The 54,941-nt window shown below is 70.2% G+C and carries 56 protein-coding genes (1 of these 56 running past the window's edge); 25 read left to right on the forward strand and 31 right to left on the reverse strand.

Going from position 1 to position 54,941, the window contains the following annotated elements:
• A partial coding sequence (gene metE, locus ACWDX9_RS10145) for a 5-methyltetrahydropteroyltriglutamate--homocysteine S-methyltransferase (protein ID WP_449951322.1) occupies window positions 1-1,035 on the forward strand: 1,035 nt, incomplete at its 5' end.
• On the opposite strand, the gene ACWDX9_RS10150 is transcribed toward metE, so the two are convergent.
• Both ACWDX9_RS10150 and ACWDX9_RS10155 read right to left on the reverse strand, forming a co-directional pair.
• Window positions 1,023-1,577: a GNAT family N-acetyltransferase gene (locus ACWDX9_RS10150; RefSeq protein WP_449951325.1), complete on the reverse strand. Its 555-nt coding sequence runs from the start codon at window positions 1,575-1,577 to the stop codon at window positions 1,023-1,025. The genes metE and ACWDX9_RS10150 overlap by 13 nt on opposite strands.
• A 333-nt stretch (window positions 1,578-1,910) precedes the next feature.
• Window positions 1,911-2,843 (reverse strand): NAD-dependent epimerase/dehydratase family protein, encoded by a 933-nt coding sequence (locus ACWDX9_RS10155; protein ID WP_449951328.1) that lies wholly within the window; start codon window positions 2,841-2,843, stop codon window positions 1,911-1,913.
• Window positions 2,844-2,945: 102 nt separating this feature from the next.
• Between ACWDX9_RS10155 and ACWDX9_RS10160 the strand changes: the two genes are divergently transcribed.
• The 3 genes from ACWDX9_RS10160 (at window position 2,946) to ACWDX9_RS10170 (ending at window position 4,423) form a co-directional block, all read left to right on the forward strand.
• Window positions 2,946-3,572 (forward strand): TetR/AcrR family transcriptional regulator, encoded by a 627-nt coding sequence (locus ACWDX9_RS10160; protein WP_449951331.1) that lies wholly within the window; start codon window positions 2,946-2,948, stop codon window positions 3,570-3,572.
• 13 nt (window positions 3,573-3,585) lie between these two features.
• Window positions 3,586-3,918: an L-threonylcarbamoyladenylate synthase gene (locus tag ACWDX9_RS10165; protein ID WP_449951334.1), complete on the forward strand. Its 333-nt coding sequence runs from the start codon at window positions 3,586-3,588 to the stop codon at window positions 3,916-3,918.
• A gap of 115 nt (window positions 3,919-4,033) precedes the next feature.
• The gene (locus ACWDX9_RS10170; protein ID WP_363967781.1) at window positions 4,034-4,423 is read left to right on the forward strand and encodes a VOC family protein; all 390 of its coding nucleotides are present in this window, start codon (window positions 4,034-4,036) and stop codon (window positions 4,421-4,423) included.
• A 187-nt stretch (window positions 4,424-4,610) separates the two neighbouring features.
• On the opposite strand, the gene ACWDX9_RS10175 is transcribed toward ACWDX9_RS10170, so the two are convergent.
• From ACWDX9_RS10175 to ACWDX9_RS10185, 3 genes are all read right to left on the reverse strand, one after another.
• Window positions 4,611-5,111, reverse strand: a complete 501-nt coding sequence (locus tag ACWDX9_RS10175; protein ID WP_449951336.1) for a hypothetical protein — start codon at window positions 5,109-5,111, stop codon at window positions 4,611-4,613.
• Window positions 5,112-5,640: 529 nt separating this feature from the next.
• On the reverse strand, window positions 5,641-5,889 hold the full coding sequence (locus ACWDX9_RS10180) for a helix-turn-helix domain-containing protein (RefSeq protein WP_449951339.1): 249 nt from the start codon (window positions 5,887-5,889) through the stop codon (window positions 5,641-5,643).
• 428 nt (window positions 5,890-6,317) lie between these two features.
• On the reverse strand, window positions 6,318-7,499 hold the full coding sequence (locus ACWDX9_RS10185) for an IS701 family transposase (protein ID WP_449951341.1): 1,182 nt from the start codon (window positions 7,497-7,499) through the stop codon (window positions 6,318-6,320).
• 87 nt (window positions 7,500-7,586) lie between these two features.
• On the opposite strand from ACWDX9_RS10185, the gene ACWDX9_RS10190 reads away from it, so the two are divergent.
• A protein-coding gene (locus ACWDX9_RS10190; RefSeq protein WP_449951344.1) for an IS5 family transposase occupies window positions 7,587-8,428 on the forward strand; the annotation gives its coding sequence in 2 pieces (ribosomal slippage) (window positions 7,587-7,974 and window positions 7,974-8,428; 843 coding nt in all).
• A 116-nt stretch (window positions 8,429-8,544) separates the two neighbouring features.
• Here the strand turns inward: ACWDX9_RS10190 and ACWDX9_RS10195 are convergent.
• From ACWDX9_RS10195 to ACWDX9_RS10220, 6 genes are read right to left on the reverse strand one after another with little or no spacing between them, the layout of a single operon-like run.
• Window positions 8,545-9,390: a phosphotransferase family protein gene (locus ACWDX9_RS10195; protein WP_449951347.1), complete on the reverse strand. Its 846-nt coding sequence runs from the start codon at window positions 9,388-9,390 to the stop codon at window positions 8,545-8,547.
• Window positions 9,391-9,411: 21 nt separating this feature from the next.
• On the reverse strand, window positions 9,412-10,329 hold the full coding sequence (locus ACWDX9_RS10200) for a carbohydrate ABC transporter permease (RefSeq protein ID WP_449951349.1): 918 nt from the start codon (window positions 10,327-10,329) through the stop codon (window positions 9,412-9,414).
• Window positions 10,329-11,240: a carbohydrate ABC transporter permease gene (locus ACWDX9_RS10205; protein WP_449951352.1), complete on the reverse strand. Its 912-nt coding sequence runs from the start codon at window positions 11,238-11,240 to the stop codon at window positions 10,329-10,331. Before ACWDX9_RS10205 ends, ACWDX9_RS10200 begins: the two co-directional genes overlap by 1 nt.
• Complete coding sequence (gene ngcE / locus ACWDX9_RS10210) at window positions 11,240-12,652, reverse strand: N-acetylglucosamine/diacetylchitobiose ABC transporter substrate-binding protein (RefSeq protein WP_449951354.1); 1,413 nt, start codon at window positions 12,650-12,652, stop codon at window positions 11,240-11,242. The genes ACWDX9_RS10205 and ngcE overlap by 1 nt, the downstream gene beginning before the upstream one ends.
• A gap of 18 nt (window positions 12,653-12,670) precedes the next feature.
• Window positions 12,671-13,405, reverse strand: a complete 735-nt coding sequence (locus tag ACWDX9_RS10215) for a sugar isomerase domain-containing protein (protein ID WP_449951356.1) — start codon at window positions 13,403-13,405, stop codon at window positions 12,671-12,673.
• Window positions 13,406-14,275, reverse strand: a complete 870-nt coding sequence (locus tag ACWDX9_RS10220) for a MurR/RpiR family transcriptional regulator (protein ID WP_397367560.1) — start codon at window positions 14,273-14,275, stop codon at window positions 13,406-13,408. It lies immediately after the preceding gene.
• 79 nt (window positions 14,276-14,354) lie between these two features.
• On the opposite strand from ACWDX9_RS10220, the gene ACWDX9_RS10225 reads away from it, so the two are divergent.
• A complete protein-coding gene (locus tag ACWDX9_RS10225) occupies window positions 14,355-15,329 on the forward strand; it encodes an N-acetylglucosamine kinase (RefSeq protein WP_449951359.1) in 975 nt (324 codons plus the stop codon).
• On the opposite strand, the gene ACWDX9_RS10230 is transcribed toward ACWDX9_RS10225, so the two are convergent.
• The 6 genes from ACWDX9_RS10230 to ACWDX9_RS10255 all read right to left on the reverse strand — a co-directional run bounded on the left by ACWDX9_RS10230 (window position 15,319) and on the right by ACWDX9_RS10255 (window position 21,321).
• Complete coding sequence (locus tag ACWDX9_RS10230; RefSeq protein ID WP_350724538.1) at window positions 15,319-16,137, reverse strand: carbohydrate ABC transporter permease; 819 nt, start codon at window positions 16,135-16,137, stop codon at window positions 15,319-15,321. The genes ACWDX9_RS10225 and ACWDX9_RS10230 overlap by 11 nt on opposite strands.
• Entirely contained in the window at window positions 16,134-17,015 is an 882-nt protein-coding gene (locus ACWDX9_RS10235) for a carbohydrate ABC transporter permease (protein ID WP_449951362.1), read from the reverse strand. Before ACWDX9_RS10235 ends, ACWDX9_RS10230 begins: the two co-directional genes overlap by 4 nt.
• Window positions 17,016-18,263 (reverse strand): extracellular solute-binding protein, encoded by a 1,248-nt coding sequence (locus ACWDX9_RS10240; RefSeq protein ID WP_449951366.1) that lies wholly within the window; start codon window positions 18,261-18,263, stop codon window positions 17,016-17,018.
• Between the two features lie 11 nt (window positions 18,264-18,274).
• Window positions 18,275-19,630 (reverse strand): cellulose binding domain-containing protein, encoded by a 1,356-nt coding sequence (locus ACWDX9_RS10245; RefSeq protein ID WP_449951369.1) that lies wholly within the window; start codon window positions 19,628-19,630, stop codon window positions 18,275-18,277.
• Window positions 19,631-19,705: 75 nt separating this feature from the next.
• A complete protein-coding gene (locus ACWDX9_RS10250) occupies window positions 19,706-20,455 on the reverse strand; it encodes a sugar isomerase domain-containing protein (RefSeq protein WP_449951371.1) in 750 nt (249 codons plus the stop codon).
• Complete coding sequence (locus tag ACWDX9_RS10255) at window positions 20,452-21,321, reverse strand: MurR/RpiR family transcriptional regulator (protein ID WP_355201494.1); 870 nt, start codon at window positions 21,319-21,321, stop codon at window positions 20,452-20,454. Before ACWDX9_RS10255 ends, ACWDX9_RS10250 begins: the two co-directional genes overlap by 4 nt.
• A 60-nt stretch (window positions 21,322-21,381) precedes the next feature.
• On the opposite strand from ACWDX9_RS10255, the gene ACWDX9_RS10260 reads away from it, so the two are divergent.
• On the forward strand, window positions 21,382-22,341 hold the full coding sequence (locus tag ACWDX9_RS10260) for an N-acetylglucosamine kinase (RefSeq protein ID WP_449951374.1): 960 nt from the start codon (window positions 21,382-21,384) through the stop codon (window positions 22,339-22,341).
• 6 nt (window positions 22,342-22,347) lie between these two features.
• Here the strand turns inward: ACWDX9_RS10260 and ACWDX9_RS10265 are convergent, their stop codons facing one another.
• The 3 genes from ACWDX9_RS10265 to ACWDX9_RS10275 all read right to left on the reverse strand — a co-directional run bounded on the left by ACWDX9_RS10265 (window position 22,348) and on the right by ACWDX9_RS10275 (window position 24,933).
• A complete protein-coding gene (locus ACWDX9_RS10265) occupies window positions 22,348-23,244 on the reverse strand; it encodes a hypothetical protein (protein WP_449951376.1) in 897 nt (298 codons plus the stop codon).
• Entirely contained in the window at window positions 23,241-23,774 is a 534-nt protein-coding gene (locus ACWDX9_RS10270) for an RNA polymerase sigma factor (RefSeq protein WP_449951378.1), read from the reverse strand. Before ACWDX9_RS10270 ends, ACWDX9_RS10265 begins: the two co-directional genes overlap by 4 nt.
• Before the next feature lie 88 nt (window positions 23,775-23,862).
• Window positions 23,863-24,933 (reverse strand): thiolase C-terminal domain-containing protein, encoded by a 1,071-nt coding sequence (locus tag ACWDX9_RS10275; protein WP_449951381.1) that lies wholly within the window; start codon window positions 24,931-24,933, stop codon window positions 23,863-23,865.
• A gap of 204 nt (window positions 24,934-25,137) precedes the next feature.
• Between ACWDX9_RS10275 and ACWDX9_RS10280 the strand changes: the two genes are divergently transcribed.
• The gene (locus tag ACWDX9_RS10280; protein ID WP_449951384.1) at window positions 25,138-25,986 is read left to right on the forward strand and encodes a LysR family transcriptional regulator; all 849 of its coding nucleotides are present in this window, start codon (window positions 25,138-25,140) and stop codon (window positions 25,984-25,986) included.
• 15 nt (window positions 25,987-26,001) lie between these two features.
• Window positions 26,002-26,622 carry a MerR family transcriptional regulator gene (locus ACWDX9_RS10285; RefSeq protein ID WP_449951386.1) on the forward strand — a complete coding sequence of 207 codons (621 nt, stop codon included), beginning with the start codon at window positions 26,002-26,004 and terminating at the stop codon, window positions 26,620-26,622.
• Here the strand turns inward: ACWDX9_RS10285 and ACWDX9_RS10290 are convergent.
• Window positions 26,619-27,506 (reverse strand): hypothetical protein, encoded by an 888-nt coding sequence (locus tag ACWDX9_RS10290; RefSeq protein ID WP_449951388.1) that lies wholly within the window; start codon window positions 27,504-27,506, stop codon window positions 26,619-26,621. The genes ACWDX9_RS10285 and ACWDX9_RS10290 overlap by 4 nt on opposite strands.
• Window positions 27,507-27,583: 77 nt before the next feature.
• On the opposite strand from ACWDX9_RS10290, the gene ACWDX9_RS10295 reads away from it, so the two are divergent.
• Window positions 27,584-27,997, forward strand: coding sequence for a TIGR03668 family PPOX class F420-dependent oxidoreductase (locus ACWDX9_RS10295; protein ID WP_363967820.1), 414 nt, complete (start codon window positions 27,584-27,586; stop codon window positions 27,995-27,997).
• Here the strand turns inward: ACWDX9_RS10295 and ACWDX9_RS10300 are convergent.
• Complete coding sequence (locus tag ACWDX9_RS10300) at window positions 27,987-28,661, reverse strand: ThuA domain-containing protein (RefSeq protein ID WP_449951391.1); 675 nt, start codon at window positions 28,659-28,661, stop codon at window positions 27,987-27,989. The genes ACWDX9_RS10295 and ACWDX9_RS10300 overlap by 11 nt on opposite strands.
• Before the next feature lie 89 nt (window positions 28,662-28,750).
• Between ACWDX9_RS10300 and ACWDX9_RS10305 the strand changes: the two genes are divergently transcribed.
• Window positions 28,751-29,635: an RNA polymerase sigma-70 factor gene (locus ACWDX9_RS10305; protein WP_449951504.1), complete on the forward strand. Its 885-nt coding sequence runs from the start codon at window positions 28,751-28,753 to the stop codon at window positions 29,633-29,635.
• 8 nt (window positions 29,636-29,643) lie between these two features.
• Complete coding sequence (locus ACWDX9_RS10310; protein WP_449951394.1) at window positions 29,644-30,405, forward strand: SDR family oxidoreductase; 762 nt, start codon at window positions 29,644-29,646, stop codon at window positions 30,403-30,405.
• 6 nt (window positions 30,406-30,411) lie between these two features.
• Here ACWDX9_RS10310 and ACWDX9_RS10315 read toward each other — a convergent pair whose 3' ends face one another.
• Entirely contained in the window at window positions 30,412-30,984 is a 573-nt protein-coding gene (locus tag ACWDX9_RS10315) for a TetR/AcrR family transcriptional regulator (protein WP_449951396.1), read from the reverse strand.
• 78 nt (window positions 30,985-31,062) lie between these two features.
• Between ACWDX9_RS10315 and ACWDX9_RS10320 the strand changes: the two genes are divergently transcribed.
• The 4 genes from ACWDX9_RS10320 to ACWDX9_RS10335 all read left to right on the forward strand — a co-directional run bounded on the left by ACWDX9_RS10320 (window position 31,063) and on the right by ACWDX9_RS10335 (window position 36,925).
• Window positions 31,063-32,712 carry an FAD-dependent oxidoreductase gene (locus tag ACWDX9_RS10320; RefSeq protein ID WP_449951399.1) on the forward strand — a complete coding sequence of 550 codons (1,650 nt, stop codon included), beginning with the start codon at window positions 31,063-31,065 and terminating at the stop codon, window positions 32,710-32,712.
• Complete coding sequence (locus ACWDX9_RS10325) at window positions 32,709-34,139, forward strand: ATP-binding protein (protein ID WP_449951402.1); 1,431 nt, start codon at window positions 32,709-32,711, stop codon at window positions 34,137-34,139. The genes ACWDX9_RS10320 and ACWDX9_RS10325 overlap by 4 nt, the downstream gene beginning before the upstream one ends.
• A 70-nt stretch (window positions 34,140-34,209) precedes the next feature.
• The gene (locus ACWDX9_RS10330; protein WP_449951405.1) at window positions 34,210-35,781 is read left to right on the forward strand and encodes an AbgT family transporter; all 1,572 of its coding nucleotides are present in this window, start codon (window positions 34,210-34,212) and stop codon (window positions 35,779-35,781) included.
• A 10-nt stretch (window positions 35,782-35,791) separates the two neighbouring features.
• Window positions 35,792-36,925, forward strand: a complete 1,134-nt coding sequence (locus ACWDX9_RS10335; RefSeq protein ID WP_449951408.1) for a M20 family metallopeptidase — start codon at window positions 35,792-35,794, stop codon at window positions 36,923-36,925.
• Window positions 36,926-37,243: 318 nt separating this feature from the next.
• Here the strand turns inward: ACWDX9_RS10335 and ACWDX9_RS10340 are convergent, their stop codons facing one another.
• Window positions 37,244-38,266 (reverse strand): ROK family transcriptional regulator, encoded by a 1,023-nt coding sequence (locus tag ACWDX9_RS10340; protein WP_449951411.1) that lies wholly within the window; start codon window positions 38,264-38,266, stop codon window positions 37,244-37,246.
• Window positions 38,267-38,339: 73 nt separating this feature from the next.
• Here ACWDX9_RS10340 and ACWDX9_RS10345 point away from each other — a divergent pair, with 73 nt between their 5' ends.
• Window positions 38,340-39,512, forward strand: a complete 1,173-nt coding sequence (locus tag ACWDX9_RS10345; RefSeq protein WP_449951414.1) for an MFS transporter — start codon at window positions 38,340-38,342, stop codon at window positions 39,510-39,512.
• A gap of 141 nt (window positions 39,513-39,653) precedes the next feature.
• On the opposite strand, the gene ACWDX9_RS10350 is transcribed toward ACWDX9_RS10345, so the two are convergent.
• Both ACWDX9_RS10350 and ACWDX9_RS10355 read right to left on the reverse strand, forming a co-directional pair.
• Entirely contained in the window at window positions 39,654-39,971 is a 318-nt protein-coding gene (locus tag ACWDX9_RS10350; protein WP_449951417.1) for a hypothetical protein, read from the reverse strand.
• Window positions 39,972-40,410: 439 nt separating this feature from the next.
• Window positions 40,411-40,704: a hypothetical protein gene (locus ACWDX9_RS10355; protein WP_449951418.1), complete on the reverse strand. Its 294-nt coding sequence runs from the start codon at window positions 40,702-40,704 to the stop codon at window positions 40,411-40,413.
• Window positions 40,705-41,383: 679 nt separating this feature from the next.
• Between ACWDX9_RS10355 and ACWDX9_RS10360 the strand changes: the two genes are divergently transcribed.
• From ACWDX9_RS10360 to ACWDX9_RS10375, 4 genes are all read left to right on the forward strand, one after another.
• Window positions 41,384-42,286 (forward strand): hypothetical protein, encoded by a 903-nt coding sequence (locus ACWDX9_RS10360; RefSeq protein WP_449951420.1) that lies wholly within the window; start codon window positions 41,384-41,386, stop codon window positions 42,284-42,286.
• A 39-nt stretch (window positions 42,287-42,325) separates the two neighbouring features.
• On the forward strand, window positions 42,326-42,850 hold the full coding sequence (locus ACWDX9_RS10365; RefSeq protein WP_449951423.1) for an NUDIX domain-containing protein: 525 nt from the start codon (window positions 42,326-42,328) through the stop codon (window positions 42,848-42,850).
• A 418-nt stretch (window positions 42,851-43,268) separates the two neighbouring features.
• Window positions 43,269-44,324, forward strand: coding sequence for an LLM class flavin-dependent oxidoreductase (locus ACWDX9_RS10370; RefSeq protein ID WP_449951425.1), 1,056 nt, complete (start codon window positions 43,269-43,271; stop codon window positions 44,322-44,324).
• A 17-nt stretch (window positions 44,325-44,341) separates the two neighbouring features.
• Entirely contained in the window at window positions 44,342-45,826 is a 1,485-nt protein-coding gene (locus ACWDX9_RS10375) for an AMP-binding protein (RefSeq protein ID WP_449951428.1), read from the forward strand.
• 217 nt (window positions 45,827-46,043) lie between these two features.
• On the opposite strand, the gene ACWDX9_RS10380 is transcribed toward ACWDX9_RS10375, so the two are convergent.
• Window positions 46,044-46,628, reverse strand: a complete 585-nt coding sequence (locus ACWDX9_RS10380; protein ID WP_449951430.1) for a TetR/AcrR family transcriptional regulator — start codon at window positions 46,626-46,628, stop codon at window positions 46,044-46,046.
• A gap of 99 nt (window positions 46,629-46,727) precedes the next feature.
• On the opposite strand from ACWDX9_RS10380, the gene ACWDX9_RS10385 reads away from it, so the two are divergent.
• Window positions 46,728-47,900, forward strand: coding sequence for a cytochrome P450 (locus tag ACWDX9_RS10385; protein ID WP_449951432.1), 1,173 nt, complete (start codon window positions 46,728-46,730; stop codon window positions 47,898-47,900).
• Window positions 47,901-47,916: 16 nt separating this feature from the next.
• Here ACWDX9_RS10385 and ACWDX9_RS10390 read toward each other — a convergent pair whose 3' ends face one another.
• Both ACWDX9_RS10390 and ACWDX9_RS10395 read right to left on the reverse strand, forming a co-directional pair.
• The gene (locus tag ACWDX9_RS10390) at window positions 47,917-49,086 is read right to left on the reverse strand and encodes a phosphatidylinositol-specific phospholipase C1-like protein (protein ID WP_449951434.1); all 1,170 of its coding nucleotides are present in this window, start codon (window positions 49,084-49,086) and stop codon (window positions 47,917-47,919) included.
• Between the two features lie 101 nt (window positions 49,087-49,187).
• Complete coding sequence (locus tag ACWDX9_RS10395; RefSeq protein ID WP_449951437.1) at window positions 49,188-50,096, reverse strand: cyclase family protein; 909 nt, start codon at window positions 50,094-50,096, stop codon at window positions 49,188-49,190.
• A 38-nt stretch (window positions 50,097-50,134) separates the two neighbouring features.
• On the opposite strand from ACWDX9_RS10395, the gene ACWDX9_RS10400 reads away from it, so the two are divergent.
• Window positions 50,135-51,277 carry a serine hydrolase domain-containing protein gene (locus ACWDX9_RS10400; RefSeq protein WP_449951440.1) on the forward strand — a complete coding sequence of 381 codons (1,143 nt, stop codon included), beginning with the start codon at window positions 50,135-50,137 and terminating at the stop codon, window positions 51,275-51,277.
• Window positions 51,278-51,292: 15 nt separating this feature from the next.
• Here ACWDX9_RS10400 and ACWDX9_RS10405 read toward each other — a convergent pair whose 3' ends face one another.
• On the reverse strand, window positions 51,293-52,030 hold the full coding sequence (locus ACWDX9_RS10405) for an SDR family NAD(P)-dependent oxidoreductase (RefSeq protein ID WP_449951507.1): 738 nt from the start codon (window positions 52,028-52,030) through the stop codon (window positions 51,293-51,295).
• Window positions 52,030-52,620, reverse strand: coding sequence for an isochorismatase family cysteine hydrolase (locus ACWDX9_RS10410; protein WP_449951444.1), 591 nt, complete (start codon window positions 52,618-52,620; stop codon window positions 52,030-52,032). The genes ACWDX9_RS10405 and ACWDX9_RS10410 overlap by 1 nt, the downstream gene beginning before the upstream one ends.
• Window positions 52,621-52,787: 167 nt before the next feature.
• Here ACWDX9_RS10410 and ACWDX9_RS10415 point away from each other — a divergent pair, with 167 nt between their 5' ends.
• Together ACWDX9_RS10415 and ACWDX9_RS10420 are read left to right on the forward strand one after the other, a co-directional pair.
• Complete coding sequence (locus ACWDX9_RS10415; protein WP_449951447.1) at window positions 52,788-54,539, forward strand: serine/threonine-protein kinase; 1,752 nt, start codon at window positions 52,788-52,790, stop codon at window positions 54,537-54,539.
• Between the two features lie 53 nt (window positions 54,540-54,592).
• Window positions 54,593-54,941 carry the 5' portion of a Zn-ribbon domain-containing OB-fold protein gene (locus tag ACWDX9_RS10420; RefSeq protein ID WP_449951449.1) on the forward strand. It continues 14 nt past the right edge of the window, so only the first 349 of its 363 coding nucleotides appear in the window; its start codon is at window positions 54,593-54,595; the stop codon falls past the right edge of the window.

Genomic DNA, 54,941 nt, shown 5'->3' on the forward strand with positions numbered 1-54,941 from the left:
GCGGCGCAGGCCGAGCACCTGCGGCTGCCCGCGCTGCCGATCACCACGATCGGCTCGTTCCCGCAGACGGGCTCGCTGCGCGCCGCCCGGGCCGCGCTCGCTTCGGGCACACTCTCGCAGGCCGACTACGAGCGGCAGGTCGAGGCCGAGATCGAGCGTGTCATCCGGGTCCAGGAACGCCTCGGGCTCGACATCCTCGTACACGGGGAGCCGGAGCGCAACGACATGGTGCAGTACTTCGCCGAGCACCTCGACGGGTTCGCCGTCACCAGGAACGGCTGGGTCCAGTCGTACGGCTCCCGCTGCACCCGGCCGCCGATCCTGCACGGGGACGTCGGCCGCCCGTCGCCGATCACGGTGCGGTGGGCCACGTACGCGCAGTCGCTCACGGACAAGCCGGTCAAGGGCATGCTCACCGGACCCGTCACCATCGTGGCCTGGTCCTTCGTCCGCGACGACCTGCCGCTGCGCGACGTCGTGTTCCAGGTGGCGGACGCCGTCCGGGAGGAGGTCCGCGACCTGGAGGCGGCCGGGGTGTCGGTCATCCAGGTGGACGAACCCGCCCTTCGCGAGCTGCTCCCCCTGCGGCGGGCCGCGCAGGCCGACTACCTGGAGTGGGCGGTGGCCGCGTACCGCCGGGCCACGTCGGGGGCCGGCGACCGCACGCAGATCCACACCCACCTGTGCTACTCGGACGCCGACCAGATCCTGGCCGCCATCGACGGCCTGGACGCCGACGTGACCACCATCGAGTCGGCCCGCTCGGGCGCGCGCATCCTGGGCACGGTCGGGACCTTCGGGCGAGGGCTCGGGCCCGGCGTCTACGACATCCACTCGCCGCGGGTGCCCGCGGCCTCGGAGGTCGAGGACCTGCTGCGCCGGACGCTGGCGGCGCTGCCGGTGGAGCGGGTATGGGTCAACCCGGACTGCGGGCTGAAGACCCGGACGTACGAGCAGGTGGAGGCGTCCTTGGCGAACGTGGTCACGGCCACCCGCCGGGTCCGTGCGGACCTTGACGCTCTTCAGGAGGCGTAGCGTTCTGCGAACTCCTCGATCGTCATCCCGAACAGGACCTCGTCGTCGTAACGGCCGTTGGCGTAGTGACTCCTGCGCCGGCGGCCCTCCTCGACGAACCCCAGCCGCCGGTGCAGCGCCAGCGACGCCTCGTTGGATCCGAAGACCCACGCCTCGGCCTTCTGGAAGCGGCGCTCGAAGAACATGTACCTGAGGAGCAGGACGACGGCGTCACCGGCGTACCCCTTGCGGTGGTGGGGCGTGCCGATGCCGATCCCGTACGCGAAGGTGCCGTGCACCCGGTCGACGCTGTGCGTGTTCATCATGCCGACCGGGGTGTTCCCGTCCCGGGTGGCGATCACCAGGCGCACATCGTCCAGGCCCTGGGTCCGCTCGGCCAGCTCGGCGGCCCACTTCCTGGCCCGCGCCGCCGACTGCGGCGGATGGAGCTGCTCTCCGCTCCTGACCGCGTCGGAGTATTCGTCGAAGGAGTGGAACGCCTCCCAGTCCTCGGGCTCGATGGCGCGCAACCGGACGAGCCGACCTACCCATGCCGACGTCATGCCCGGCAGCAAACCACGCCCCCGCAGCCCATGACCAACGGTTTTCCCGGCAGGCGCAGGCCTCGCTCTACCGCGACGAGTCGCACTCGCACACCGCGCCCGATCGCCAGGAGCAAGATCTGGCTATTGTCGCAGTTGGGCGACGAACATCGGCTCCAGGGCGTTCAGCATGAGCGTTCTGGAGCGCTCCGTCCCGTCGGCGATCCTGCCCGCCATCGCCAGCGACACGCAGCCGTGCAGGAACGCCCAGATCGTGTCGACCGCACCTGGGGGATCGGCCAGCTCGGCACCCCGCGCCTCCGCGATGCCCGGACATTTCTCACCGACATCCGGTCACGAGGGGTGGGTGCGGTACCAGTCGAGAGTGGCGGCGATGGCCTCACGGTGCGGGGTCATGGAGAGCGGCCCAAAGGTGTGGGTGAACTTGGAGGTGTCAGCGACGAATGGGCGGTCTCGCTGGTACCAGGTCTGGCCGAGGGTCCGGATGGTGGGGTTGAACAGCCCAAGGACGCGCTGCATGGGACGGCCGAGGGCCGCGGCTTTCACCGGATGCCCGAGCTCGGCGGAGATCAGATCGATGAACTCTCGCCCGGTCACAGGCCGGTCGGCCGGCAGGTGCCAGACCTGGCCGTCGGCCCGCTCGTCTGTCCCTAGCGTGACCAGGGCACGGGCGATGTCAGGCAGGTAGTTCAACGAGTGCGGCTGGTCCAGCGACCCGGCCCAGCGGATGGTCCGGCCGCGAGTCGCCTGCCCGAATACGGTGGCGCCGACCGTGCTGTTGACGCCGCCGGCACCGTAATAGTCGGAGGCCCTGCCGATGGCGACGCGCAGGTCGCCGACGCGGTGCGCGGCCAGGAGCGACTCGGCCATCTCGGCGCGAACTCGGCTCATGGGGGTGCGCCAGGCGTACGGCAGGTCCTCGGTCATGGGCGCGTCCACCGGACCGTACATGTACAAGTTGTCGGCGAAGACCAGCTTCGCGCCGGCTGCGCCCTGGCGGATCGCCGCGGTCAGCCCGGGAAACTCCTGCACCCACCGGTGGTAGGCGGGTGCGGCGCAGTGGTAGACGACGGCCGCGCTCGCACAGGCGGCCGCCGCGCCGCCGGCGGTGGTGACATCTTCCCGCAGGGCTTGCACGCCCGGCAGTTCCGGCACCGAGGTGTTGCGGGAAACGGCGCGGACGCGGTGTCCACGGGATGCGAGTTCACGGACGACCGCAGCACCGACGGCGCCGCTGGCTCCCAAGACAACGTGCAGATCAGACATCGTGGGCCTTTCGGATCTACCACCACGCGGCACGATTGGCCACGGCGCGAGGAGGGGTTTAGGAACAGTGTTATAAAACAGCGTTATGATAGGTTTGTCAACATGGCACGTCCCCGTACCCGCGACTACGAAGCACTGCGCCGTGATCTCCTGGACGCCGCTGGGCGCATACTTGCCGAGGAGGGCCCGCAAGCCCTCAGTACCCGGCGGATCGCCGGTGAGGTCGGCACCTCCACGACCGCCGTGTACAACCTGTTCGGTGGCAAGCCCGGGCTGCTGCGCGCGATGTTCCTGGAGGGGTTCGCACGGTTGGCCGAGCAGTTCGCCACCGTCCCTTGTGACGGAGATCCCGAAGCCGATCTGATGGAGCTCGGGCACGCATATCGGGCCTCTGCGCTGGCCAATCCCCACCTGTATGAGCTGATGTTCGGCCACCCAGTGCCTGACTTCCGTCCCGACGAGGCGGCCCTGGCGCAGATCCAGGGAACGTTCGACACCCTCGTCCGGGCCGTGGCGCGATGCGTGGACAGCGGCCGGTTCGCTCCAGTCGACCCGCTCGGCATCGCTGTCCATCTCAACGCCCTGGTTCACGGCCTGGCCAGCCTGGAGCTGTACGGCAGGTTGGGCGACCGCGATCAGGCCGACCGCCACTGGCGCCTCGCCTTGGAGGCCGCCCTCCGAGGCCACCGTGGCGCCAGTGCAGCCGACCAGGGAAGCGAGGAACGGTGAGAGGACGGCGCGGGTGACGGCACCGACCAGCGACATCGAGCAGGCGGCCGGCCAGGAGGTGCCCGAGACGGCGCGCCTGCCGGCCGAGCGGTTCTGGCCGGGGCCGCTCACGCTGGTCCTGCGGCGCAGCCGCCGGGTGCCGCTGGAGGCGTCCGGCGGGCTGGAGACGGTGGCCGTGCGCGTGCCCGACCATCCCGTCGCCGCGATCAGGGTCGGGGATGACCTCATGCTGGAACGCGCCGGAGCGCTCGCCGGCGCCGGCGCCACGTTGATCGACGCCCTGAGCCGCATCGCCCAGTGGCTCGGCCCGCTGGGCGCCGGAGCACTCTCCCTCCTCGGCCGCTGACGGCGGGGCGCCGCGACGCCGTTCGTTCGCCGAAGTACGAATCTCCCTCGCCCCCCGGCAGGACCCGGCGAACACCCCGTCCCGACGATGTCCCCCGTCCAGGAGGATGGGGGACATGACGCACTACAGCAGGCTCTACAAGGTTGTGATCGACGTCCCGGAGGGCGATCACGACAAGGAGATGACGTTCTGGCAGGAGGCGACCGGTCAGACGCTGACCCAGTTCGAGCGGTACCCGGAGTACCACGGCGCTTTCTTACCTGGTGACGTCTTCGCCCTGCTCGTCCAGCGACTCGGGACCGGCCCCGCACGCGTCCATCTCGACATCCACACCGACGACCTGGAGGCGGAGACCGCACGCCTGGAGGCCCTCGGAGCCCGGCGGCTGCGGCTGGTCAACGACCATTGGTGCGTCATGGAGGACCCCGCCGGGCTGCCCTTCTGCGTCATCCCCCAGCCCCCGGGCTCCCTGAACGACCAGAACGCCCAACGCTGGGACGACTGACACCACCTGGCCGGCGGCGGAGCCCAGCTTCCCCTGGAACGCCGCGTTTTCGCCGCCTCGTCCGTCAGCCGGACACAGGCCTCATCGCGAACCGTTCTGCGCCCCAAACGACGCGGAACGACGTCCCCGCCCAGCCGGATTTGAGCCGCAGTCCGCACGTCCCATTCATCATCCGTGGGTGGCACCGTTACTCCGTCCCCGCGCTTCGGGCCCACACCGAAATCTCAACCGGCCCGAAGTCGCCCGTGGTGGCCTTGCGAGCCTCGGCGTAGCATGCGGGATCCGCCTTGATGCGGGCTGTTGCCCGCCACCCGGCGATGACCTCCTGCCTCGTGGTGTCGACTGTCGGCTCAGCAGCATCGGAAAGCGTCTCGACCAGTTCGAGGGTGAAGGCGCGCAGTTCGTCTGCCGTGAGGTGGCGAACCCAGGGAAAGATCTCAGGCATGCCGATGACCAGAGTGCGCGCGGCGGGGTGGTGTTTGATCAGGAATGGAGCCAGAGATACGACAATCCACCCGATGCTGTGCGAGGTACCGGATCTCTTCCGCGAGATCCTCGATGCCGCCAGGCTCATCTTCAGGCAGCGGATTACGCTCGACCCACTGGCGGAGGGCAGCCAGTCCGGAGCCCAGATCGGGCAGAGGTGGCCCTCCAGCAAGGTCGAGCCGCGCGTCGGCCCGGCGCTCACGCCCCCTCACGAAGGTCACGCTCGACCTCGACCAGACGAAAGCTGTGAGGACCGCTGGCTCTCCAACGCCATTCGAGGCCGGAGCCGGCGGGCAGTCCTTTCTCGACGGCGCGGAGATCGGCCAGATAGAGGAGATGGCAGGGCTTGGTGCGGCTCACACGCGTGCCGGTCGCCCGGGCAGTCGCCAGCAGAGAGGAGACTGCCGCCGCAGAGCCACGAAGGGGCACAAGGGCCGTCACGGCGTCCAGCGCAGGAATCGGGTGTGCCATGACCGGCTGCTCCGCACACCGCGACTGTAACTCTGGGCGTCTTGAAGTTTACCCTCCGCTTCCAACGGGTCGCACAACTAGCGGATGAGTGACGCCGGCCCGGCATTCGGTGAGGCGGCGGCGGGTGGGCGGGGGCGAAGCGAACGACAACTCGAAGTCATCGCGGCATTCCGACGCTCTCTCCCGGTTTGCTTCACGACAGCCGACTCCGGCAGCAAACCGTGATACCCCAGCCCTTCGCGACCCGTTTCAGCCGCAGATCACGCGATAGCGGCAATATCGCCGTCGTCGAAGTAGATCGCCTGGTGCAGCCGTCCGCCAAGGGCGCTGGCGTAGCGAGCGAGGACGTCTTGCCCCGAGATCTTGCCCTGCTCGATCTGCGAAATACGGCCCTTGGTAACTCCCATGCGCTCGGCCAGATCCCGCTGAGTCAGACCTCGGCCGCGGCGGATCTCAGCAAGGCGGTGGCCTTGGACCTCAGCGAGCAGCTCCTGCTTGCCCGCCTCCACAGCTTCCTCACCACCGGCGCGGCTGACGTATTCGGGGCCCGAATGTCCTTCCAGCGTACGTAACCTGTCATGATCGGCCTTCCTCTTCCGCGCGGCGTTCCTTCACGTAAATCTCGTACCGCTGTTCGGCGAGCGGGATGGCCCTCCTGTACCAGGCGTTCCACTGTCCCGCTTTGTCACCTGCGACCAGCACTGGAGCGCTGCGCAGGCGGAGCCTGCCTGGATAAGGACGTCTTCGCGGAGCGAAGGCCTCCAGGGGTCGGGACCAGGCCCGACTGGGGGCGGCGGCTGAGCTCCCTTAGTACTCCAGCATCACTTTGTGATCTCTGGCTGTCTTCGGCGGTAGTGGCTGATCTTGGCTGTGTACTGGTGGCGACGGCGCCAATGCGACCACGTTCGGATTTGATCAAGGTCGGGTGGTCGTGTGATCATGTGTGCCAGTAGACGCCGGACCTCTCCCATCGAGAGGGGGACGAGGCCGTCCCGATCCGTTTCGACCGGCTGTTTGTTGCAGTGACGGCAAGATAGGCGTGGGCGAGCATCGCCAAGGTGATGTGCCGATACCAGGCCTCGTAACGGCGAACTTGGTACTGATCCAGTCCGACCTGGGTCTTGGCGCTCTGGAAACACTCCTCGATGGCCCAGCGGCTTCCAGCAACCTTCACCAGTTCGTCGATCGTAGTGTCGGCTGGGCCGAAGCCGAGGTAGAAGGCCACCTCGTCGGGATGAGCGATGCTGCGGCGGATGAGGATCCACCGCTCATACCCCTCCTCCGGTTCGCGGATGATCGGCAAGGTGGCCATCGCCCAGTCATACAGGCGCGGCCCCTTGGCCCCCTGACCGGCCGAGAGCCGCTTCCAAGAGGACGCCGGCACCTCGGCGACCAGGCTTTCGGCCCGTGCTCGCGGGCCGAGGCCCCCACTGATCGCCTGACTGCGCGGCACCGCCACCACATAGCCGATGCGGTGCTGCTCGAGAAAGACGCGGAACTTGTAGTCCTGGCCATACGCCTCATCGGCGGTCACCCACGCGGCCGGCACCCCAGCCTCGATCGCCCGGGTCAGCATCCGGCGCGCCAGCACCTGTTTGGTGGCGAACTCCACCGCGGGCCCGATTCCCGCCTCGGCACACCGGTCGCGATCACCGATCCACGACTTGGGCAGATACAGCTCCCGATCTACCAGGGTGCGACCGGCGCTGGTCGCATACGCCAGGAACACACCCAGCTGGCAATTCTCGATCCGCCCGGCTGTGCCGGAGTACTGGCGCTGGACCCCGGCGGACTTGTCGCCCTTCTTGATGAACCCGGTCTCGTCCACGACCAGCACACCATCACGCGCGCCCAGGTGCTCGACTACGTAAGCACGCAGATCATCGCGCACCGCATCAGCGTCCCACTGGGCCGCATTCAGCAGCCGCTGCATCCCCAGCGGGTTACTCTCGCCCGCCGCCTCGGCCAGTGTCCACCCATTCTTGCCCTCAAGCGGCGCCAGCAGCCCCCGAACATACGCCCGCGCCCGCCGCCGCGGCTCCGGCCGCCCGAACCGGCTCGCCACCCGAGCGAACAGGTCATCCAACCCTGCCACCCACGCGGCGACATCATGATCCATCACAAGAGCGGCACGTTACACACCAAAGATCACAAAGTGATGCTGGAGTATTAGAGGTCCTAACAAAATGATCTAGAGCCGTGTCTCATGGCGCTCCTGGTCGTTGATCTTCGCGTGAAGAAGGGCGAGCAACTGCCGTGGATCGTGCCAGACAGCCTGTGGGAGCGGATCGAGCCGCTGCTGCCGAAGGTGGAGCGGCGCCGGCGCCATCCAGGCCGAAAGCGACTGGATGACAGGCTGGCGTTGCAGGGCATCTTGTTCGTGCTCTACACCGCGATCCCGTGGGAGTTCCTGCCTCAGGAACTGGGCTTCGGCTCAGGGATGACCTGCTGGCGGCGGCTGCGCGACTGGCACACGGCCGGTGTCTGGGACCGGCTGCACCAGGTCCTGCTCGCCGAACTGCACGCCGCCGGCCAGCTCGACTGGTCCAAGGCGCTGATCGACAGCTCGCACGTCCGGGCTCTCAAGGGCGGCCCAAAACCGGGCCGAGCCCGGTCGACCGCGCCAAGCCGGGCTCGAAACACCACGTCATCACCGACGGAGGCGGCATCCCCCTCGCCGTCTCCCTGACCGGCGGCAACCGCAACGACGTCACCCAGCTCCTGCCCTTGCTCAAGGCCATCCCGCCGGTACGCGGCCGCGTCGGCCGACCGCGTAAGCGGCCGGACTGCTTGTATGCCGACCGTGGCTACGACCACGACAAGTACCGCCGCCTGGTCTGGCGCACCGGCATCAAACCCATCATCGCCCGACGCGGCACCCCGCACGGCTCCGGCCTGGGCATCCACCGGTGGGTAGTCGAGCGGACGATCGCGCTTCTGCATTGGTTCCGCCGTCTGCGCATCCGCTGGGAGGTTCGCGACGACATCCACGAAGCGTTCATGAAGCTTGCCGCGGCAATCATCTGCTGGCGACGCCTCGTCCGTTGATCTTTTCTGTTAGGACCTCTAAGCGCGAAGCGCTCCCGGCGAAGACCTTTGGCCCCGGGGCGGGGTCCAGCAGTCCCACCCGGTAACCGGGCAACGGGTGGGTGGCCTTGCGCCACCTACTCGAAGGTCCAGGACAGGTGGGTCAGGGCGGCTTCGGCGTAGTGGTGGGGGCCCGTGCTCAGGCCGTACGCCAGGTCCTCGATGAGTGCGCACCTCGCGTAGAAGAGGACCCGGGCGCGGGCCGCCTCGTCGAGGGAGAAGGCGTAGTGCGACGCCGTCAGCTCGAAGACCTCCGGCCCCAGGTCGCGGAAGATCCGGGCGAAATCGTGGGCGGGGTCGGTGATGGCGGCGTCGGTCCAGTCGATGACGCCGGTGATCGTGCTGGTGGCCGCGTCCGCCAGCAGGTGCTCGGTGCCCAGGTCGTTGTGGCAGAAGCGGAGCTCGCCGGCCTCGTCCGGCGGCGGCTCCCGCAGGAAGCGCTCCACCAGGTGGCGCTGTTCTTCCGGGACGTGGGACTCGACGTCGCGGTAGTCGAGCTCGGCGTCCTGGAGGAGGGTCAGCGCCGGATAGGTGTCCACCGGTGCCAGGTCGCGCATCCTGTCAGGGGAGGCGCCGTGCAGAGCGCTGAGGAACTCGGCCAGGGGCTGGGCCAGGAGCCGGGGGTCGGCGGCGGGGTGCCGGTTGAGGGGCTCGCCCGGGAGCTTGCTGTACGCGATCGCCCCCGACTCGTCGTCGGCGAAGACCACCTCGGGGACCGGTAGCGGGGACAGCTCCCTGACGGCCGCCAGGCGGGCGACCTCCTGGCGGTTCTCCTCGGGGGTCGCCGCCTTGTTACGCCGTACCAGTAATTCGTTGTTGACCTCGTACACCGTGTTGTCGAGGCCCTGGCCCAGCCGATCGATGGAGCGCACCCGATAGTCGGGGAGATGGCGGGCCAGCAGCGCGCGGATTTCGCCAGTCACACCCCGTAGCCTAAGCCCCCGCTACTTGAGGGCTCCAGAGGTCAGGCCGCTCTGGATCTGGCGTTGGAAGACCGTGTAGACCGCCAGCATCGGCAGGATCGCCAGGGTCAGGGCGGCGAAGAGGGCCGACCAGTCCTGGTCGTATCCGGCGGCGGTGGAGATGTCGGCGATGCCCATGGGGAGGACCCATTTGTCGCGCTCCTGCAGCAGCACCAGGGGCAGCTGGTACTGGTTCCACTGACCCAGGATGTTGAAGATCGTGATGCTGATGATGCCCGGCTTGGCCATCGGCAGCATGATCTGGAAGAAGACGCGGGTGTGCGACGCGCCGTCCACCATCGCCGCCTCCCCCACCGCCGTGGGCAGCGTGCGGAAGAACGCCGACAGGAAGAAGACCGTGAACGGCATCGAGTACGCGATGTAGACCAGGACCAGGCCCGCGTGCGTGTTCAGGCCGATGAAGGGGCCGATGAGCGGCACGCTGCCCATGTTCTGGACGACGAAGAAGAGCGGGGTCAGGGCCAGGTAGACGGGAAAGGCCAGACCCGAGACGAAGAGCAGGTAGATCGCCCGGTTGCCGCGAAAGGGATAACGCGCCAGCACGTACGCCGCCATCGACCCGATGAGCATCGTCCCGAACGTGCTGAACGCCACGACGATGACGCTGTTGAGCATGTACTGCCCGATGTGCGCCTGCTCCCAGGCCCTGGCGAAGTTGTCCCAGTGCAGCGTGGCCGGCAGCGACCAGGCGTCACCGAAGATCTCGTCCTCGCTCTTGACCGAGGCCAGGAACGTCCACAGGATCGGCACGATCACCAGCAGCGCCCAGACCAGCAGCGCGACATGCGTCAGCACGCCCAGCGGGCCGAGCCGGCGCCTGCGCTCCTGGCGGGCGAGCTTGCGGGAGTTCGCCGCCGTCCACGAGATCGTCGTTGTCATCAGTACTCGATTCGTTCGCGCCGCGAGAGGCGCAGCGAGAGGATCGCGAAGCCGACGGTGAAGAGGAACATGATCACGCCCAGCGCCGAGGCGTAGCCGAAGCGGAAGTACTGGAACGCGTTGCGGTAGATCTCGGCGGCCATGACCGTGGTCGACCAGTCGGGGCCGCCGTGCTGGTCTGTCATCACCCAGACGATCGCGAACACGTCCAGCGCCAGGATCCCCAGATAGACCCAGGCCACCTGTACGGTGTCCCAGAGCAGCGGCAGCGTGATGCGGAAGAACAGGCTCACCCGGCCGGCCCCGTCGATCTGCGCGGCCTCGAACATGTCCCTGGGGATGGAGGCCAGGCCGGCGGAGAAGAGCACCACGTAGAAGCCGACCGCCTGCCACACCATGACGCCCAGCACCGACCAGAACGCCACGTCGGGATCGGACAGGAAGCCGATCGGCCTGACCCCGAGCGCCATCAGCGGGCCGTTCAGCATGCCGCTGCCGTCCGGCCGGAACACCTGCTGGAACAGCACCGCCACCACCGTGACGGCCAGGACCTGCGGGAAGAAGAACACCACGCGGTAGAACTTCGACCCGCGGATCCCCGACGTGCCCTGCGCGCCGCCCACGTTGAGGAGGAAGGCGAAGAACAGGGCGATGACGATCGTGATCAGCGGCAGCAGCACGAGCAGCGCGCCGTTGTGCGTGACGGCCTTCCAGAACGTGCCGTCGCCGAAGAGCCGCTTGAAGTTGTCCAGGCCGATGAACGCGGGCGTGGCCGTCACGCCGCGCCAGTCGGTCATCGCGATGTAGAACGCCTGGATGTACGGCGAGATCACGTAGACCAGGTAAAGGATCACCGGGGCTGCCAGGAACGAGGTGATGAACAGCCCGCGGCGATACCTGTTGAAGATCATCAACGCTTGTACTTCTTGATCGAGGAGTCGTTCTTGATCTCGTCGGCCTTCTTCTGCAGGCGCTCGAGGTAGGCGTCCGGCTTGAGCCCGCCGGTCATCAGCTCGCCGGTGGCGGCGATGGCCTCGTCCTTGAGCTGGGCGTACCAGGTCTGCCAGCGGTAGTAGACGACGTTCGTGCCCGCGGCGGCGAACGCCTTGGTCGCGCTCTCGGCGCCCGGCGACAGCTGCCGTCCCTCGCCCGCGCCCTTGATCACGGAGACCGTCTTGACCATCTCGCTGAAGTCGCCCGCCGCCTTCTTCGACAGCATGGCCCGCAGGTACTCCATGCCGCCCTGCGGGTTGGGGGACTTGGAGGGCACGATGAAGTTCTCGCTCGGCTGGCTGTGCAGGGTGCCGTACGGCAGCTTGTCGGAGCTGCCGAAGTCGGGGATCGGGAACATCCCGTACTCGAAGTCGGCCGGGGTGGTCGTCTTCTGCTCGTTCTCCAGCCAGGAGCCGGAGGGCAGCATGGCGACCTTGTACTTGTTCTGGGCCGTCTGGGTCTGCACGTGGTCGAGGCCGGCGGTGCCCTCCATGAGGTACTTGGCGCCGATCTCGGCCCAGGCGGTGGCCGAGGTCTTCATGGCGTCGCTCTTCCAGGCGCCGTCCTCGAGGTTGTCGATGTTGACGAGCACCTCGGCGCCGCCGATCTTGGCGGCCATGGTGAGCAGCGGCTCGTACAGGTACTGCGGGAACTTCCCGGCATAGGTGAAGGGCGCCATCTTGCCGGACTTCTTGATGGTCTCGCAGAGCTTGAGGAACTCGTCCCAGGTCTTCGGGGCCTCCCAGCCGTTGTCGCGGAAGGCCTTCTGCGAATACCAGATGCCGAAGATGTAGTTCACGTAGCCGAGCACGCTGAAGGTGCCGTCGTACGTGCCGAGGTCGATGACGGCCTGGTCGATGGTGTCGCGGACCTTGGTGTTCGGGTCGTCCCAGCTGGGCGCGTCGAGCAGCGGGGTGAGGTCCTGGAGCTGACCGTCCTGGGCGAGCGCGCCGAAGTCCATGGCGTTGGCGCCGGAGTTGTCGATCACGTCCGGCGGGTTGCCGCCGGCGAAGCGCGGCTGGAGGACCTTGGTGATCTCCTTGGTCGCGTTGTGCTTGATCTCGACGTTCGGGTGCTTGCTCTTGAAGAGCGGCTGGTGGATGTTCTTGGCGTAGTCCTGGCCGAAGCCGCCGTCGAAGATCCACACCTCCAGCGGCTTGTTGTCCGCGATGCCGAACGGGTTGGCCGCGCTGGTCGCGACCGGCGCCGCCGAGGACGACGCGGTGGGCTTGGCGGCCGGTGTGGCGCAGGCGGCCAGCGCCCCCGCCACGGGTACGAGTGCGGCGCCGCGAAGGAGTTCACGCCGGCTGATATGGGGGGTGTTAGGCATATGACTGCTCCTGACTTTCTATGATCCGCGTCGGATACGGCCCGCGTAGCGGCTCTCCAGGGCCTTGTTGTGCTCGTCGCCGCCGGTCACGTTGACCGACATGTAGATCGGGGGCGTCTCGCCCATGGCCACGAGCTCGTCCACCGCCCGGGTGACCACCATCTGCGCGAGCAGCGCGGAGGTGACCGTGGACACGGCTCCGTACCTGCCGCCGCCGGGCAGCTCGAGGATGGCGTCGCCGTACGGCGACCCGTTGTCCAGCACGACGTCGGCCAGGTCGAGCAGCTTGCGGCCCGACGGGTGGCGCGAGGTCATCTGGGTGCTGTGCTTGACCGAGGTGAGCGCGATCAGCGGGTGCCCGCGCTCCTTGACGAGCGTGGCCAGCTCGACGACCGTGCCGTTCACGCCGGAGCTGGAGATCAGCACGAACACGTCCTGCGGTGCCACCGGCGCCAGGTCGTAGATCTCGTGCGCGATGGCCGGGTCGCGCTCCAGCTCGGAGGTCAGCACGCCGGGCGCGTGGCCCCCGTACAGGACGAGGTCCCTGGGCGAGAGGCGGTTGCTGGGGACGAGGCCGCCGGCCCGTCCGGCGATCTCCATGGCGATGGCCTCGGAGTGTCCCGAGCCGAACGCGTTGACCACGCCGCCCGCCCGGATCGAGGCCACGATCAGCGCGGCCGCCTCCCGTACCGGCTCGGCCTGGCTCTCCGTGACCTGGCGTGCCAGATCGAGGACCTCGGTTGCGTACGTCATTCAGCCTCTCTCCACCCGATGGCTCTCCACGGCGCTGATCGTGCGCTCGAACGCCTCGTTGGTGCGTTCGTAGGTGCTCTGGGCCACCGCCACGTACACGGCGTCCAGCACGAACAGCTGCGAATGGACGGCGGCCAGCCCGCCGAGCCGGAACGTGGTCTCCCTGCTGGCCGTGGTCAGCACCAGGTCTGCCAGCTCGGCCAGCGGCGAGCGGGCGAAGGAGGTGACCGCGACCGTCAGCGCGCCGTGGCTGCCGGCCTCGGCCAGCGCCTCCATGACCTCGCGGGTGCGGCCCCGGTGGCTGATGCCGATGGCCACGTCACCCTCCTTGAGCAGGGCCGCCTCCGACAGGGCCACGTGCGCGTCGCCGGCGCTCCAGCCGGGCACGCCGATGCGGCGCAGCCGGCCCTCGAACATGGCGGCGACGTTGCCACTGGTGGAGACGCCGACCAGGAGCACGCGCGGCGCGGCCACGATCGCGTCGGCCACCTTGGCGACGATGTCGAGGTCGAGCTGCGCGGCGGTGTCCTGGATGAGCCGGGCGTCGGCGGCGGCCATCACCTCGATGGCCGAGTCGAGCGGGTCGTCCGGGCCGATCTCGTGGCCGACGCCCGCTCCCCACCCCGCCTGCGCGGCCCGGCCGGTCTCGGTGGCGAGCGCGACGCGCAGCTCGGCGTACCCCGAGAAGCCGAACGCCCGGCAGAACCTCGTCACGGTCGCCGGCGAGCTGCCGGCCCGCTCGGCGAGCGCGATGATGGTCGAACGCGCCGCCTCGGCAGGATCGCCGAGAATCACCTCGCCGACTCTGCGCAAAGCTTCCGGCAAACCGGGTAGTTCTGTTTCGACGCGCCCAAGCGCTCCTGAAGTCACGAATATTCCTTCCGAATACCCGGTCTTCTGGCGAAAATTATTCTTGCTTCCGGTCCGCGTCAACCCCCAGACTCGGACCGTGACTGAATCGCTAGTGGTCGGTGTCGACGCCGGGGCCACGTCCACGCGGGTCGCCGTCCACGCGCTCGACGGCACCAGGGTCGGCTACGCCCGGGCCGGCGCGGGCAATCCCACTGCTCACGGGCTGGGCAAGGCGGTGACCAACGTGGCCGCCGCGCTCGGTGAGGCGCTGGGGGCGCATGACGGCCGGCGGGTCGTGGCGTCGCTGACCGGGGTGGCGGGGCACGTGGCGGAGATGGTGCCCGAGCTGGCGAAGGTCTGGGCCGGGCACGGCATCGCGGAGGGGCCGCGCTACATGGGCGACACGCCGATCGCCTACGCCGCGGGCTCGCCGGAGCCCGACGGCTCGCTGCTGCTGTCGGGCACGGGGGCGGTGGCGGCCAGGATCGTGGACTTCCGGCTCGACGCCATCGCCGACGGGCTGGGCTGGCTGCTGGGCGACGAGGGGTCGGGCTTCTGGATCGGCCGCCAGGCCGTCAAGGGGGTGGTCGAGGTCTTGGACCGCGGCATGCCGGTCCCGCCCGACGACCGCATCAAGGGTGGCGGCATGTTGGCCGAGCTCGTGGTCGAGCACTTCCTCGGCGACGAGCGGCCCGCCGCGCCGCGTGCCGTCGCCGATCGCATCGTCCGGCTGGCGCAGGCCGACCACATGCGCCTGGCCGCGCTGTCCTCGCTGGTCAGCCAGGCCGCCGAGGCAGGCGACGAGGCGGCGCTCAAGGTCACGCGCGAGGCCGCCGAGCGCCTGGTCGCCACCCTCGGACGCGTACACGTGTCCGGTCCGGTGGTGCTCGCCGGAAGCGTGCTGACCAGCGAGGGTCCGGTGCGCCAGGCGGTGGTGAAGCTGCTGGCGGACAAGAACGTCACGACGGCGGGGGACGCGGCGGGCGCGGCGGCCTGGCTGGCGGCCCGGGACCTGCTCCCGGAGGCGGACGCGAAGGCCCTGCACGCCGCGTTCACCGCCGTCAGCCCTTGACGGCCCCCGCCGTCATCCCGGTGCCCACCCGGCGCTGCAGGAACAGGAAGAGCAGCAGCGCGGGCAGCGCGAACAGGCTGGCGGCGGCCATCGTGGCGCCCCAGTCCGTGCCGAAGACGTCACGGAAGGACGACAGCCACACCGGCAGCGTGCGCTTGTCCTGGTCCTTGATGATCAGCACGTTCACGAACGCGAACTCGTTCCACGCCGTGATGAACCCGAACAGCGACGTCGCCATCAGCCCGGGCGCCAGCAGCGGGAAGACCACCCGCCGGAAGGCGGCCAGGCGGCCGCACCCGTCCACCTGCGCCGCCTCCTCCAGCTCCGGCGGGATCGCGGCCAGGAACCCGCGCAGCGTCACGATCGTGAACGGCAACGTGATCATGAAGTAGACGCCGGTCAGCATCGCCAGCGAGTCCAGCAACTCGGTGTCCCTGGCGATGATGAACACCGGCACCAGCAGCGCCTCCCACGGCGCCATCTGCGCCGCGAACACCGCGATCACGAACGCCCCTCTCCCCCGCCAGCGCATCCTGGCCACCGCGAACGCCGCCAGCAGCGCCGTCACCAGCGCGACCAGCACCGCGACCACGGTGACGACGAGGCTGTTGCGCCAGTAGGTCCAGAACCCCGGCGCGTTCACCGCCGTCACGAAGTGCTCCAGGGTCGGGTGCGCCGGCCAGAACGTCGGCGTGGCCGCCTGGATCTCCCCGGTCGGCTTGAACGCGGTCAGGAACATCCAGTAGACCGGGAAGATCGTCATCACGAGCACGACGACCGCGGCCGCGTTGAGCGTCAGCCTCTTCACTGGCGGACCATCCTTCGCAGGTTGCTGACCAGGGCGACGGCGAGGATGACGACGGTGAGCATGGCGACCGCCGAGCCCAGGTCGTACCGGTGCAGCACCCGGGCGATCTTGAACGCGTACACCGGAAGGGTGGTCGTGGCGCCGTCCGGGCCGCCCTGGCTGAGCACCCAGATCTGCGGGAAGCACTTGGCCACCCAGATCACCTCCAGCGAGGCGACCAGGGCGAACAGCTGCCGCAGCATCGGCAGGGTGACCTTCCAGAAGACCTGCCGGCCGGTGCCGCCGTCGATCCGGGCGGACTCGTACAGCTCCACCGGAATGGTGGTCAGCCCGGCGTAGAGGGTGAGCGCGGCGAACGGCACCGACTGCCACACGACGAGGACCACGAGCACGGCGAACGTGGCCGTGCCGTCGGCGAACCACGGGTAGCCGCGGAAGGAGTCGAACCCGAGCGCGACCAGCAGCCAGTTCACCACGCCGAGCTCCGACTGGAACAGCCACTGGAACACCGTCGTGGCCGCGATGATCGGGGTGGCCCAGGCCAGGGCGAGGGCGCTCATCAGGGCCAGGCGCAGCCCGCGGCGCAGGCGGGCGAGCATCAGCGCCACGCCGGTGGACAGGACCACGATCAGCACCACGTTGATCGCGGTCCATCCCAGCGTGCGCCACAGCACCCGCCAGAACTCCTCGCCGGCCAGCAGCTCGGCGTAGTTGTCCAGACCGGCGAAGGCCGCGCCGCCCCTGATCAGCTCCCCCATGCGGAAGTGCTGGAAGGAGATCACCACGGCCTTGAGCATCGGGTAGAGCAGGAGGAAGGCCCCGCCCGCCACCGTGGGCGCGATGAGCAGGTAGGGCCACGGGCTCCTGGTGCCGCGCATTCAGGACCCGCTGTTCAGGGTCGTGGTGATGGACTCCGAGACCTTCTTCGCCTCCGTCGCGGGGTCGGCGCCGGTGAGCACGGCGGTCATGTACTGCTTGATCACGGAGGTGGCCTCGACGGCGGCCCAGTTGGGGGTGTTCGGGGTGGCGCGGCCGCCCGCGGCGCCCTTCGCCATGGCCGCGGTGCCCTCGTCGCCGTCCAGCACGCCGGCCAGCGAGGTGCGGTTGGGCACGAAGCTCATCGTCTTGGCCAGCTCGGTCTGGAACTGCTCCCCGGACAGGGCCCGGACCAGCTCGTACGCCGCCTCCTGGCGCTTGGACGCGGCCGGGATGATCAGGTCGGAGCCGCCCGTGAAGACGGTGCCGGGCCTGTCGGCCGTCTTGCCCGGGATGGGGAAGAAGCCCATCTTGTCCTTCAGCTTGGGGTCCACCTCCAGGACGCGGGCGGCGATGCCGGGGACGGCGATGATCTGGGCCACCTTGCCCTGGGCGAAGACCTCGTGCTGGGGCGGGTTGGCCTCGTCGGCGTCCTTGGGGCCCTTGCCGAGGGCCTGGAGGCGCTGGTAGAAGTCCATCCCGGCCAGGGCCTGCGGGGTGTCGAGGGCGCCCTTCCACTTGCCGCCCTCCTGGACGGCCAGGTCGCCGCCCTCGTCCCAGATGAAGCCGGCCAGGGCGTACCAGGTCTGCCCGGTCAGATAGATGCCCTGATTTCCGTTTTTATTTAGCTTTGCGGTGATATTTAGCCATTCATCCCGCGTTTTCGGGGGCTCCTTGATGCCGGCCCCGGCGAACAGGTCCTTGTTGTAGACGACCACGCGGTTGGCGGCGTACCAGGGGACCCCGTACTGCTTGCCGTCGACCTTGCCCGGCTGGGCCAGGCCCGGCAGCCAGTCCTCGCCCTTGAGCTCGGCGATCTTGCCGGTCAGGTCCGTGACGCCGCCGCTGGCCGAGTACTGGGCGACCTGGGTGTTGCCCACCTCGATCACGTCGGGGGCGTCGGTGCTGGCCAGGGCCGCGGTGACGCGCTCGCCGATGCCGTCCCACGCCTGGATCTGGATGGCGAGGTCCACGCCCTTGTGCGCCGCCTCGTACTCGGTCTCGAACTTCTTCAGCAGGTCCTGCGTGACGCTGCCGTCCATGATCCAGACGGTGAGCCTGGCGGGCCCCGCGGACGCCTTGGGCTCCTCGGCGGCGCCGCACGCGGCCACCGCGAACACGGCCGCCAGGGCCAGGATGCGGTTCTTCATGGCGATCCTTGTCACGGGTTGGGGACGGTGTCCGTGAAGGAGGTGCCGGCGGCGCGCAGGGAGGCGACGCGGCCGGTGACGTCGGCGGGCGGGACGACCTCGTTCTTGCTGTAGTAGAGCCAGTCCACCTGCTGCCGGTACGTACGCGTCCCCGTGGCGGCCTGAAGATCGATGAACCACTGGTTGAACATGATCCACATGGGCGTCTCGGGATAGTAGATGTCACCGTGGTCGGCGAATAGGCGGCCGTCCACGTAGTACCTGATCCGGCCGCCGGAGACCTGGATCACGAGGTCGTGCCAGCCGGCGAAGCTCGCGCGCTCCTCGGTGTGGGTGTTGACGGCCTGCCACGGGTCGGCCTGGTAGGTCTCCCAGCTGGTGGTGTAGAGGATGTTGGACGGCTCGCCCCAGCCGCCGTTCGGCAGGTACTCGAAGTCGAGCTCGCCGTAGTCGGGGTCCAGGTTGTAGCGCAGCGGGGTGATGGTGAAGAACGTCTGCACCACGTGCTCGCCGTCGGGGCCACCGGTCGGGGCGTCGCTGAAGCGGACGCGGGCGGCGTAGGTGCCCTCGAAGAACTTGCGGTTCGCGGTGGACAGCTCGGTCTGCACGGTGCCGGCGGCGGTGCCGTTCGTGGTGGAGTCGAGCGTCAGCAGGCCGCCCGGGAACGAGACCGCCGAGGGCGACCAGGCGGCGCCGGGCACGCCGGGGCCGCCGGAGCTGGAGCGCACCGTCCAGCCGCGCTGGGCGAGGCGCGGGTCGCTCGACCCCGTGTACGTGAAGTCGTCGAACAGCACGCCTGCCGAGCCCGTCGGGGGGACCGTGGGCGTGGGAGTGGGGGTGGGTTCGGTGCCGTTCGGCCGCCCCCACGCGAGCTGGCCGTTGACGTGGACGGTGACCTTGTCCCAGTTCGTGTAGGCGGTGTTGGACCCGTAGGAGTAGTCGTCGCTCTGCGTGAACGTCTGCCAGTCCGCGCGGTAGAAGCGCAGCTGCAGGTCGCCGGTGTTCGCGCCGGGGGCCAGGTTGCCGGAGCTGAAGCCGACCTCCAGGTACTGGTCGGCGCCCGACTGGCGGACGAACTGCCCGGTCACCGTCGAGCAGCCCACCACGGCCCAGGAGCAGGCGAAGCGGTAGGTCTCCGCGCCGGTCAGGTAGTAGCGGATCTTGACCTGGTTGAGCGGGATCGTGGTGGTGCCGTCGTTGAAGAGCTGGAGCCAGGGCTCGGCCTGGGCGGTGGTGGCTCCGGGAGCGCTGGTGCGGTACTGGAGGCGTACGGACTGCTGGGCGCTGGCCGGAGCAACCAGGGCCACGACGACGAGGACGAGAGGGAGGGCTAAGGAGAGGACAACTTTTCCGATATTTCGGTACATGGGGGGTTCTCCTTGCGAGGTCCGGCCCCGGATTCCGGGCATGCCGAACAGAGCTCGTGACAGCTTGCGGAGGACTCAGGCGCCGCGCCGGATGCGACCGGCGTACAGCGCCTCCAGCTTGAGGTTGTGGGCGTCGCCCTCGGGGACGTTGGCCGACAGGTAGACCGGCGGCACCTCGCCCGCTTCGAGCAGGTTGCGTACGGTCTGGGCCACGACGAGCTGGGCCAGCAGCGCCGAGGTGATGGTGGAGACGGCTCCGACGGAGGCGCCCGCGTCGGGCAGGGGGAGCACGGCGTCGCCATAGGGCGCCCGGTTGTCCAGGACGACGTCGGCCAGGTCGAGAAGCTTGCGGCCCGAGGGGTGGCGGGACGCGACGGCTTCGCCGTGGTCGCGCGAGGTGATCGCGATCAGGTCGTGACCGCGCTGCTTGACGAGCGTGGCCAGCTCGACGACCACGCCGTTGACGCCCGAGTTGGAGATGATGACGAACAGGTCGCCGGGATGGACGGGCGCCAGGTCGAGGATGGCGCGGGCGACGGACGGGTCGCGTTCGAGGTCGTAGCGGTCCAGCTCGGAGCGGGGGGCGTCGCCGTACAGGACGAGGTCCCTGAGCGCGAGCTTGCTGGTGGGGACGAGGCCGCCGGCGCGGCCGGCGATCTCCATCGCGACGGCCTCCGAGTGGCCGGAGCCGAACGCCTGGATGACGCCGCCCGCGCTCACCGCCTTGGTGAAGAGGCCGGCGGCTCGGGCGATCTCCGGATCTTCCGGGATCGTCCGGACGAGGTCGGCGATGTGCTGAGCAAACTTTGCTGGATCTACTGTCATAAATCCCCTTCCGGGAGTCGATGTCCGGCCACCGCCCGGACAGTCACGTCGAATGCCTGCCTGGTGCGCTCGTACGTACGTTGGGCCACCGACACGTACACGACGTCGAGCACCAGGAGCTGCGAGTGGATCGCGGCGAACCCCTCCGACCTGAAGCTCGTCGCGCGGCTGGCCGTGGTCAGCACCAGCTCGGCCACCTCGGCCAGCGGGGAGCGCGGCTGCGAGGTGACGGCCACGGTGATCGCGCCATGGCTGCTCGCCTCCGCGAGCACCTCGATGACCTCGCGCGTCCGGCCGCTGTGCGAGATCCCGATCGCCACGTCGCCCTGTCCGAGCAGCGCGGCGTCCGTCAGCGCGCTGTGGGCGTCGGACCTGCTCCAGGTCGGTACGCGCATGCGCTGCAGCCGGTACTCCATCTCGCTGGCCACCGCCGCGCTGCTCGACACGCCGAACAGCAGCACCCGTCCGGCCCTGGCCACCGCCTGGGCGGCCTTGTCCACCACGGCCAGGTCGAGCTGGTCGGCGGTCTCCTGGATCAGGCGGATGTCGTTGCCGGACACGACGCCGAGCACCTTGTCGAGGCTGTCGTCGGGGAGGATCTCCTGGCCGATGTCGGTGTGCCAGGTCTGCTGGGCCTTGCGGCCGGTCTCGGTGGCGACGGCCACGCGCAGCTCGGCGTACCCGGTGAAGCCGAGAGCGCGGCAGAAACGCGTGATGGTCGCCGTGGACGTCCCGCTCCGCTCGGCCAGGTCGACGATGGTCAGCCGGGCGGCCTCGGCGGGCGCGGCCAGGATCACCTCGGCCACCTTGCGCAGCGCCTCGGGCATGTCGCGCTGCTCGGCCTCGATGCGGTTGAGTAGTTCCACGTGATGAAAATTATGACCGAGATCTGGTGCCGTCAAGGCGTTTGGGCAATAATTTTTGACATGCTGGTACTCGGGATCGACGCGGGCGGCACCTCGTCGCGGGCCGCGCTGTTCACGGTGGACGGGGCGCCGGTGGGGCGGGGGCACGCGCCCGGCGCCAACCCGGTGACGCTCGGCATGGACCGGGCCTGCGCGCACCTGACCGCCGCCGTCCAGGAGGCGGCATCATCCTCGTTACCGCACGTCAGCGCGGTGGTGATGGGGCTGGCGGGGAATCCCGGGGCGTGCCGGGAGCTGGCCGGGCGCGTCCTGCGCCCGCTCCTCCCCCAGGGCCTGCCGGTACGGGTCGTCGGCGACACCGTGACCGCGTTCGCGGCCGGCACCTCCTCGCCATCGGGCACCGTGCTGATCTCGGGGACGGGGGCGATCGCGGCAAAAATTACCGATCACGAGCAGACGGCGACCGCCGACGGGTACGGGTGGCTGCTCGGGGACGAGGGCTCGGGCTTCTGGCTCGGCCACGCCGCCGCCCGCGCCACCGTCCGCGCCCTCACCGCCCTCACCGCCCTCACCGCCCTCACCGCCCGAAGCGACGGGAGCGCCGGGAGCGGGCGGCTGGTGGAGCTCGTCGTCCGGCAGTTGCTGCCCGAAGGCGTGGACGAGGATCCGGTCGCGCAGCTCGCGGCGGCGGTGCACGCCCGGCCGCCGCTGGCGCTCGCCGAGCTGGCGCCCCTCGTCAGCCAGGCCGCCGAGGCGGGCGATCCGGTCGCGCGGGCCCTCGTCGCCGAGGCCGCGGCCCGGCTGGCGGGCACCGCGGCCCAGGTGCACGAGCCGGGCCTGCCCATCGTGCTCGCAGGCGGCGTGCTCACCTCGGAGGGCCCGGTCCAGCGAGCGATCCACGACCTCCTGGCGGACGCCGTCACGGCGGGGGACCCGGCGGGAGCGGCGGCCTGGCTGGCGGCCCGGGACCTGCTCCCGGAGGCCGAGGCACGGGCCCGGCACGCCGCCTTCACCGTCTGATCCCGGCTACTCGTCCAGGATCTTCGTGTCGCCGTAGACGGGGTTCTTCGGCAGCCGTTCCTTGGTCACCATCAGGCGCACGACGCCGGCCTGCTCCGACTGGACCTCCCAGACCATCCAGTCGTCGCCGACCCTGGCCGACTGCTGCTTCGGGTCCACCGCGTAGCCGTCGTTGTCCGGCGCGGGGGCGATGATCTGGAAGACCGCCTCGAGGCCGCGCCGGCGAACCTCGGCCATGACCTCGCCCACGGTCTTCCCGTCGGCGCGGTAGCCCGCCAGCATCTCGCCCTTCTTCATGGCCGAGCGCCAGTTCTGGTACCTCTCCCCCGGCCGCGCCGCCCGCCCCAGCCGGATCGAGGCCCAGCCGGTCCAGCCGCGGGCCACCTCGACGGTCATCGCGCAGCCCGCACTGCCGAACGGGCAGCCCTCGGGCGACGTGCCGTTGGTGATGGACTCGCCGTTGTCCGCCAGCCGGCCGCTCAACCGCATGCCCGTGATCTGGCCCACCTGGGTGGGAGAGACCGGCACGACCTCCAGGTTCACGTTCAGGCCCACGGCCTTGAAGCCCTCGGTGTACTTGGCGTAGTCGGCGAACGGGTCCTTGACGGTGGCCACGTACATGTCGCCGCGCAGCTCGATGTCGATGGCGGAGTTGGCGTAGGAGGTGGCGGGGCCGCGCGGGCCGAGGACGGCGGGGGCGATCACGGCGGCCGCGGCGAGCCCGGTGACGGCCACGGCGCCCACGACCAGGCGAGTACGCCACCGAGGGGTCCGGCGGCGGGCGGGCTCGGCGGCGGGCTCCTCGGAGGTGATCGAGGCGAGGAGCGCCCGCGCCCCCGCGCCGGACGCCTGGCCCGCCAGATCCTCGTCGCGGACCCTGGCGAGGTGCTGCAACTCGTTCATGCGGACTCCATGATCAGGTGGTTGACGGTCACGCCCGCCGCGGCCAGCGCCTTGGAGAAGCGCTTGCGCGCCCGGTGGAGGCGGATGCGGACGGCGTTGCGCGAGCAGCCGAGCACGGTGGCGATCTGGGCCCGGTCCAGGCCCTCCCAGGCCACCAGCGAGATCAGCTCCCTGTCGTCCTCGGACAGTTGCTCGAACGCCCGCGCGATCGCGCCCAGCTCGACGCTGGTCTCGGGCGAGTGCGCGTACAGGTCGGCGAGGTCGGCGTCGAGCTCCGTGCTGTGGTTGCGGTGCCTGGCCTGGCCGCGGCGGTGGTTGGCCAGCACGTTCCTGGCCACCCCGTACAGCCACAATCTGGACGCGCGGCCCGGCGGCAGCGCGTCCATGCGGCGCCAGGCGATCGCGAACGTCTCGGCGACCACGTCCGCCGCGTCCTCCGGCGAGTCGCAGCGGCGCATGGCGTAGCCGAGTATGTGCTCGTACGTCTGCTGGTAAACGGCCTCGAACCGGGTCCTCCGGTCGTCATCCACGGGCGGTCCCCATGGTCGGCCTCCTCGGTCATCGGGATCGGATCACCCCGTACATGTCGGAGGCCTCATCAGCATTTCAGCCGATTTTTCACCGTACGAGCAGAGCGGCGCTCCCGTAGCTGCCCCCGAACCCCGTCACAAGGGCCACCTCACGGCCCTCACGCAGCTCCCTGACGGCCTGGGCCACGTTGTTCAGGCCGTGCACGTAGCCCTCCGAGAGCAGCCCGCCGTGCGGGTTCACCCAGGCGTGCCGGCGCTCCAGCAGGTACGGCCCCAGATCCCCACGCTCGACCAGCCCGAAGTCCTCCAGCTGCCGGGGCACGAGCCACGAGTAGGCGTCGTACGGCAGCGCCACGTCCACGTCCGACGGCCGCAGGCCGGACGCCTCCCAGAGCATGGGGGCCACGTACGCCGAGAAGATCGCGGTGACGTCCGGGGCGCGGTCCATCGCCGAGCAGCCGGGACCGCCCCCGCGGACGACCGCCCGCACGCGCGGCCCGTCGAGCACGCCGCTGACCACGAGGGCGCAGGCCCCGTCGGTCTCCTGGCAGCAGTCGACCGTGCGGAGGGGGGTGCTCACGTACGGCCGGGCGAGGTAGTCGGCGAGCTCCAGGGGTTCGCGGCGCAGGGCCCGGGGGTTGGCCTTGGCGTTCTCCCTGGACTGGGCGACGACCGCGTGCAGGTGCTCCTCCGTGAGGCCCGTGTCGTGCAGGTAGCGGGTCGCGGCCAGGGCGAACAGCGGGATCGGGCCCGCCAGCCCGTACGTGAAACGCTCCTGGGGGCCGGTGGAGACGGTGTTCATGCGCTTGCCGGAGCGGCCGTTGAGCGCCCGATAGACCACGATATTTCGCGCCAACCCGGCGTGTATGAGCATCGCCGCGTCGCCCAGGATCGACGCCGCCTGCGTGCCTCCCCCGGCGATGTCGTTGTGCCACCCGAGCCGCTCGATGCCCAGGGCCCGCGCGACCTGGACGACGGGGGCGGAGTCGTTCAGGTGGTAGCTGAGCACCGCGTCCACGTCGCGCGGCCCGATACCCGCGTCCGCGCACGCCGCCCGGCACGCCTCGACCGCCAGCTCCAGCTCGCTCCGCCCGGACTCCCTGGTCAGAGCCGTCATCCCGACCCCGGCCACCGCCGCCAACCCCCCGAACGGCTGCATCCGCCGCCTCCCGCGTCCATGGCCCGCTCCGTAGACGCACGCTAGCCCGCACCGACAGCCGAGACAAGCGCTTGCTCGGCAACTCCCGTTCAATCCGGAAATGTCGCCACCAGTGGATAACTGAATATCTTCACGGGAGGCAGGTCCTCTTGTAATACGGAGGAGTGATCAACCGATAAGCCCATCATCACGCTGAGGTGAGGGATGGATCTACGCTACGTCCGGTACGCGATGGCGATCGCCCGCGCGGGCAGTCTCCGCCGCGCCGCCACCGCGCTGCACATCGCACAGCCCACGCTGTCGGAGCAGCTCAGAGCCCTGGAGAAGGAGATCGGCGTCGAGCTGTTCAGCCGGTCGTCCAGCGGCGTGCAGCTGACCGAGGCGGGCGAGGCCTTCCTGGCCCAGGCCACCGTGGCGGTCGACGCCTTCGACCGCGCCGTGGCCGCCGCCAGGAACAGGGTCACGACCGCGCGCCTGGGCGTGGCCGACGGGCTGGCGGACGTGGTGGCCCGGCTGCTGTCCCAGCTCCAGACCTCCAACCTGCGCGTGGCCCCCATGGGGACGGCCGAGCAGATCGTCTCCATCGCGGACGGCACCCTGCAGGCCGGGCTCGGCTACGCGCCGGGCTCGCTGCCCAGGGGCGTGGCCCGCATGCTGGTCCACCGTTTCCCGGTGCGCGCGCTGATCCACCGCGATCACCCCCTGGCGTCGAACGAGGCGCTGTCGCTGGCGGACCTGGCGGGCGAGCCGCTGGTGATGCCGGAGTCCGACGCGGTCGCCGGGGCCCGCCGCTTCCTGGAGGGGTTCGTACGGCACCGCCTCCACCCCCGCCTCGGCCCGGCCGCGGCCACGCACGACCTGGTCATCAACATGGTGGGGGAAGGCGCGGGCTACGCGCTGTGCGTCCACGAGGGCACCACCATCCCCGACACGCTCGCATTTGTCCCTATAAAAGAGGACGTGCCGCCGCTGGAAGTGGTCTTCCTCTGGAACCGCCAGACGGACGTCCACGAGCTCCTCAGCGCCGCCCGGCACCTCGCCCGCTCTGGATAGCGCTATTATCTAGCGATGCGCATCTCCGAACTCAGTGCCAAGTCCGGTGTGGCCATCCCGACGATCAAGTACTACCTCCGCGAGTGCCTGCTGCACCCCGGCGAGCAGACAGCCGCGACCAGAGCCGAGTACGACGAGTCCCACCTGCGCAGACTCCGCCTGATCCGAGCCCTGCTCGAAGTGGGCCGGCTCCCCGTCGCCTCGATCAAGAAGATCATCGAGGCCGTCGAGGACGAGTCGCTCCCCTTGCACCTGCTGCTCGGCACCGCCCACTACGCTCTGAGCGCCACGGTCGAGCCCGAGCCCGGCGAGGAGTGGCAGACCGCCCGCGACGAGGTGGACCGTCTCGTCGCCGGCCAGGGCTGGGACGTCACGCCTACCGCCCCCGCCCGGGACGAGCTGGCCCAGACGATCGTCCGGATGCGCCAGCTCGGCCTGCCCGTCGACCTGAAGCCGTACGTCGAGATCGCGCAGAAGCTCGTCTCCGAGGTCGAGATGAACACCATCCCCTTCGACGGCCCGCGCGACGCCGCCGTGGAGGCCCTGGTGCTCGGCACCGTCCTGTACGGCAAGGCGTTCGAGGCGCTGCGCCGCATGGCCCAGGAGTCGGAGTCGGCCCGCCGCCTGTCCCCTTAGACGAGGCCGTTCTCGCGCAGCAGAGCGAGGTTGTTCACGGTGACGGCGCCGCGCCAGTCGAGCGCCCCGGCCGGGGAGATGCGCGCGTAGTCCACGTCCCATCCGCCGTCGTCCTTCTGCTGCCCCGCCAGCCGTACGAGGTCCGCCGCGATCACGTCGGGCTCGAAGAGGTCGCGGGCCGCCCCGCCCGGGTGGGGCGCGAAGTCCAGCGGCCGCAGCGTCTCGAACTCGGTGCCGCCCTCGACCGGCACCCGCCCGTCCGCGGGGATGTGCGCGGCGAGCCGCTTGAGCAGGTCGGCCGCCCTGGGCTGGGTGTCGTACACGGCGTCGAGGAAGCGCACCGCGAACGCCAGCACGTACGCGTGCGGCGCCTTGTCGAGCTCCTGGATCGCGTCGAGGCAGTAGCTCGTGGCCCGCTCCAGCCACGGATGCGCGGCCACGGCCGGGTCGTGGGCCGCGACGCGGTGGGCGGCGGCCGCCGAGATCGAGGTGATCTGCAGGGACGAGGTGTCCGCGTCGCCGCCCGCCCACCAGGGTGCGGTGGCCTCGCCGACGGTGAGCGGCAGCGAGAACGGCACCCCGCCGTCCGGCAGCGTGACCGAGTCCAGCCAGTCGCACAGCGCCGCGGCCCGCGGCGAGGTCACGGGGGCGACGTCCGCGAACACCTCGAAGGCGTGCAGCGCCGCCCCAGGCTGGCTCTCGGGTGAGCGCAGGTCCGGCTCCAGGCCCCAGCCGTAGCCGCCGTCGGGGTTGCGGTAGGCCTCCAGCGCGCCCAGCGCGGAGGCGGCGTCGCCGTCGCCCATGAGCAGGTCGTAGCGGCGGCGGTCCAGAACTCGTGCGTGCCCGGCGAGGAAGCCGGGGATCGCGGAAAGGTTCACGTTCATGGACTCATCGTGCCCACGTCGGCGACATGCGGTCTTGTAAGTTCCGGACCGATCCGCCGGCGGTGAGAATGGGACGCATGGACGGCGAGCGGGCCCGCGCGAGGTTCCGGGGCGAGCGGGTGGCGCGGCTGGCCACGGCGAGCGGCGACGGGACACCCCACCTGGTGCCCGTCACCTTCGCCGTGGTCGCGGACCGGGTGGTGACCGCGATCGATCACAAGCCGAAGACCACCACCGACCTCAGACGGGTGCGCAACATCCGGGAGAACCCGCGGGTCAGCCTGCTGGCCGACCACTACGAGGACGACTGGGCCCGGCTGTGGTGGGCCCGCGCCGACGGCCTGGCCGTGGTCGTCGAGGAGGGGCCGGAGCGCGAGCCGGCGCTCGACGCGCTGGCGGCCAAGTACGGCCAGTATCGCGAGCACCGGCCCGGCGGCCCCGTGATCCTCGTGGACGTGACCCGCTGGAGCGGCTGGTCGTTCACTCCGTGATGGTGACGGGCCGCTTCAGCAGCCACAGCGCGGCCCGCTGGAGCATCGCGCGGTGCACCTCGTTGTCGTACGACCTGGTGTCGTGGCCCAGCGCGTCGTAGAACAGCCGGCCGCGCCGCACCGGCCGCGCCCAGACCAGCGGCTGGCCGTTGGAGGACGCCAGCGGCTCGACGTCCGGCAGGATGTCGAGGTCGCTGTAGACCTCGTCCACCACGTCGAAGTCCCGCAGTCCCTCGACCACCGGGTGATCGCCGTGCACCCGCACGCCCGTCCACCCCAGCGGCGGGTGGTGGGACTTGGGCCAGGTCCAGCAGCCGCCCAGGACGCGCGGCCAGCCCTGCCAGTCGTCGAAGCAGATCGACGCCGAGTGCATGCACAGCAGCCCGCCGCCCCGGTCGAGGTGATCGAGGAGCGTGGTGCGGGCCTGCGCCGGTAAGGCGAAGCGCCACTCGTCACGCAGGTCGGTGAAGCGGTCGTGGTCCATCTGCCAGCGCAGCGCGTTGACGGTGATGAGCTGGACCTCCGACGGCTCGCTCAGCGCGCCCGCGATGTCCTCGGTGATCTCCGACTCGACCCCCACCTCGGCCAGCACTCCCGCGAGCGCTGCCGACGTGGCGGCGAAGTCGTGGAACGGGCCTCCTGACAGGATCAGATTTCTCGCCACCCGCCAAGCTCATCATGCTTACCGCGGCTTTTCCACCCATGGACCGTCGGCTGCCCCCACTTCGGCACCCTCGCCGGTGACCGGGCATGATGCCAACCGTGGACTTCGAGGAGCACCGCCCCATGCTGCTCGGGCTGGCCTACCGCCTGCTCGGCAGCATGTGGGACGCCGAGGACGTCGTACAGGAGGCCTGGCTGCGCTGGCAGGGCACCGACCGGAGCGAGATCAAGGAGCCGCGCGCCTTCCTGGTGACCGTGGTCTCGCGGCTGGCGCTCGACCAGCTGCGCTCGGCGCGGGTCAAGCGCGAGGCGTACACGGGGCCGTGGCTGCCCGAGCCGGTGATGACGGCGCAGGCGGGGCCGCTGGACACGGCCGAGCTGCGGGACACCGTCTCGTACGCGACCCTGCACATGATGGAGCGGCTGTCGCCGCCGGAGCGGGCGGTGTTCGTGCTGCGGGAGGCGTTCGAGCTTCCGTACGACGAGATCGCGGAGATCGTCGGCATCTCCGTGGCCAACGCCAGGCAGCTGCACCGCCGGGCCTCCGTCCGGCTCGCCGAGGGGCGCGACCGCTTCCACCCGTCGGCCGAGGACCACACCGAGCTGCTGACGAAGTTCATGGACGCGGCGGCGGGCGGCGACCTCGCGGCGCTCACCGAGCTGCTGCACGAGGACGTCGTGTCCTACAACGACGGCGGCGGCAAGGTCAGGGCCGCGCTGCGGCCGATCCTCGGGCGCCACAAGGTGATGGCCTTCCTCAACGGCCTGCTCAGCCGCTACGACTTCGCCGACTCCCGGCTGATCGAGCTCAACGGCCAGCCGGCCCTCTGGACCCGGGTCGCGGACCACCGCCAGGTCGTGCTGATCGACGTCCACGACGGCGTCATCACGCGCATCTACGGCCTGCTCAACCCCGACAAGCTCACCCGCGTCACCCCCGACGCAGAGGTCGCAACCCTCCCGCACGATCTATAGTCGCCCCTATGGATCTCGGCATCTCGGGCAAGGTCGCCCTCGTCACCGGAGGCAGCGCGGGCATCGGGCTCGCCGCCGCCAAGAGCCTGGCACGGGAGGGCTGCGACGTCTGCGTCGCCGCCCGCAACCCGGAGCGGCTCGCGGAGGCGGTCGTGCAGTTGCAGGAGTTCGGCAAGGTCGTGCACGCCGTGCTGGCCGACGTGGAGGACCCGGCCGCGGCCCGGCGGGTGGTCGAGGAGACGCGTGACGTGCTCGGCCCGATCGACATCCTGGTGGCCAGCTCCGGCGGGCCGCCGGCCGGCCGCTTCGACGAGACGAGCCTGGCCGACTGGGACGTCGCCGTCCAGCGCAACCTGCTCGGCACCGTACGCCTGATGTACGCGGTCCTGCCCGAGATGCGCTCGCGCGGCTGGGGCCGCATCGTCACGATCACCAGCAGGTCGGCCCGCGAGGCGCTGGACGGCCTGGCGCTGTCCAACGCCACCCGCTCGGCCGTGGCCGGCGTCGTGCGCACGCTGGCCCGCGAGGTGGCCCGCGACGGCGTGCTGGTCAACAACGTGATGCCGGGCCCGATCGACACCGACCGGCTGCGGACGCTGGCGGGCGACGAGGAGGGGCTGGCCCGGCGGGGCGAGGCGGTGCCGATCGGGCGCGTCGGCAACCCGGAGGAGGTCGGTGACGTGGTGGCGTTCCTGGCCAGCGAGCGGGCCTCGTTCGTGAACGGGATCTCGATGCTGGTGGACGGCGGCGAGAGCCGCGTCATCGCGTAACGGGCGTCACTTCCGCACCAGCGTGCGCGCGATCGCGGCGGCCCAGGGCTCGTCCGCCTCCGGGAGCTCGATGTAGTACCTCAGGTTCGCCCGGTGGAAGCAGGCGCCCATCAGCATCGACGCGGCGGCGTCGGCGTCGATCCCCTCGTCGAGCCGGCCGCCGCGCTGCTCGGCCCGGAGGATCTCGGCCAGCGCCCGGATCGGCAGGTGCGGGCCCATGTCGCTGGCGGCCAGCATGCCCCTGAACCCCGCCATGAGCGACGGGTCGGCCAGCAGGCCGGAGGCGATGGCCGCGGCCTTGGTGTAGAACTCCAGCGCCATCAGCGCGAACTCGGCCAGGTTGCCCGCCAGGTCGCCCTGTCCGGTGCTCTCCCGCAGCCGCTCCAGCGCGGGGCCGAGCGCGGGCAGCCGCTCCAGCAGGACCGCGAGGAACAACGCCTCCTTGCCGGCGAAGTGCTTGTAGAGCAGCGCCTCGGAGCAGCCTGCCTGCTGGGCGATACGCTTGGTGGTGGCACCCGCGATGCCGAACTCCCGAATCGCCTGCTCGGCGGCGTCGATGATGCGATCGCGTGTACGCATCCGACCATGATATGAGCGAGTGCCTGCCGACTCCCCCGCACATGACATGCTTCCAGTAGGGACGAGTGGGGAGAAGACATGGACAAGCCGGTCATCGTTACCGTTGATGACGATCCGGGCGTCTCACGGGCGGTGGCCCGCGACCTGAGACGCCGCTACGGCCAGGAATACCGGATTGTCCGCGCCGAGGCGGCCCGGGACGGCATCGAGGCCGTCCGGGAGATGCGGCTGCGGGGTGACGAGGTGGCGGCCATCCTGGCCGACTACCGCATGCCGCAGATGAACGGCGTGGAGTTCCTCGAGGCCGCCATGGACTTGTATCCGTACGCGCGCAGGGTGTTGCTGACCGCCTACGCCGACACCGACGCCGCGATCCAGGCGATCAACGTGGTGGATCTGGACCATTACCTGCTCAAGCCGTGGGACCCGCCGGAGGAGAAGTTCTACCCGGTGATCGACGGCCAGCTCGACGCCTGGATGCGCACGGACCGGATCGAGCGGTCCGAGCTGCGGGTGGTGGGCGACCGGTGGTCGGCTCAGTCGTACAAGGTGCGTGACTTCCTGGCCCGCAACCACGTGCCGTACCGCTGGATGCTGTCGGAGGACCCGGAGGGCGAGCAGCTGGTGAAGGCGGCCGGCGACGGCTGCCACCTGCCGCTCGTGGTGACCGCGGAGGGCACCACCCTGGAGTCGCCCGACCAGGCCACGCTGGCGGCGGCGGTGGGCCTGTCGACCACGCCGGCCACCGACTTCTACGACCTGATCGTGGTCGGCGGCGGGCCGGCCGGGCTCGGCGCGGCCGTCTACGGCGCCTCGGAGGGGCTGCGGACCGTGCTGGTCGAGGCCTACTCCTCGGGCGGCCAGGCGGGGCAGAGCTCCAGGATCGAGAACTACCTGGGCTTCCCCGACGGCGTCTCCGGGCAGCAGCTCGCGGACCGGGCGCGCAGGCAGGCGCTGAAGTTCGGGGCGGAGCTGCTGACCGCGCGCAAGGTCGTCTCGCTGGAGCCGCGCGGGCAGGCGCGGGTGGTCGGGTTCAAGGACGGCGGGGAGATCGCCGCGCACGCGGTGATCCTGGCGACCGGCGTCACCTACCGCCGGCTGGACGCGCCGGGGCTCGACGAGTTCACCGGGCGGGGCGTCTTCTACGGCGCCGCTCTGACCGAGGCGCCGTCCTGCCAGGACACCGATGTCTACATCGTGGGCGCGGCCAACTCGGCCGGGCAGGCGGCCGTCTACCTGTCGGGATTCGCGAGCAAGGTCAATTTGTTGGTGAGGGGTGACGGTTTGGAGAAGTCCATGTCGCACTACCTCATCGAGCAGATCGCCGCGATCCCCAACATCGAGGTGCACCTCCAGACGGAGGTCGTCGGCGGTGAAGGCGACGACCATCTGGAGCGGCTGACGCTCTCGACCAAGGGCGAGCAGCGCACGGTCGACGCGCAGTGGCTGTTCGTGTTCATCGGGGCCGAGCCGTACACGTCGTGGCTGGGCGAGACGGTCGAACGCGACGAGAAGGGGTTCGTGCTGACCGGGCCCGACCTGGTGCAGGGCGGGAAGCGGCCGCGTAACTGGCCGCTGCGGCGCGAGCCGTACTTCCTGGAGACGAACGTGCCAGGGGTGCTGGCCGCGGGTGACGTACGCGCCGACTCGATCAAGAGAGTGGCCTCCGCCGTCGGCGAGGGCGCGATGGCCGTCGCGCTCGTGCATCGCTACTTGGAGAAGCAATGACCAACATCGACATCGATGAACTGCGCAAACTCTTCCTCTTCGAGCGGCTGAACGACGAGCAGCTCACCAAGCTGGCCAACAGCGGCCAGGTGCGCACGTTCGGCCAGGACGAGGTGATCCTCCAGCAGGGCGACCCGGCCGAGTGCTTCGCGGTGCTGCTCGAGGGCGAGATCCAGATGATCAGCGAGACGGTCAGCGCCGGGACCGTGGCGATGCCCCGTGCGTCGCAGCCCGGCGTCTACGGCGGCGCCACCAGCGCCTACCTCGGCGACCGGGCGCCGCAGACGTACCAGCACACGCTGCGGACCACCGCGCCGACGCGGATGTTCATGCTGCCGGCCAAGAAGTTCGCCTACATCGTGGCCGAGTGGTTCCCGATGGCGATGCACCTGCTCGACGGCATGCTGTCGGGCGGGCGGATGCAGAGGGAGGTCATCGACCGGCGGCAGCGGCTGACCGCGCTCGGCACGATCACGGCCGGGCTCACGCACGAGCTGAACAACCCGGCCGCCGCGGCGGTGCGCGCCGCGAGTGAGCTGCGCTCGCTGATCAAGACCTCGCGGCTCCAGCTCGCCCAGCTCGCCGAGGAGGGCATCCCGCCGGAGAAGCTGCGCACGCTGATCGAGTGGCAGGAGTCCTGCACGGCCAACCTGGGCAAGCTGCCCCAGCGCAGCCCGCTGGAGACGTCCGACGCCGAGGACGAGCTGGGCGACGCGCTGGACGCGCTGGGCATCGAGGACGCGTGGGACCTGGCTCCCGCGCTGGTCACCGCCGGGTTCACGCCCGAGGCGCTGGAGAAGATCCGCGGCAAGGTGGGCGAGGACCGCGCTCCCGCCGCGGTGCAGTGGCTGGCCAAGGCGATCGAGATCTCCCAGATGCTCAACGAGGTGACCGAGGCCACCGAGCGCATCACGTCGCTGATCGGCTCGGCCAAGCAGTACTCGCAGATGGACCGGGCGCCGTTCCAGCAGGTCGACGTGCACGACCTGCTCGACAGCACGGTCGCGATCTTCCGCGGCAAGATCCCCCCGGGCATCACGGTGGTCACCGACTACGACCACACGCTGCCACCCATCCCCTGCTACGCGGGCGAGCTCAACCAGGTCTGGACGAACCTCATCCACAACGCGCTCGACGCGATGAGCGACGAAGGCACGCTCACGATCCGCACGGCGCACGACGAGGACGAGGCCATCGTCGAGATCGGCGACACCGGCCCCGGCGTGCCCGAGGCGATCAAGGACCGGATCTTCGAGCCGTTCTTCACGACGAAGAGCGTGGGTCAGGGCACCGGTCTCGGCCTGGACATCTCGTACCGGATCGTGGCCGGGCGGCACGGCGGGGAGATCAAGGTGCGCTCGGTTCCGGGCGAGACCTGGTTCGAGGTACGGCTGCCGCTCCGGGAGCCGGTTGTCGCCGTCTCTTGACCTGACTCTTGTCAGGACGCTTCCTTACCGCGTGTAATGGTTGACCGAAATGCGGGAAGGAGGCGTGCCCGTGAGCGCGTCCGAGACGGTGACAGGTTCGCGGTCCCTGAACGGCCTCCTCCGGGTGCTGGGCGGGATCGAGCGGCTGGGCAACAGGCTGCCCCATCCGTTCTGGCTGTTCGTCATCCTGGCCGCGTTACTGGCGCTGGTCAGCTGGGGTCTGGCGGCGGCAGGGGTGTCGGCGGTCAACCCGGCGACGGGCAAGACCGTCGCGGCCAAGAACCTGCTGTCCGCCGACGGCGTGCGGATGATGGTCGGCGACGCGGTCACGAACTACACCTCGTTCCCGCCGCTCGGCACGATCCTGGTCGTCATGCTCGGCGTCGCGGTCGCCGAGCGCTCGGGGCTGCTGGCCGCCGTGCTGCGCTCCGGGGTGTCGAGGGTGTCGCCGAAGTGGGTGACGTTCGCGCTGGCGTTCACCGGCATGGTGGCGCACGTGGCCTCCGACGCCGCGTACGTCGTGCTCATCCCGCTCGGCGCGCTGGCCTTCCGGGCGGTGGGGCGCAGCCCGATCCTGGGCATCGTGGTGGCGTTCGTGTCGATCTCGGCGGGCTACGACGCCAGCCCGCTGATCACGCCGACCGACGCCATCCTGTCGGGGCTCACCACGGCCGCCGCGCACACCGTCGATCCCGCCTACACGGTCACGCCGCTGGCCAACTACTTCTTCTCACTGGCCTCCTCCCTGGTGCTGGCCGCCACGATCACCCTGGTCACCGAGCGCGTGCTGGCGCGCCGGGTCGAGTCGATGCCCATCGACCCGGAGCCCTCCCCCGCTTCCTCCTCCCCCGCTTCCTTCGAGGACGATCTGGGCGCGCTGGCGCTCAGCGCCTCGGAGCGGAAGGGGCTGCGGGCCGCGTTGATCGCGCTCGTGGTGTACGTGGCCGCCGTGGTGGCGGCCGTGCTGCCCGCCGGGTCGCCGCTGCGCGGCAAGGACGGCGGCATCGTGCAGTCGCCGCTGCTCACCTCCATCGCGATCTTCCTCGCGCTGGCGTTCCTGGCCGTCGGGTGGGCGTACGGAAAGGCCGCCGGAACGATCACCGGCAGCCGGGACATCCCCGGTTTCATGGCCCACGGGTTCCGCGAGATGGCGCCGATCCTGGTGCTGTTCTTCGCGATCTCGCAGTTCCTGGCGTACTTCAAGTGGACCGGCATCGGCGAGATCATCGCGATCGACGGGGCCGGCCTGCTGAAGTCGGCCGGGGTGAGCGGGCCCGTGGTGTTCCTGGGCATCCTGGTCGTGGTCACCCTGATCAACCTGGTGGTGACCAGCGGGTCCGCGCAGTGGGCGCTCGTCGGCCCCGTCTTCGTGCCGATGCTGATGCTCCTGAACATCCCGCCCGAATACACCCAGGCCCTCTACCGCATCGCCGACTCGTGCACCAACGCGATCACGCCGATGAGCCCGTACTTCGTGATGGCGCTCGGCTTCCTCCAGCGCTACCGGCGCTCGGCCGGGATCGGCACGCTGGCCTCGATGACCATCCCGCTCTCGTTCACCCTGCTCGTCGTCTGGACGCTGCTGTTCTTCGCATTCTGGTGGCTCGGCATCCCGCTCGGCCCCGGAGCGCCGATTCCTTAGAAAGGACCTCGTGTTGATCACCGATTGGGCCCGGCAGTCCCTGCCGGCCATGCTCGACGACCTCAAGGCCGCGGTGGAGCTGGAAACCCACAGCTACGACAAGGCCATGCTGGTCAAGGGGCTGCGCGAGATCCGTGGCCGGGCCGTCGAACGCCTCGGGACGCCGGACGAGGAGGTCCTGCACGACGGCGGGTCCTACGGCGACATCCTGGAGCTGACCTACCGGGGCACCGCGCCCGGCACCGTGCTCATGCTCAGCCACTACGACACCGTCTGGCCGACCGGGACGCTGGCCGCCTGGCCGTTCGCGGTGGTGGACGGCAAGGCGACGGGGCCCGGCGTGTTCGACATGAAGACGGGCCTCATCCAGTCGATCTGGGCCCTGCGCGGGCTGCGCGAGCTCGGGCTGCCGCATCCGAGCGTGCGCTACCTCTTCAACGGGGACGAGGAGATCGGCAGCCCCGCCTCCCGCGCGCACATCGAGGCGGCCAGCGAGGACACGCTGGCGACCCTGGTCTTCGAGGCCTCCCAGGAGGGAGCGCTCAAGACCGCCAGGAAGGGCGTGGGGCTGTTCAACGTGAGCGTGACCGGGGTGGAGGCGCACGCGGGGCTCGACCCGTACGCGGGGGCGAGCGCCATCCACGCCCTGGCCGAGATCGTCACCACCCTGGCCCAGGCAGGCTCCCGCGAGCGCGGCACCACCGTGAACGTCGGCCTGATCAGCGGCGGCACCGGGCGGAACGTGACAGCCGGGGACGCGAGCTGCGGAATCGACGTACGCGTCACGGATCCGGCGGAGATGGGACGTATCGACGACGTCTTCGCCGGCCTGAAGGCGCCGGACCCCCGGGTGACCATCTCGGCCACCGGGGAGTGGAACCGCCCGCCCATGACACCGAACGCGGCCTCCCAGCGGCTGTTCAAGGAGGCGCGGGAGGTGGCGGCCGGGTTCGGATGGCTGCTGGACGAGGTGTCGGTGGGGGGCGCCAGCGACGGGAACTTCGTCTCGGCCCTGGGCCGGCCGGTGCTGGACGGGATGGGGGCGGTGGGGAATGGGGCGCATGCGCGGCACGAGCACGTACTGGTGGAGCACATCGCGGAGCGCACGGCGCTGACCATGGGCCTGATCACCGCCCTCGCCTGACAGCCCCCACGGCAGCTCCCCAAGGAGGCGGGAGCCGCCTGTTCAACGGGTCGCCGACCCACCGCCACGCGCCCTCGACCGGGATCTCCCGCCCGGACCTCCAGCACCCACTCGACGGCCGCCTTGTCCTGCACCTCGGGATGAGGCAGCCCCTCCGGGCGGGGCGCGGTGCGTCAACGGCCCACGCGGCGAACGCGGCCCGAGCCTGCGCCCGCGGTCTGGCCATCAGGTGGGACATAGCAGAGGCGTCAGCCGGTCAGGCGCGACGTGGCAGTGGGTGGCGTCAGCCGGTCAGGTGCGACGTGGCAGTGGGTGGCGTCAGCCGAAGACGCGGTCGCGGGCCAGATCGAGGGCGGTCAGCACGGCACCCTGGAGCACCGCGTTGCCCGTGACCGTGCTGGCGCGGACCTCGGTCGGCGCCGGGGCCAGGGCGCGCAGGTGGTCGGCCACCAGCTCGGCCAGCCCGTCCCCGCCCTCATGCCCCGTCGTCCCGCCGAGGACGACGAGCCCCGGGTCGAGGAGGGTGGCGTAGGCGAAGGCACCCTGAGCGATCCGCCGGGCGAGCTCGTCCCGGTCGAACCTCCGTATGATCTCGGCGTTCAACAGCTCGCAGAACGCCACGCCCCCGACCTCCAGGAACCCGATCTCCCCCGCGCCGCCCGACGCCCCCCGGCGCAGCCGGCCCTCGAGAACGACCGCCGCTCCCACTCCGTCGTCCAGCCAGAGGAGCACGAAGTCCTCGCGCCCGGCGGCGGCTCCGGTGCGGAGCTCGGCGATGGCGGCCAGGTTGACCTCGTTCTCAAGGATCACGGGCACGCCCAGGCGCTCGCGTACGGACCCCATCATGCCGGGCCGCCACCCCGGCACGTCGTTGGGCGACACCAGCTCCCCGTCGCGCGGATCGACCAGCCCCGGCGCGCCGACCACGACCGTGTCCAGCGCGCGCCGCCCCACCGCGCCCCCGACCACCTTCGCGATGAGGGCTGCCAGGTCGGCTCTCGCGCCGATCGTCGTGCTGGCCTCGCTGACCACTCGCCCGGTGATGTCGGCGACCGTGACGTTGACGGCGTCGCGCCGTACGTCCACCCCGGCCACATGAGCCCGGTCCGCCACCAGCCCGTAGAGGCGCGCGTTCGGGCCCCGCCGGTCCTCGCCGCTCTCGCCCGTGACCTCGATGAGGCCGCCTGCCATGAGCCGTTCGATCAGGTCGGACACGGTGGGCCTGGACAACCCGGTCAGCGTGCGGAGCTGCGGCGCGGTCAGCGGACCGTGCTCCAGCAGCAGGTCGAGGGCCAGCCGGTCGTTGATCGCTCGGGCCAGGGCGGGGGTGGCGGTCTTCACGGTCCTCATAATAATCAGGGACCCTGCCTAAAACCTCTTTTCATCAGGAACCCTGCCTGATAATTTTCGGGTCATGAGCCATCACCGTGCCATCGCGGCCGTCTTCGTCGCGCACGGCGCCGTAGCCGGCAGCCTGTCCACGCGCATCCCCTGGATCCAGGAGCACCTGCACCTCAGCCCAGGCGCCCTCGGCCTCGCACTGCTGTGCCCGTCGATCGGCGCCTTCGTGGGCATGCCGATGGCCGGCCGCCTCGCCTACCGCTTCGGCAACCGCGCCGCCACACGTGTCCTCCTCGCGCTGTGGTGCGCGGGCCTGGCCCTCCCCGCGCTCTCGCCGTCGCCCGTGTGGCTGTTCGGGGCGTTCCTGCTGTTCGGGGCGTCGGCGGGCATGTGCGACGTCGCGATGAACGCGCACGCCGTCCTCCTCGAACGGCATCTGGGCCGCTCGATCATGTCGGGGCTGCACGGCATGTGGTCCGTCGGCAGCCTGGCCGCCGGCGGACTCGGCGCCCTGGCCGCGCACGCGGGCATCGACGCCCGGATCCACCTCGGGGTCATGTCGCTCGCGTTACTCGGCCTCGGAGCGGCGGCCGGGCGCGGCCTCCTCCCCGACAGCGGGATGACGGGTTCCGTACGCGACGCGCCTGCGCCGCGGCGCTTCGCGCTCCCCACGCGAGGGATCCTGGTGATCGGGCTGGTCGGGTTCTGCGCGACGTTCGCGGAGGGCGCCAGCTCGAACTGGTCCGCCGTCTACCTCACCGCCGTCACCGATGCCGGGCCCGGGTTGGCCGCCGCCGGATACACCGTCTTCATGCTCTGCATGGCGAGCGCGCGACTGCTGGGCGACCACGTCATCCGCCGGCTCGGTCCGGCGGCGACGGTCAGGGCCGGCGGTGCCGTGGCGGCGGTCGGCGGCGTCCTGGTGGTCGCGGCCCGCACGCCCGCGCTCGGCATCGCCGGGTTCGCCCTGGTCGGACTGGGGATCGCGGTGATCGTGCCGCTCGTGATCGCGGCGGCGGGCAACGCGGGCACGACCCCGGGCGAGGGCGTGGCGGGCGTCGCGACGATCACGTACCTGTCGGGCCTGATCGCCCCGGCCGTGACGGGCTGGGTCGCGGGCGCGCTCAGCTACCCCGCCGCGTTCGCGCTGATCACCTTCGTGGTCGTGCTGCTGACGCTGCTCGCCCCGGTCCTGCGCCCCTCCCGCACCTCTCCCTCAGAAGGTGCCGTACGTGCCGACGCCTGACCCCGACGACCCGCTGCTCGCACCTCTCCCCCTGCGCCAGCTCGACGAGATCATCGCGGACTTCCGCGCCACCTGAACTCCCGGCATCGCGCCTCGGCTTTGATCATTCGGCTTTGCTGGACCGCGCAACGTCCTACGTGATCACATGAAGGTGACCTCCCGGTTCTGGACCAGGGCGAGTAAGGGGAGGGCATCGTGGTCACTCGATGGTGGGAGATCGCGGTGATCACTCCTGCCACCACGACGCCCGGACGTATGGTCAAGGCGCTCCTCGCCAGACGCGCGGGCCTGCTTGACGCAGATTTCGAGGCCGATATCGCGGTGGCTCGGGATGCAGCCAACAACGAGATGAGGACCGGTTGCCAGACTTCTGATCATCGCCACACCTGCGGCGACGGCGAGAACTGTCAGCGGGAAAGCCTCATAGGGTCTCGTGACCAGGCCATATGCGGTGTTCAAGGGTGTACTACCAGAGCGGCGCATCGGGTGCAGGCGCGGGGCGAGGCCGGAATGAACGGTAGGGACCAACTGCAGATTGGTAGTGGTCCGATCGGCTCTGCGCACAGGCTCGTCGATGTGCCAAGGACTACGGCGTGCAGGACCGCTTCAGAGCCGGTTCCAGTGACCCCCGCTCGGCAACTGGGCGCTGAGGGCCCTTCCGTGCTGGTCACGGCCTCGGCGGCGAGGTCATCCCGATGCACAGACCAGCGGCGAACACCAGCGGGCAGATCTTGATGGCTGCCGTCGAGTTTGACGAGCGTGGCGGCTCCATAAGTGAGGATGTCGATCACTACGCCGCTACGTCCAAGGAGGAAGTCACGGTAGGCGCGTGTCCTCCCGTTACTGTGCAGGAGGTCCACGATCGTCACGCGACTTCCTACCTGTGGAGCTACCGAGGTCATCTGGCTGCCCCTACAGTGCCCGTCGTCGCTGCGCTGCTGGGCTGGTGCAGCGGTTGGCTTCTGCGGAGGTCGACGTAGCGGAAGGCGACGCGGCGGGCGGCTCGCTCAGGTTCGAGTACCGAATGGTAGGCGTAGATCACTCGCTTGCGGTGGGCGTCCCAGCCCGTACGCCACCAGTAGCGGTCACCGTCGCACCAGACCACCAGTCCTACCCAGACGGATACCAAGGCCAGCCCGTAGCCGTCGTGGACGTCGGCGGGGACGCCGAGGGCTTCCAGAGCGCTTCCCATGTCGCGAGCAGCATGGAGCGGGAGCGGTGATCTCGGGTTGGTTCCATGTCATGGAGCCAGTGCACTGGGCCTGGTGGCACCCCCGTAAGCGCGTGATCGAGGCCAGCGGTGGAAGTTGGTTCACACCCCGTGTGAATGCGATGTAGCTGTGACCCAGACCTGCAGCGACATCCCTGTTCGTTATGTGACAATCCCATTACACTCCGCATACGGGAGTCGCTCGTCGGAGGTTCAAACGTGAGTGATCCGAACATCCTGTTGGATTCGCTGCTCGCGGAAGCAGGCATCTCGCACGCGGGACTGGCCGCACGGATCAACAAGGCCACCGCGACAGCGCGCCGCCCGACACGATACGACCACCCTGCGGTAGCTCGATGGATCAGGGACAATGCCACTCCGAGAGGAGATGTCCCGGAGATCATCTACGAGATCATCGGACCCAAGGTCGAGCGTGTGCTCCGGTTGGAGGACATCGGGATGGCCAGAACGACAGGTGACGATTTCGGGACGGAGCTGCCTAAGGCCGTTGATCAGGCGGTTGCCCTGTGGCGAGCAGATCTCAGGAGCAAGGTCTCCCCGGTGGGCGCGTCGATGATGATGGCCCTGCCGCCATGCCCCGATCTTCGAGTGGGAGAACCCGCCCCACGAGATCGATGTCTCACGCCAAGGCCGACACTCGGTGTCAACAAACGACGTCCAGGTGCTCCAGGACGCGCGTATCCGCTACGAGCAGATGTATCGCAGGGTGGGAGGCGTTCCCGTACGGCCGCGTCTCGTGGCCTTCCTCAACGCCAGTGTCACGCCGCTGCTCAAAGGCACCCATGACGACAGGACAGGCAGACGGCTGTACAGGGCGGCAGGTGGGCTCGTGGCGCTCGCAGGCATTTGTGCGTACGACTCCAACAGGCAGGCGCTGTCGCAGCGCTATCTGTTCCACGCGCTCAGGATGGCCAAGGCATCCAGCAACTTGGCGTTCGGCGGTTACGTGATCGCGTTGCTGGCGAACCAGGCGATGGCGCAGGCGAAGCACCGGCGTGTCATCCAATACTGCGAGACCGCCCTACGGGGAGCGCGCGGTCATCTAAGCCCTGCCCTGGCGACAGACCTCCACATTCTTCAGGCCAAGGCGTACGCCCGCATCGGCGATCGGGCAAACTGCCATACGCACATGCGCCTGGCGGAGGCCACGGCGGCCGAGATCCAGTTGGGAGAGGAGCCCCCGGAGACCGCCTACGTGCAGCCGGGACTCCTGGAATGCCAGCACGCCGAGGCGCTGCGGCGGCTCGGGGACCTTACACCTGCCCAGGAGTACGCCGAGGAGGCACTGCGCCTGGCGGACAGTTGCCATCTGCGGGGGCGGGCGCACCGGCTGGCGACGCTCGCCCTCATCCTGGCCGAGCGAGGGGAGCTCGAACAGGCCACCTCTGCTGCTGAGGGCATGCTCGACTGCACCGCCGGCATGGAATCCGAGCGCCTCGTCGAACGCATCGAGGCGGTGACAACTGCGCTGAACGCCTACGACACTCAGCTCGTCAAGGCGTTCGTCGCTCGCGCCAGGCAGCAGGCCGATATCCCCTTGTAGCGTGGTGCCGACTCAGGCGTCCATCATGGGAGCAGCCGCATGCGCTGGCAGGTCCACTCCGAAGAACAGCTCTACACCGACCCATGGCTCGATGTGCGGGTGGCTGATGTGGAGCTTCCGGATGGAAGGCATCTCGATCATCGGCTCATCCGCACCGCGCCCGGAGCCGGTGCGGTCGTCATGGATGAGCAGAATCGCGTGCTGCTCATCTGGCGGCACCGCTTCATCACCGACACCTGGGGGTGGGAGATCCCCATCGGCAAGGTCGACGACGGTGAGGAGCCGATCGCGGCCGCTGCCCGGGAGGTCGAGGAAGAGACCGGCTGGCGGCCCGGCCCCTTGCGTCCGTTGCTCTACACACAGCCCACCAGCGGCATCTCCGACTCCGAGCACCATATCTTCCGCGCCGACAGCGCCCGGTACATCGGCCCGCCTACCGAGGCATGGGAGGCCGAACGCATCGAGTGGGTGCCACTCACGGACATCCGCCGTCTGATCGACAAGCGTGACCTCGTTAGCGGGACCAGCATGAACGCCCTCCTCTACGCCCTTACAGAGGTTTAGTCGCCACGATCGCGGTTCCGCCGCGTGCCCGCTCCGCGCCTTCGGTCGCCTCGCATAGGTGCCTGCCGCAATGATCTGCAGGCTGACCGTCCTCTCGCGTGCGGGAGAGGGCTCCAGCGAGCCCATCCGGTAACCACGCAACGGGCGGTCGACTGGCGAGCGGGGTTTGGGGTGGGCTCCAGCAGGTCAAGCCGGTAACCAGGCAAGGGGTGGGGGCTGGCGAGCGGAGCGAGCGGGGGTTTCGGGGGGTCGAAGGGGGGCGGAGCCCCTCCTGGGAGGCGCTGGCTGGAGCCCCTTGGCGCGAAGCGCCGCCTTCGTGGAAGGCCATGCGTTTCCCCCGGGCCCTGGGGCGTTCCTGGCTAGCGTGGTACGCTCCCAAGCGAGCGCTTGGTTTAGTCGCCTGCCGAGAGGTCGCCGCATGAAGTTCTCGACCTTCCACCTCTTCCACCGCTTCGACGGCCATGGCTTCAAGGACGTCTATGACTACCATCTGGAGCTCGTCGAGCTGGCCGAGGAGCTGGGGTTCGACGGGGTACGGCTGGCCGAGCACCACTTCCGGGACTACGGCGTCGTCCCCAACCTGTTCACGATGCTGGCCCACGCCGCCGCCCGCACCTCCCGCATCCGGCTCGGCACGGGCATCGTGGTGCTGCCCCTGCACAACCCGGTTCACGTGGCCGAGGAGGCCGCGATGGTGGACGTGCTCTCCGGTGGGCGGCTGGACCTGGGGATCGGGCGGGGGTATCAGAGCTTCGAGTTCGAGGGGTTCGGGATAGACCTGGCGGAGGCGCGCGACCGGTTCAACGAGGCGCTGGAGGTGATCCTCGGGCTCTGGACGCAGGATTCGTACCAGCATGAGGGGAAGTTCTACAAGACCGGCTCCGAGGTGAGCCTCGTCCCGAGGCCGCTGCAGTCGCCGCACCCGCCGCTGCACGTGGCGGCCGTCTCCCCCGAGACCGTGACCATGTACGCCGAGCGCGGGCTGCCCATTCTCGCCGACCCGGCGGCGCCGTTCCGCAAGGTCGTCAAGGCGGCGGAGACCTGGCGGGAGACGGCCGCGCAGGCGGGCCACCCCGAGGGCGCGGACCTGGTGGTGGCGCGCAGCGTGTACGTGGCGCCGACGCTGGAACAGGCACGCGAGGACCAGGCGCGGTTCGAGGCGTCGTTCGACCGCTCGCGGATCTTCAACGAGCGCAGCGCCCCCATCGACCCGAAGACCGGCCGGGCCGCGCAGGGCTTCGAGTACTACCAGGACCGCTACCTCAAGGGCGGCACGCTGTCGACCGACTTCCGGTGGGAGCAACTGGACGTGATCGGGGACCCGGAGCGGGTGATCCAGCAGATCTCCCTCCTGCGCGACTCCGGCTTCTCGAACCTCCTGTGCGACTTCGGCAGCACCCGCCCGATGCCGCTGGAGGACATGAAGCGGATCATGCGCTTCTTCGCCGCCGAAGTCATGCCCGCGTTCCGGTAACCCCTCGGGAGGCTCAGATGATCCACAGTCTGTCCCTGTCAGACCTCCTCGCCGATCACGCCCGCAGCCGTCCCCAGGTCACGGCGGTGGTAGACGGGGATGTACGGCGCACGTACCCCGAGCTCGACACCCGGGTGACCCGGCTGGCCGACGCCCTGGCGGGGCGGGGTGTGGCGGCCGGGGAGCGGGTGGTGTGGCTCGGCCAGAACTCCCACGCCGTACTGGAGCTGCTGCTGGCCTGCTCGCGGCTGGGCGCGATCCTCTGCCCGGCCAACTGGCGGCAGTCGGAGGACGAGCTGCGGTTCGTACTGTCCGATCTGACCCCCAAGGTCGTCGTCTGGGAGCCTTCGGACGCCACCACAGCCGTGTCCGAGAACACGTGGGTGCGGGCCGGGGACGAGTACGAGGGGCTGGTGGCGAGCGGATCGCCGAGGGACTTCCCGCAGGTGGACGACGGCGAACCGGTCCTCGCCCTCTACACCGCCGCCTTCGACGGACGCCCCAACGCGGCCCTGCTCAGCAGCGCCGCCCTGGTCGCTCACAGCGCCTCACTCCTCGTCGTACGCCAGATGGAGCCCGGCTTCACGTTCCTGAACAACGGCCCGCTCTTCCACGTGGGCACGATGATGTTCTGCCTGGCCACGTTCCAGATCGGCGGCACGAACGTGTTCACGCCCGCCTTCGACCCCGAAGAGGTCTGCCGCCTGATCGACGCCGAGCGGGTGACGCAGGCGTTCCTGTTCGGGCCGATGATCGACGCGGTGACGGCCGCGAACGCCGGGGGCAAGTACGACCTGTCGTCGCTGAGGTTCGTCTCCCATTCGGCCGAGTGGGACAGCATGATCACGGTGGACGGCTCTCCCTGGTGCCGGTCCAAGATGGGCGGGTACGGGCAGACCGAGGTCGGCGGGATGCTCACGTTCCTCGGGCTGGCCGATGGGGGCTCGGGGTTCGCGGGACGTCCCTCTCCGCTGGTCCAGGTACGCATCCTGGCCCCGGACGGGACCGAGTTGCCGACCGGCGAGGTGGGCGAGATCTGCGCCCGCGGCAAGACCCTCTTTTCCGGATATTTCGCCCGACCCGACTTAAATACGGCCAAGTCCGCGTACGGCTGGCACCACACCGGCGACCTCGGCCGCCGCGAACCCGACGGCACCATCACCTTCATCGGCCCCAAGCTCCGGATGATCAAATCGGGCGCCGAGAACATCTACCCGGCCGAGGTGGAACGCGCCCTCAAATCCCACCCGGCCGTGGCCGACGCCGCCGTCATCGGCGTCCCGGACCCCACCTGGCACCAGGCGGTCAAGGCCGTAATCGCCCTCAAACCGGACGCCGCTGCCACGGCGGACGAGCTCGTCGAGCACGTCAGGACGCAACTGGCGTCGTACAAGAAGCCGAGCCACGTGGCGTTCGTGGACGCGATACCGAAGCGCGGCTTCACGCCCGACTATGACGCCCTGGACTCGGCACACGGCGGCGGCAACTACCCGGGCACCTGACCCCAGGCTGCCGCCACCGGCCAAGGGCCGCACGGACGCGGGTGGACGGGCGTGGCTGGGCGATGGTCCGGCCGAGAGAGTGCGAGCCGGAGGGCTGGCGAGGGCGATCGCGAGCGGGTAGCCATACGGGCAAGCGCGTGGGGGAGGATCGGCGCGGACGGGCAGCGGGCCGGGCGGACGCGTGTGGGCAGGCGCAGCCGGGTGGGGTGAAGCGGGGTTACAGGGGGAGGCCGGTTTCCAGGTGGGCCAGGGCCTTGTCGAGTTCGACCGAGGGATCCAGAGCCGGGTCCTTTACCAAGTCAAGCCAGACCGCCATGAGCACCCCCACGATCGCCCCCGTGACATTACGCAGCTCCGGGTCGTCGGCCGGCCGTCCCTCCCGGGCTGCCAGTTGCTCGTGCATGGTTCTGACCACGCCGCTGATGTTGTCCAGGCTGGCCGCCCACAGCTCGGGCACCGTGAACATGAGCTTCTCCCGCTCCATGCTCTCGGCGAACTCCTCCGCCGTCTGCCCGGCCAGGATCACCCGCATCGCGGCCCTTACCGCCGGCACGGGCTTGAGGTGGGCGGGGACCGACCGGAGCGCCTCCATGAAGGGCGGGAACTGGTCGACCAGCACCAGGTCCTCTTTGGTGGCGAAGTAGCGGAAGACGGTGCTCGGCGCCACCTCCGCCGCCTCCGCGATCTGCTCGACCGTGGTCGCGGCGTACCCCTGCTCCCGGAAGAGCCGCAGCGCCTCCTTCTGGATCAGCGCCCTGGTCTTGGCCTTCTTCCGCTCGCGCAGGCCCGGTCGATCGCTCATGACACAACATTCTCCGATGTACGGCCGCCCCGAGTCCAATCGTAGGAGAAGGCGCTGATTCGCTATACAACTTTTAATTGAGAGTCTACTCTCAAAATTATGCGACTTCCCATCGAACGCAACCAGGAGTGCCCCTTCGACCCGCCCGCGCAGCTGCGCGACCTGCCGCCGATGGCCCGGCTGGAGATGGCCGACGGGCATCAGGGCTGGCTGGCCACGACGATGGCGGCGGCCCGCACCGTGCTGGGCGACCCTAGGTTCAGTGCCAGGCAGGAGCTCAAGCACGCCGCCGTGCACGTCGTGCGCCCCGGCGGTGCCGACCGGCCCGCCCCGCCGGGGTTCTTCGCCGCCACCGACCCGCCCGAGCACACCCGCTACCGCCGCCTGCTCACCGGGCAGTTCACGGTGCGCAGGATGCGCCTGCTGGAGCCGCGCATCGAGCAGATCGCGGCCGACCATCTCGACGCCATGGCGAAGGCTGGCCCGCCGGTCGATCTGGTGACGGCCTACGCCCTGCCGATCCCGTCGCTGGTCATCTGCGAGCTGCTCGGCGTGCCGTACAGCGACCACGACTTCTTCCAGGACCGCAGCGCCGCCCTCGTCACCCACGGCAGGGACGGCGCGCAGGCGACGGCCGACCTCACCGCGTATCTCGGCGAGCTGGTACGCCGCAAGCGGGTGGAGCCGGGCGACGACCTGATCAGCGGCCTGACCGGCGAGCTGACGGACGAGGAGCTGACCTACGTCGCGCTGATCCTGCTCGTGGCGGGCCACGAGACCACCGCGAACATGCTGGCCCTGGGCGTGTTCGCGCTGCTGAAGGAGGGGCTGCCCTTCAAAGAGGGCCCAGTGGAAGGCGCGGTGGAGGGCGCGGTGGAGGAGCTGCTTCGCTGGCTGTCGATCCTGCACCAGGGGGCGCCGTCCAGGGCGGCGCTCGAGGACGTGGAGGTGGCGGGCGAGCTGGTGAGGAAGGGGGAGACGGTCGCCCTGTCCCTGCCCGTGATCAACCGTGACGGCGCGGTGTTCGAGGATCCGGACGCGCTCAGGCTGGACCGGCCGGACGCGCGGCGGCACCTGGCGTTCGGCCACGGCGTGCACCAGTGCCTGGGGCAGCAGCTCGCCAGGAACGAGCTGCGCATCGGCTACCGGGCGCTGTTCGAGCGTTTCCCCGGTCTGCGGCTGGCGGTCCCCGCCACCGAGGTGCCGCTGAAGCACGACGCCTCGGTGTACGGGGTGAGATGCCTACCGGTGACCTGGCCGACCGGTGACTGAAAGGTGACCTGGCCGGCTACCGGCTGAGGTGCTCCAGGGTCTGGTCGCGGCAGCCGGAGGAAGCGTTCACCGGGTTGCAGCGGGCCGTGGCGCCGCCGGGCAGCTCCGCCACGTAGTCGCTGCCGTTCCTGGCGGACAGGCCGATCACGGGGAAGTCGGTGCTGACCATCTGCGCGCCGCTGTCCAGCGCCGCCTTCAGCCTGCTCGTGTCGCCCGACCTGGCCTCGGTGAAGGGCACGTCGGACCGGGTGCGTACGTAGTACCCCTTCCGTACGAGGTCCTGGATCTGCGCGGTGTTGGCGCCCTGCGGCTCGTTCCAGCCGACGAAGGCGGCGTCGGGGCGGCCCGGACGCGAGTTCGTGAACAGCACCCGCCCCTCCAGGCTCGGCCGGCCGGCCTTGTAGGGCGTCTGGATGTTCTCGCCCTGGTTGTCCATGAAGAACATGATCTTTCCCCGCGAGGACGACAGCTCGGGCCAGCCGTGCTTGAGCACGGACTGTTCGAGGGTGAGCCCCGGCCGCCGGACGTCGTCGGGCGTGATGAGCCGATCGTCGGGGAACACCGACCGGATCTCGGCGTCCAGGGCGTCCATCAGCGCCGTGTCCCACGCCGGGCTCTTGGCGCCGCCCATCGCCTCCTTGGCCGGGTCGGTGCTCTTGAACTCGGTGAGGATCGTCAGCGGCACGTGCCCGGGGTGCGCGTCGGACCATTCGCGCACCTGACGGAGGCAGGTGGCCAGGGCCGAGCAGCTGGTGCCGTAGTCGTGGTCGGCCCAGTGCAGCACCTTGAAGCCGGGCTTGGCGAGCGCGGGGTCGTTCAGCGGCGGCAGCCCGGCGTCCCGCCTGACCAGCGGGTTGGCGTAGAGGCCGCCCTGCGGATCGGGGAAGACGTCCAGCTCGATGCCGCGCACGTGCTGGGCGCCGAACTGGTTCGGCAGGGCGGTGTGCGAGTACTGCAGGTTCCACCAGTTGGCGTCGGTCCTGCGCTGCACGTCCTTCTCGGCGTCGGTCAGCTCGCGGTGGTAGCTGTTGTGGGTGGCCACGGTCTGGATCTGGTTGATCCGCAGGTTCCCGCGTCCGGCCGTGGTGGCGGCTGTGGTGGCGGCTGTGGTGGCGTCCGCGGCGGGTACGGACGCGAGCGCGGTCAGGGCGGTGGCGGCGAGGCCGATGAGGGCGAGGCGGCGCATGGGTCTCCTAGCAAAAGGGTTTTACCGGGACAGACCATCGGAGTCAGGGGTTAACGGTCGATCACGAAATATCCAAACGAGCTAGGAAATATGCGGGAACGTCAGAGGATGGCCAGCGGGGTCACCGGGCTGCCCGTGCCACCCTCGATCCTGAGCGGCGCCACCACGAACACGAACTCCGTACACCCCCTCTCCCCCAGCTCCTCCAGCCACAGCATCTCGATCAGGTGGACGCCGTGCCGGTGCAGCAGGATGAGGTGCAGGTCGTCGGCGAGGCTCTCGTCGGCGAGGCCGCGGGCGTTGAGCCCGCCGATGGCGGCGTTGTCCGAGGCCACCACGGACACGTCGTGCGCCGCGAGCCAGCGGCCCGCCTCCGCCGACAGCCCGGGCTGGCCCGACCAGTACTCCTCACGCGAGCGCCCCCACACCGCGGGCCATCCGGTACGGATCACCGCGGCGTCCCCCGGCCGCGGCGTGGCGATCTCCGCCAGCAGCTCGGCCGGGATCCGGAAGTCGGCCGGCAGGTGGTCGAGGCCGAGGCGCCGGGGCACGTCGAACAGCACTCCCCTGGCCACCACACCGCCCACCTGCTCGATCCCGCACCTGGTCGCCCCGTAGGAGCGGACCCGGGCCGCCGGGTGGCCGTTGTAGAGCTCGTCGCCGGACCACATGTGGCACAGCGCGTCCATATGGGTCGTGGTGCCGTGGTGGCTGACGACCAGCGCGTCGTCGGCCACGTACAGGCCCTCCCCGATCGCGCGGGCACCGGCCGCGTAGTCGCCGCCGTCCACGGACATGAAGTGCTGCGGCAGCGGGCGGCCCGGCAGGTGCGGCACCGTCGTGGGGGCGGGCGAGGAGGTGGCGCCCCTGATCGGCATGGCCAGGCTCAGCACCTCGCCCGTGGTGGCGCTGCGCAGCGCGTCGAGCACCACGGCCGGGGTGAGGAGGTTGAGGGTGCCGCGCTGATCGTCTGGGCCGAATCGTCCCCAGTTGTTAGGCTCGTGAACCAAGTAAGCGCTTCCTTTCTCCTGTCTCACACGGAGGTGTGATGCACTGCGATCCGCGGTTCTCCCGCGTGCGCGAGGTGTTCGAGCGGCAGCTCGCCGACGGGGCGGAGCTGGGCGCCGCTTTCGCCGTCCACCTGGACGGCGAGCTGGTCGTGGACCTGTGGGGCGGCGTCGCCGACCGGCACACGGGCCGGCCGTGGGAGCACGACACGCCTGCCTTCGCCTACTCCTGCACCAAGGCGATCACCGCCACCGTGCTGCTGCGGCTCGCCGAGCAGGGGCTGGTGGACGTCCCGGGGGCCGTCGCGGACGTGTGGCCGGAGTTCGCGGCCCGGGGCAAAGCGGCGATCACCGTCGAGCACCTGCTCACGCACCAGAGCGGGCTGCCGGTGGTGGAGGAGCCGGTGCCAGTGGAGGAGTTCGGGGACCTGGCGGCCATCGCCGCCCGGCTCGCCGGTCAGGCGCCGCTGTGGGAGCCGGGGTCGGCGCACGGCTATCACGCGCTGTCGTACGGGTTCCTGGTGGGCGAGGTGATCAGGCGCGTGACGGGCAAGTCGGTCGGCGAGCTGGTGTCCGCCGAGATCGCCGGGCCGCTGGGGCTGGAGCTGTGGGTGGGCGCGCCGGACACGGTGATCGCCCGTACGGCCCGCCTCAAGGCAGGCGAAAGCCCTCAAACGGGTGCGGGCCCGGCACCCACCGAAGGGCAGGCCGAGATGGCCAAGGCCGCGCTCGATCCGCAGAGCCTCATGAACCGGGCGCTCGGCAATCCCGGCATGCACCGCCTCAAAGGCGGCGCGAACCACCCCGTCATCCTGCGCGCCGGCTGGCCCGCGGCCGGGGTCGTCACCACGGCCAGGGGACTGGCCGGGTTCTACCGGTCGCTGATCGCGGGCGACCTGCTGCGCCCCGAGACGCTGCGGGACGCCGTACGCCCCCGCGTGCACGGCCCCGACCGCGTCCTCTTCCTGGACACGTCGTTCGGCCTGGGTTACATGCGGCCGTCGATGACGTTCCCGATGCCGTCCGGGACCGCGTTCGGCCACTCCGGGCTGGGCGGCTCCCTCGGCGTCGGCGACCCGGAGCGCGGCCTGGGCATCGGCTATGTCATGAACAAGATGGCCAACGCCGTCTCCGGCAACCTGCGCGGCCTGCGCCTGGTGCAGGCCGTCTACGACTCGCTCTGACCGCCGCATGATCGCTCACTGCATCGTGACGCCGCCGCTCACCGACAGCGTCTGCCCAGTGATGTACGCGGCGCGATCCGTACAGAGGTAGGACACCAGGCCCGCCACGTCGGCGGGCGTGCCGAGGCGGCGCAGCGGGATGCCCCGCGCGATCCTGTCCACCAGCCCCGGCTCGGCCGCCGACACCCGCCGGAGCATCGGCGTGTCCGTGGGGCCCGGGCAGACCACGTTCGAGGTGACGTGCGCCTTGGCGGCCTCCCGGGCGATCGTCTTGGCCAGCCCGAACAGGCCCGCCTTGGTCGCCGCGTACGCGCCCTCGCCGCCCGACCCCGCCCTGGCGCCGTCCGAGGAGATGAACACCAGCCGCCCCCGCCCCCTGGCCGCCATCCCCGGCAGCAGCAGCTTGGTGAGCAGCATCGGCCCGCGCAGGTTGACCTGCCACATGAGGTCCCAGTTCGCCGGGTCGCTCTCGGTGAACGGCTCCAGGATCGACACCCCGGCGTTGTGCACCAGGATGTCCACGGGGCCCACGGCGCCGCCGAACTCCGTGACGGACTCCGGTGAGGTCAGGTCGACGGCCAGCGCCCGCGCGCCGGGCAGGCCGGAGGCCACCTTCTCCGCGTTCGGCAGGTCCACGTCGGCGACGACGACCTCCGCGCCCAGCGCGGTCAGGTCCGTGGCGATGGCCGAGCCGATCGCGCCCGCTCCGCCGGTGACCACCGCGACGCGCCCGTCCAGGCGCAGCCCGTCCATCACTTCCACGCCTCCACCAGGTCGGCGGTGGTGGCGCGAGTCGCGAGGAGGCTGATCGTGTGTTTCAGTACGGCCTGCGCGTACTCCTCCGGGATGCCCGCCACCGCGTCCCTGACCACGGTCACCCGGTAGCCCAGGTTGACCGCCTCCAGCGCGAGCCCGGGGATGCCGAGATTGAGCGAGACCCCCAGCGCGACCACGTGGGAGACGCCCAGGGAGCGCAGCGTCATGTCGAGCGAGGTGCCGGTGAACGGGGAGAACCCGTGGTGGCGGCGGCTCTCCAGGTCGCCGCCGTCCCACAGCTCCGGGAGGACCTCGGTGGCGGCCGTGCCCTCCAGCATGTGGCCGGGGTCCTTGAGCAGGGCGACGATGAACGGGCAGTTGTCCGCGTGGGAGCCGGACCGGTCGGGGCGGAAGGCCGCCGTGCAGTGGATCACCGGGATGCCGGCCGACCTGGCCGTGTGGAGGAGGCGGGCGGCGTTGGCGACGACGTCGTGCCGCGCACAGGCCGCCACCAGATCCGGAAATTTCGTGAGATCGCCGACGACGCCCCTTTGCATCTCCATCACCAGCACGGCCACGCGCTCCACAGGCGACCTCCGTCGATTTAGCCGAGCGCTTGCTTGGGACGCCTCAGCATATCACCCACGACACAGGGTTATTTCGCATTAACGCCCGGCGAAATATCTCCAGTCGTGACAACCCGAACCCCGGGTGAGACCGTCGAATCGATGACGGCTGCTGATGGGGGTTCGACTTGGTCCCTGGTTACCGTGAAGTTCGCCAGCTCGGCGCGGGCCGTACCGGCCGCGTGTTCCTCGCCACCTACCAGCAGACCGGCGCCTACGTGGCGATCAAGTACCTGAACGCCACCCTGCGCAGGGACACCGAGTTCATGGACCGCTTCCGGTCGGACACCCACGAGCTCGTCGAGATCGACGACCCCAACGTGGTCCGGCTCTACGAGTACGTCGAGACCCCCACCAGAGCGGCCGTCGTCATGGAACTGGTGGACGGCGTGTCACTGCGTACGCTGCTGGACGAGCACCGCGGGATCAGCCCGGAGGCGGCCCTCACCGTGCTGAAGAGCACGCTGCTGGCCCTGGCCGCCGCGCACGGGCGAGGGGTGCCGCACCGCGACGTCAAGCCGGAGAACATCCTGGTCCAGGCCGACGGCACCAGCAAGCTGGCCGACTTCGGCGTGGTCGTGCACGCGGAGGAGCCGGGCGTGCCGGCCGGCAGCCCCGAGTACATGTCGCCCGAGCTGTGGACGCAGGACCGGGCGGGGCCGCCGGCGGACGTGTACGCGGCGGCGTGCGTGCTGTTCGAGGCGGTCAGGGGGCGGCCGCCGTACCGGGCCGTCAAGGAGGGTGAGGACGGGGCGCTGGACGTCCCGGCCGTGCGGGACAAGCACCTGGTGGAGCCGGTGCCGCTGGAGGTCGCGCCCGACTCGCTGCGCGACCTGCTCAGGCGCGGGATGGCCAAGGACCCGGCGACCAGGTACGCCTCGGCCAGGCAGTTCGCGGCGGAGCTGGAGGAGGACGCGGTCGCCGGGTACGGCCCGGACTGGGAGAAGCGCGGGCGGCGGCACCTGGGCGAGCTGGCCACGCTGCTGGCCCTGCGCTTCCCGCTGGCCAGGACCGAGCGGGCCTCCAGAGTCACGACCACCCTCCGGGACCGGGTGCTGCGGATGCCCCGGCTGCCGCCGTACCTGTGGGTGGCGGGGGCGACGGTTGCCGCCGTGGCGATCTCGCTCATGATGTCGGGCGGGCGCATGCCTCCCGGACCCGGCACGATCCTGATGCCGCCGCCCAAGACGGCGCAGACCGAGCCGGAGCCGGCGCCCGTGGACGCGGCCACGCCCACCCGGACCCGGACGTCCGCGGCTCCCCGGCGCAGCACTCCCGCGCGCACGGCCTCCCCTCCCCCCAGTCCTCCTCCCAGCCTTCCTCCCAGCCTTCCTCCCACGGTGCGGCAGGGCGGGACCTCGGTGCCGCGTCCGACCGCGGTGCGGGCCGCCGGCATCGTGGGGTGGAGCGGCACGGCGGGAGCGATCACCGTCTCGGCGGACGGCACGGGGCCCGTACGGTTGCGGATCTCGTACACGCGGCGGGAAGGGGAGGGCGGGGCGGCCCGGACGGTGCGGCAGGAGACGCGGACCTTACGGGGGAGCACGGCTTACACCAGTGCCGTCACGCACGATCCTGGAGGCGTTTCCTGCGGGAAGCGGGCGTATGTCGGGATCGTGGTGATGACGGAGCCGGCAGCGGGGAACGGGCCGCAGGTGAGCGAGGTCGCCATCGACGGTCCCGCCTGCCCCACGCCTACGCCGACTCCCCACGCGCCTACACCTACGCCTACGCCGAGCGAGGAGCACAGCAGGACGGCCGTCGGGACGCCTACGCCGTCGGAGGAATCCTTCGCCCGATCCTCGGACGAGCCGACCGGCCTGCCCACCGAGGAGCCCATGATGCTCCTCTCGACGCCCGAGGAGGATCCGCCCCTTTAGCGGCCGGGTGGGGGCCTTGTGGGGCAACCAAGCGTGCGCTAGCTTGGCAAGCGATGAGCGGTGACACCTCTGCGTACTGGGCCGCCTGCAGGCGCGGCGAGCTGGTCGTCCAGCGCTGTACGTCCTGCGACCGCCGCGTCCACCTCCCCGAGGCGGCCTGCCCCTGGTGCGGTGGCGGGGAGCTCGTCTTCGAGCCGGTCGAGGGCGAGGGCGTGGTGCACACCTTCACCGTCGTGCACCGCTCGTTCGCCCCCGCCTACCGGGGCCGGGAGCCGTACGTGATGGCCTGGGTGGACCTGCCGGCCGGCGTGCGGGCGTTCGGGCACGTGGTGGGATGCGCCCCCGGCGAGGTACGCGTCGGCATGCCGGTACGCGTGACGTTCATCGACGAACTCCCCCATT

Source organism: Nonomuraea sp. NPDC003201, assembly GCF_053590415.1.

Coding starts and splice junctions, on each gene's coding strand:
- ACWDX9_RS10405 (WP_449951507.1), bottom strand. CDS start 52,030: ATGGACGGGCTGCGCCTGGACGGGCGCGTCGCGGTGGTCACCGGCGGA.
- ACWDX9_RS10235 (WP_449951362.1), bottom strand. CDS start 17,015: ATGCGCGGCACCAGGAGCCCGTGGCCCTACCTGCTCATCGCGCCCACG.
- ACWDX9_RS10345 (WP_449951414.1), top strand. CDS start 38,340: ATGAGCCATCACCGTGCCATCGCGGCCGTCTTCGTCGCGCACGGCGCC.
- ACWDX9_RS10205 (WP_449951352.1), bottom strand. CDS start 11,240: ATGATCTTCAACAGGTATCGCCGCGGGCTGTTCATCACCTCGTTCCTG.
- ngcE (WP_449951354.1), bottom strand. CDS start 12,652: ATGCCTAACACCCCCCATATCAGCCGGCGTGAACTCCTTCGCGGCGCC.
- ACWDX9_RS10385 (WP_449951432.1), top strand. CDS start 46,728: ATGCGACTTCCCATCGAACGCAACCAGGAGTGCCCCTTCGACCCGCCC.
- ACWDX9_RS10155 (WP_449951328.1), bottom strand. CDS start 2,843: ATGTCTGATCTGCACGTTGTCTTGGGAGCCAGCGGCGCCGTCGGTGCT.
- ACWDX9_RS10370 (WP_449951425.1), top strand. CDS start 43,269: ATGAAGTTCTCGACCTTCCACCTCTTCCACCGCTTCGACGGCCATGGC.
- ACWDX9_RS10260 (WP_449951374.1), top strand. CDS start 21,382: ATGCTGGTACTCGGGATCGACGCGGGCGGCACCTCGTCGCGGGCCGCG.
- ACWDX9_RS10245 (WP_449951369.1), bottom strand. CDS start 19,630: ATGTACCGAAATATCGGAAAAGTTGTCCTCTCCTTAGCCCTCCCTCTC.
- ACWDX9_RS10160 (WP_449951331.1), top strand. CDS start 2,946: ATGGCACGTCCCCGTACCCGCGACTACGAAGCACTGCGCCGTGATCTC.
- ACWDX9_RS10200 (WP_449951349.1), bottom strand. CDS start 10,329: ATGACAACGACGATCTCGTGGACGGCGGCGAACTCCCGCAAGCTCGCC.
- ACWDX9_RS10185 (WP_449951341.1), bottom strand. CDS start 7,499: ATGGATCATGATGTCGCCGCGTGGGTGGCAGGGTTGGATGACCTGTTC.
- ACWDX9_RS10305 (WP_449951504.1), top strand. CDS start 28,751: ATGCCAACCGTGGACTTCGAGGAGCACCGCCCCATGCTGCTCGGGCTG.
- ACWDX9_RS10325 (WP_449951402.1), top strand. CDS start 32,709: ATGACCAACATCGACATCGATGAACTGCGCAAACTCTTCCTCTTCGAG.
- ACWDX9_RS10390 (WP_449951434.1), bottom strand. CDS start 49,086: ATGCGCCGCCTCGCCCTCATCGGCCTCGCCGCCACCGCCCTGACCGCG.
- ACWDX9_RS10240 (WP_449951366.1), bottom strand. CDS start 18,263: ATGAAGAACCGCATCCTGGCCCTGGCGGCCGTGTTCGCGGTGGCCGCG.
- ACWDX9_RS10215 (WP_449951356.1), bottom strand. CDS start 13,405: ATGACGTACGCAACCGAGGTCCTCGATCTGGCACGCCAGGTCACGGAG.
- ACWDX9_RS10355 (WP_449951418.1), bottom strand. CDS start 40,704: ATGGGAAGCGCTCTGGAAGCCCTCGGCGTCCCCGCCGACGTCCACGAC.
- ACWDX9_RS10290 (WP_449951388.1), bottom strand. CDS start 27,506: ATGAACGTGAACCTTTCCGCGATCCCCGGCTTCCTCGCCGGGCACGCA.
- ACWDX9_RS10320 (WP_449951399.1), top strand. CDS start 31,063: ATGGACAAGCCGGTCATCGTTACCGTTGATGACGATCCGGGCGTCTCA.
- ACWDX9_RS10310 (WP_449951394.1), top strand. CDS start 29,644: ATGGATCTCGGCATCTCGGGCAAGGTCGCCCTCGTCACCGGAGGCAGC.
- ACWDX9_RS10280 (WP_449951384.1), top strand. CDS start 25,138: ATGGATCTACGCTACGTCCGGTACGCGATGGCGATCGCCCGCGCGGGC.
- ACWDX9_RS10365 (WP_449951423.1), top strand. CDS start 42,326: ATGCGCTGGCAGGTCCACTCCGAAGAACAGCTCTACACCGACCCATGG.
- ACWDX9_RS10275 (WP_449951381.1), bottom strand. CDS start 24,933: ATGCAGCCGTTCGGGGGGTTGGCGGCGGTGGCCGGGGTCGGGATGACG.
- ACWDX9_RS10170 (WP_363967781.1), top strand. CDS start 4,034: ATGACGCACTACAGCAGGCTCTACAAGGTTGTGATCGACGTCCCGGAG.
- ACWDX9_RS10315 (WP_449951396.1), bottom strand. CDS start 30,984: ATGCGTACACGCGATCGCATCATCGACGCCGCCGAGCAGGCGATTCGG.
- ACWDX9_RS10150 (WP_449951325.1), bottom strand. CDS start 1,577: ATGACGTCGGCATGGGTAGGTCGGCTCGTCCGGTTGCGCGCCATCGAG.
- ACWDX9_RS10380 (WP_449951430.1), bottom strand. CDS start 46,628: ATGAGCGATCGACCGGGCCTGCGCGAGCGGAAGAAGGCCAAGACCAGG.
- ACWDX9_RS10285 (WP_449951386.1), top strand. CDS start 26,002: ATGCGCATCTCCGAACTCAGTGCCAAGTCCGGTGTGGCCATCCCGACG.
- ACWDX9_RS10250 (WP_449951371.1), bottom strand. CDS start 20,455: ATGACAGTAGATCCAGCAAAGTTTGCTCAGCACATCGCCGACCTCGTC.
- ACWDX9_RS10375 (WP_449951428.1), top strand. CDS start 44,342: ATGATCCACAGTCTGTCCCTGTCAGACCTCCTCGCCGATCACGCCCGC.
- ACWDX9_RS10265 (WP_449951376.1), bottom strand. CDS start 23,244: ATGAACGAGTTGCAGCACCTCGCCAGGGTCCGCGACGAGGATCTGGCG.
- ACWDX9_RS10295 (WP_363967820.1), top strand. CDS start 27,584: ATGGACGGCGAGCGGGCCCGCGCGAGGTTCCGGGGCGAGCGGGTGGCG.
- ACWDX9_RS10400 (WP_449951440.1), top strand. CDS start 50,135: ATGCACTGCGATCCGCGGTTCTCCCGCGTGCGCGAGGTGTTCGAGCGG.